The sequence below is a fragment of the Enterobacter cloacae complex sp. I3 genome (genome assembly GCF_014896175.1).
Taxonomy (GTDB): domain Bacteria; phylum Pseudomonadota; class Gammaproteobacteria; order Enterobacterales; family Enterobacteriaceae; genus Enterobacter; species Enterobacter bugandensis.
In genome coordinates this window covers 56623-114293 of sequence record NZ_JADBQZ010000008.1, presented here as the reverse complement: position 1 = coordinate 114293, position 57671 = coordinate 56623, and the positions used below count along the sequence as shown (strand labels likewise).

Sequence of the window (57671 nt, the reverse complement as noted above, 5' to 3'; positions counted from 1 at the left end):
TTCCTGGGAAGGATCAACATGCTGCAGCTGCAGCTTTTCCGTTGCGATCCGTTCAACCCGGCTGTGATCGCCGAGCGCGTTTTCTTCAAGGATCAGATTTCGCCATTCAATATCCAGCGCATCGCGTTCCAGCACCAGCTGCTCGCGTTGCGCAGTCAATAAACGTGTATGGTGAGCTGTGGTCACCACCGTAACTGCCGTAACAATGATGCAAATGAACAGGCAGAGTGGCAGTTTCCCGAATCGCAAAAGATCGTCGCCGATCACGCCAGGCAAGGCATGGCGCTCGTTGCTTCCTAACGATCCCTTAACTTTGCTTAGGGTTTCTGTCACTCTGCCGATCATGCGTTCGTCCTCTCTGCAACTCGCAGCACTGAACTACGGGCACGTGGATTCTCTGCCACCTCTTCTTCGCCCGGCATCAACTTGCCTAATGCTCGCAACTGACGGCCCCCCAGCTTCCTGAGTTGTTCTTCCGTCATCGGCAACCCCGCGGGAACCTGAGGACCGCGGCTCTGTTCACGCATGAAGCGTTTTACAATGCGGTCTTCCAGCGAATGGAAGCTGATGATGGATAACCGCCCACCCGGGGCCAGCACGTCGAGCGAGCTTTTTAGCGCCAGCTCTATTTCCTCCAGTTCACTGTTTACCCAGATGCGAACCGCCTGGAAGGTACGGGTCGCGGGATGTTTGTGCTTATCCTTCACCGGCGTTGCCGCCGCGATCACCTCGGCCAACTCTTTGGTGCGGGTCATCGGCTCAATGCGGTTGCGCTCAACGATGGCGCGCGCAATGCGCTTGCCAAAACGTTCTTCGCCGAAGGTTTTGATCACCCAGGCAATATCGGCTTCGTCAGCGGTCTGCAGCCATTCGGCGGCAGACTGGCCGCGCGTCGGGTCCATACGCATGTCCAGCGGACCGTCGCGCATAAAGGAGAAGCCGCGTTCTGCATCATCAAGCTGGGGTGAAGATACGCCAAGATCGAGAAGAATCCCGTCGATCTTGCCCGTGAGATCGCGCTCGGCCACGTAATCAGCGAGCGCAGAAAAAGGTCCATGCACGATGGAAAAGCGTGGGTCATTGATGGTCTGTGCAACGGCAATCGCCTGCGGATCGCGATCGATTGCCAGCAGGCGTCCTTCCTCTCCAAGCTGGGAGAGGATCAAACGCGAGTGACCACCGCGACCAAACGTGCCATCAATGTAGATGCCATCCGGACGAATATTCAGGCCGTTCACGGCCTCGTCCAGTAACACCGTTTTATGTTTATAATTTTCCATCATATTTATAGAGACAAGTCCTGCAGCCGTTCCGATAAAGTTGCGGAATCAGACTGCTCAGCGTCGATATCTTCCTTGACCTGTTGATACCAGGTCGTTTCGTCCCACAGTTCAAACTTGTTGAACTGCCCGACCAGCATCACTTCTTTGGTCAGACCGGCATGTTGCCGCAACACAGGAGCAATCAGTAATCGCCCGGCGTTATCCATCTGACATTCACTGGCATGTCCCAATAAGAGCCGCTGCACGCGGCGTTCCTGCGGGTTCATGCTCGACAGTCGCGACAGCTTTTGCTCAATGATTTCCCATTCAGGCAAGGGGTAAAGCAGCAGGCAGGGGGAGTTGATGTCAATGGTGCAAACCATTTGACCCGAAGCATTCTCAATCAGCTGGTCGCGGTATCGGGTTGGTACCGATAAACGCCCCTTGCTGTCGAGATTGACTAACGTTGCTCCACGGAACATGCCAGTCTCACCCCTCCTCACCACTTTAACCCACAAATTCCCACCTGAAGGAGTTTACGGAGCGAGGGAAAAGCTTGTCAAGCCAGGACTCTCCCTATACGAGGCTGTACGCCCACTATTTACAGAGATAAACAGTCCCGGTTAATAACTGCACAACTGGCGAGGCAAAATTAACGTTATGAATATTTGTAAGAAAAAAACCGAATATGCACACTAGCGTTAAGGCTCACTCAATATCATCGCAGATAAATATAAAGTGTCAGTTTGCGACGCGGGCAGCATTTTATGACAGATTGTCAGGGGATGACAGCGCCAGATTCGCTCAATCGGTCGGTAGAAGCGGCGGTTGCGTTGCTGGCCGGTCGGGGGGAAGAAAAAACGTCTGAATATTCATCGACCGAAGAGGGTTTGTAACAAAGTAATACAAAGAGAGGCGTCTAAAAATCGCTTCATGATTCTTTAAGGGCCATTTTAAACGGCAAAATGAATTAAGAAAAATAGTAGATTAGGATCTCTCAAGAATTATCCTAATTTCACTGCGGGAATTAACTCGACGAATAATTCCAGTAAAAAGGGCGGTTTTTCGCCGCCCCGTCATTTCATTTATGGCGGCTCAAAATTCCGCGATGATAGAGATTACGTTTGATACGCGTCAGACCCGGCTTCGGTTTGCGCGGCTCATCCAGGCTCGCCAGAACAATCTCCAGGACGCGTTCAGCTACATCTCGGTGACGCTGGGCCACCGCCAGCACCGGGCACTGAAGGAAATCGAGAAGCTCGTTATCCCCAAACGTGGCGATCGCCAGGTCAGAGGGGAGCTTGCCTTCACGACGCAAGGTGACATCCATTACCCCCTGCAGAAGGGCAAATGACGTGGTGAACAGCGCCTGGGGCATCGGGTGCGTCTCCAGCCATTTTTCGAACAGCTGCGCAGCGGCTTCGCGTTCATAGCTGTTGGCATAGAGATAGTGGACTTCACGCGGATCGTCTTTCCAGGCGGTTCTGAACCCTTGCTCACGCAGGAAGCTTACGGAAAGCTCGGGCAGCGCGCCAAGATACAGCACCGTTTCAGCGGGGAAGGTTCTCAGCTCAGCGGCCAGCATTTCCGCGTCATCCTGATCGGCACCCACTACGCTTGTGAAATGCTCACGATCGAGCGCGCGGTCCAGCGCCACGATGGGGAACGGATCGTTCGCCCAGCGCTGGTAAAACGGATGCTCCGGCGGTAAGGAGGTCGAGACGATGATGGCATCGACCTGACGCTGGAGCAGATGTTCAATGCAGCGCATCTCGTTATCAGGCTGGTCTTCAGAACAGGCTATCAGCAGCTGGTAACCGCGCTGGCGGGCCTGACGTTCGAGATAGTTGGCGATACGGGTATAGCTGGTGTTTTCCAGATCCGGGATCACCAGACCAATAGAGCGGGTGCGCCCGGCACGCAGGCCGGCAGCGACAGCATTCGGATGGTAGTTATGCTCACGAACCACCGCCATAACTTTTTCAACGGTCTTATCGCTGACGCGGTACTGCTTTGCTTTGCCGTTAATCACATAGCTGGCCGTTGTTCGTGACACGCCGGCTAGCCGGGCGATTTCATCCAGTTTCACAATTGCCCCTTAAAAAAAGAAAAGAGTCCATGGCCCTGTCAAGGTTATGGTTAAATCTTTTAACATCTAAACGCAGAAAAGCCTTCGCGGCAACCGCTTTTATCTGCGTTGTCGGCTGATTACGCAAAAAAAAGCCCGGCTTTGGTGACCGGGCTGAAAGAGGCGAACCTTTTTAACAACTACCGCATGATTTTCTCGCCGCGTGACAGACCAACGATCCCCGATCTCGCCACCTCAACAATTTTTGCTACATCCCGCACGGATGCCAGGAAAGCGTCCAGCTTGTCACTGGTTCCGACCAGTTGAACCGTATAAAGAGAAGGCGTGACGTCGATGATCTGCCCGCGGAAGATATCCGCATTGCGTTTGACCTCTTCGCGCCCGTAACCGCTGGCCTGTATTTTTACCAGCATGACCTCACGCTCAACGTAAGCGCCCTGCCCCAGCTCGCTTACGCGCAGCACATCGACCAGCTTATGCAGCTGTTTCTCGATCTGCTCAATTACCTTGGCATCGCCAACGGTCTGAATCGTCATACGCGACAGCGTCGGATCGTCCGTTGGCGCCACGGTCAGGCTTTCAATGTTATAGCCACGCTGCGCAAAAAGCCCAATGACGCGCGACAGTGCGCCAGACTCGTTTTCCAGTAATACCGATAATATCCGGCGCATATCAGGTTCTCTCCGTTTTGCTTAACCACATCTCGTCCATACCGCCGCCGCGAATATGCATCGGATAAACGTGCTCGGTTCCATCAACGATGACATCCATAAAGACGAGGCGATTGTTTTTAACGTGCTCAAGCGCTTCGGCGAGCTTCGTTTCCAGTTCAGCCGGATCGGTCACCCGCATCCCTATATGACCGTAAGCTTCAGCAAGACGAACAAAATCCGGCAGCGATTTCATATATGACTGAGAGTGGCGGCCCGAGTAGATCATATCCTGCCACTGCTTCACCATACCGAGATAGCCGTTATTAAGGTTGAGCACCAGTACCGGCAGCTCATATTGCAGCGCGGTGGAAAGTTCCTGAATGTTCATCTGAATACTGCCGTCTCCGGTCACGCAGACGACGGTTTCATTTGGCAGCGCCAGCTTCACGCCCAGCGCGGCAGGCAGGCCAAAGCCCATCGTGCCTAAACCTCCCGAGTTGATCCAGTGACGCGGTTTATCAAACGGATAATAGAGGGCGGCAAACATTTGATGCTGGCCCACGTCAGAGGTCACATACGCGTCGCCTTTCGTCAGTCGCCATACCGTTTCGATGACCGCCTGCGGCTTAGTATGCTCGCTTTGGGTGTCATATTTCAGACACTGTCGTGCGCGCCATTGCTCAATTTGCTGCCACCAGTCACGGATTTCATCCAGTGGTTGCGCTGTGTTTTCCAACGCCAGCAGATCCAGCATTTGTTCAAGGACCTGTCGCGCGTCGCCGACGATAGGTACATCAGCCGACACCGTTTTTGAAATTGACGTCGGATCGATATCAATGTGCAGCACGGTGGCGTTCGGGCAATACTTCGCCAGGTTGTTGGTCGTACGATCGTCAAAACGCACGCCGACGGCAAAGATGACGTCAGAATGATGCATCGTCATGTTGGCTTCATAGGTACCGTGCATACCCAACATGCCGAGCGCCTGACGGTGGGTGGCGGGAAACGCTCCGAGTCCCATCAGCGATGACGCAACAGGAAGATTGAGCTTTTCAACCAGTTCACGAAGCTGTGCCTCACACGCTGAATTGACGGCCCCGCCACCGACATAGACCACCGGTTTTTTAGCGGCCAGCAACGTTTGCAGCGCGCGTTTGATCTGACCTTTGTGACCCTGCGTTGTTGGGTTGTAAGAGCGCATGCTCACCGATTCCGGCCAGACATAGGGCAGCTTGTTTGCCGGGTTCAGGATATCTTTAGGGAGATCGACCACCACCGGCCCCGGGCGCCCGCTTGCCGCCAGCCAGAACGCCTTCTTCAGAATGCCAGGAATGTCTTCGGTTTGCTTGACCAGGAAGCTGTGCTTCACGACGGGACGCGAAATCCCGACCATGTCGCACTCCTGAAACGCATCATAGCCAATCAGTGATGTCGCGACCTGTCCGGAAAGGATCACCAGCGGAATAGAGTCCATGTACGCGGTCGCAATGCCGGTAATGGCGTTTGTCGCACCGGGCCCCGACGTGACCAGGACCACGCCCACCTCACCCGTCGCACGCGCCAGGCCATCGGCCATATGTACCGCCGCCTGCTCATGGCGTACCAGCACATGGTCAATACCCCCTACCGTATGCAGTGCGTCATAAATATCAAGGACCGCGCCGCCAGGATAGCCGAACACTTGCTTTACGCCCTGATCGATCAGCGACCGGACGACCATTTCCGCGCCAGACAACATCTCCATGCTTTGCCTCCAGGCATTTTGTTATAGACGGACCGCCGAATTCATTTCCGCACCGTCTTTCGATCGGGATGAACCCGTCTTCTATTTTGCAGAGTGATACTTACCTTAACCGCTCGTTATGAGGCAGGCAATTCGCAAACCAGGAGAGAGAAGAGGCCGAGAAAGCAGAAAAAACAGACATTGTCAGAGGATATGGTTAATTCATCTGAAATTAGGGGATGAGATGATAAATCATCGCTGAAAAGCGCGTCGATGTAGAAAATCATCTATTTTTACGGGCCTGGCAGGCGCCAGATAAAATACGTAACAGAACAAAATATTAATAAAAGAAACAAAACCAGGATAAATCACATGCAAAGATGCAATTTATCCTGACTCGATTACCGACGGCAGATGCTAATAAGTAGCTCTTCCATCCACTGATGTCCTTTATCCCGTCCAGCAGCTTCATGCCAGGAGAGATAGCAGGTGCGGCTATTTAGCTTGAGCGGCAGAGGCAAAATTTGCAGATTTAACGCGCCAGAGAACTCTTCTGCCAGCCAGCGTGGGGCAATTGCCACCAGTTGCGTCTGGGAAACGACGTTTAACACGCTGACCATGGCCATCCCCTGATAAGCCACGCTCGCCTGTTTCTCCGCAGTGTCGTACCAGGGCAGGCTAAAGGAGGCATATCTGTCGAGCGCAACAACGGCATGCTGTTCGCTATAAACGTCACTTTCTCGTAACGGCGCATTCAGTCGTGGATGTTTTTTGCTGGCAACCAGCACCATTTCATCTTTAAACAGCGGTACACAGGAAAATTCAGGACGGCGGAATTCTTCATAACCCAGGACGAATTCGATTTCCTGGTAACGTAACTGGTGTTCGGTGTTTTGATTTAAGGACGATTTAAAGACGAGATTAATATTAGGTGCGATCTCTTCAACTTTATTATAAATAATTGACGTCAGATAATTATCTAATGGACTGCAGACGCAGAGATGGAATACTCGCTCACTGCTTAAGGGTTCAAAGCCAGAGCCCGGCAGCTCATTTTGCACCAGCTGCAGCGCCTGGCGGATGGAGCCGAAAAGCTGGAAAGCCCGCGCTGTAGGCTGGATGCCTCTTCCATAACGAACAAACAATTCGTCGTTGAACATAACCTTAAGCCTGGCAACGGCATTACTTACGGCAGGCTGTGACATCCCCAGGGCTTGTGCCGCACGCGTGATATTCTGCTCCTGCATGACAGCATCAAACACCGTCAGTAGATTAAGATCCACCGTGCGTAACTGTGGTTTAATTCCATCAGTAATCTGTGGTTGTTTAATATTATTTTCTGGCACTTCTGACTCCACTGTCACGCTACACTCCCTTCGCCAACGCACTGTAATAATTTCGAAAAATATGATTTACCATGCAGATACGACCAGCGAAACAAAAAAGTTAAAAAATCGCAAAAAAAAAAGATTATCTAATAATGCTATAATACAAAACGGCACAAAGGATATGCTTAACTTTAGTGTTTGAATGAAACCATAAACCAAATCAATATACAATAACCATCCAGTTAAGGATGACTTAAGTATAATTAAACTGTTATCGACATTGAGCAGAATTAAGTTAACAATCTGTTATCAATGATTCTATTTGAAGGGAGAAAAAGTTCTCTCAAAAAAGATAACTCGATGATAGTAAAACGGTTTAAAGAGAAAGCATTTGTGAGGACTGCGTCACCTGAAAAATACCCGTTATGTTTATTCGTTTCTGCAAATGTTTTTTAAGTCCAAAAATAGACAATTAGTTAAGTTAAAAATCAAAAACCCAGCACAATAAGCTAAACAACACACCCTCTCTGTTTAGCCTTCTGGGGCCGTTTTTACCATCAGGGGTTGACATGCACAGCTGTATCCAGTACCACTAAAAGCATATTGAATTTAACGGAGCACGATTCATGACACGCACCATTCGTTTCATCGGTCTACTACTACTAAACGCATCCACTGTGCGCGGTAGACTGGCGGGCGAAATTCAGCGTTGAATCGTCACCAGTAAGACTAAAAACCCGCGCCACTGCGCGGGTTTTTTTATGCTCGTAGCAAGGCGCCCTAAGACTGACAAGGACCTAACCCATGAGCCAGCAAGTCATTATTTTCGATACTACTTTACGTGACGGTGAACAGGCATTACAGGCAAGCCTGAGTGTAAAAGAGAAACTGCAGATTGCGCTGGCTCTCGAGCGTATGGGCGTCGACGTGATGGAGGTCGGTTTCCCCGTCTCCTCTCCGGGTGATTTTGAATCCGTACAGACTATCGCCCGCACCATTAAAAACAGCCGCGTGTGCGGTCTGGCGCGCTGCGTAGAGAAAGACATCGACGTTGCGGCTGAGTCGCTGAAGGTGGCCGAAGCCTTCCGTATTCATACCTTTATTGCAACCTCACCAATGCACATCGCAACCAAGTTGCGCAGCACGCTGGATGAAGTCATTGAACGCGCGGTATACATGGTTAAGCGCGCACGCAACTACACCGATGACGTTGAATTCTCCTGTGAAGATGCGGGCCGTACGCCGATTGAAGACCTGGCGCGCGTAGTCGAAGCCGCCATCAACGCGGGCGCTAAAACCATCAACATCCCGGACACCGTCGGCTATACCATGCCGTTTGAGTTCTCCAACATCATTACCGGCCTGTATGAGCGCGTACCTAACATTGATAAAGCAATCATCTCAGTACATACCCATGATGATTTGGGCCTGGCCGTAGGCAATGCCATCGCTGCGGTGCACGCCGGTGCACGTCAGGTAGAAGGTGCAATGAACGGTATCGGTGAACGCGCGGGCAACTGTTCACTGGAAGAAGTAATCATGGCGATCAAGGTGCGCAAAGATATCATGAACGTGCACACCCGCATCAATCACAACGAAATCTGGCGCACCAGTCAGACCGTCAGCCAGATTTGCAACATGCCGATCCCGGCTAACAAGGCGATTGTTGGAACCGGCGCGTTCGCCCACTCCTCCGGTATTCACCAGGACGGCGTGCTGAAAAACCGTGAAAACTACGAAATCATGACTCCGGAATCCATCGGCCTGAACCAGGTTCAGCTGAACCTGACCTCCCGTTCCGGTCGTGCGGCAGTGAAACACCGGATGGAAGAGATGGGCTATCAGGACAGCGATTACAACATGGATCAGCTGTACGACGCGTTCCTGAAGCTGGCCGACAAGAAAGGCCAGGTATTCGATTACGACCTGGAAGCGCTGGCCTTCATCAACAAGCAGCAGGAAGAGCCAGAGCACTTCCGTCTGGACTACTTCAACGTGCAGTCCGGCTCCAGCGACATCGCTACCGCCTCGGTCAAGCTGGCCTGCGGTGATGAAATTAAAGCGGAAGCCGCCAACGGTAACGGCCCTGTGGATGCCATCTATCAGGCGATCAACCGCGTTACCGAGTACGACGTAGAGCTGGTGAAATACGACCTGACGGCGAAAGGGCACGGTAAAGACGCGCTGGGTCAGGTGGATATCGTCGTCAACTATAATGGCCGCCGTTTCCACGGTGTGGGCCTGGCGACGGATATTGTCGAATCCTCCGCGAAAGCGATGGTGCACGTCCTGAACAACATCTGGCGCGCCGCTGAAGTCGAAAAAGAGTTGCAACGCAAAGCTCAGAATAAAGAGAACAACAAGGAAACCGTGTAATGTCGAAGAACTACCATATTGCTGTGTTGCCGGGTGACGGTATTGGTCCGGAAGTGATGGCACAGGCGCTGAAAGTACTGGAAGCCGTTCGCTCGCGTTTTACGATGAAAATTACCACCAGCCACTACGACGTGGGCGGTATTGCGATTGATAACCACGGAACGCCATTGCCGAAAGCCACCGTTGAAGGCTGCGAAAATGCCGATGCCGTGCTGTTTGGCTCCGTCGGTGGTCCAAAATGGGAACACCTGCCGCCAGCAGAGCAGCCAGAGCGCGGCGCGCTCCTGCCGCTGCGTAAACATTTTAAACTGTTCAGTAACCTGCGTCCGGCTAAGCTGTATCAGGGGCTGGAAGAGTTTTGTCCGCTGCGCGCGGATATCGCGGCCAACGGTTTCGACATCCTGTGCGTGCGTGAGCTGACGGGCGGGATCTACTTCGGTCAGCCAAAAGGTCGCGAAGGCAGCGGTCAGCACGAGAAAGCGTTTGATACCGAGGTGTACCACCGTTTCGAAATTGAACGTATCGCCCATATCGCCTTTGAATCTGCACGCAAGCGCCGCCATAAGGTGACCTCTATTGATAAAGCGAACGTGCTGCAGTCGTCCATTTTGTGGCGCGAGATCGTCAGTGAAGTCGCTAAGCAGTACCCGGACGTTGAGCTGTCGCATATGTACATCGACAACGCGACCATGCAGCTGATTAAGGATCCGTCCCAGTTTGACGTGCTGCTCTGCTCCAACCTGTTCGGCGATATTTTGTCTGACGAGTGCGCGATGATTACCGGCTCTATGGGCATGCTGCCATCGGCCAGCCTGAATGAAGAAGGCTTTGGCCTGTACGAACCGGCGGGCGGTTCCGCGCCGGATATCGCAGGCAAGAACATTGCGAACCCGATTGCGCAGATCCTCTCCCTGGCCCTGCTGCTGCGCTACAGCCTCGATGCAGGCGACGCAGCAACCGCAATTGAAAACGCCATTAACCGGGCGTTAGAAGAAGGCGTCCGTACCGGTGACTTAGCGCGCGGCACGGCAGCAGTCAGTACTGATGAAATGGGCGACATCATTGCCCGCTATGTCGCTGAAGGGGTGTAATCATGGCCAAGACGTTATATGAAAAATTGTTTGATGCGCACGTTGTCTACGAGGCGCCAAACGAAACCCCGCTGCTGTACATTGACCGCCACCTGGTGCACGAAGTGACCTCTCCGCAGGCCTTCGACGGCCTGCGCGCGCACAAGCGTCCGGTGCGCCAGCCGGGTAAAACCTTTGCCACGATGGATCATAACGTCTCCACCCAGACCAAAGACATCAATGCTTCCGGCGAGATGGCGCGCATCCAGATGCAGGAGCTGATCAAGAACTGCAACGAATTTGGCGTGGAGCTGTACGATCTGAACCACCCGTATCAGGGCATCGTCCACGTGATGGGACCTGAGCAGGGTATTACGCTGCCGGGCATGACCATCGTCTGCGGCGACTCCCATACCGCGACCCACGGCGCGTTTGGCGCGCTGGCGTTCGGCATCGGCACATCGGAAGTTGAGCACGTTCTGGCGACGCAGACTCTGAAACAGGGCCGCGCCAAAACCATGAAGATTGAGGTGAAGGGCAAAGCCGCGCCGGGTATCACCGCGAAAGATATCGTGCTGGCGATTATCGGCAAAACCGGCAGCGCAGGCGGTACCGGTCACGTGGTGGAATTCTGCGGTGAAGCCATTCAGGCGCTGAGCATGGAAGGTCGTATGACCCTGTGTAATATGGCTATTGAGATGGGAGCTAAAGCAGGCCTGGTCGCACCGGACGAAACCACCTTTAACTATGTGAAAGGCCGTCTGCACGCGCCGAAAGGTCAGGATTTTGACGACGCGGTCGCGTACTGGAAAACCCTGAAAACTGACGACGGTGCCACCTTTGATACCGTTGTCACGCTGCAGGCGGAAGAGATTGCGCCGCAAGTCACCTGGGGTACCAATCCTGGCCAGGTCATCTCCGTCAACGACAGCATTCCTGACCCGGCTTCCTTCGCCGATCCGGTCGAACGCGCCAGCGCGGAAAAAGCGCTGGCCTATATGGGGCTGAAACCCGGCGTACCGCTGACCGACGTGAACATTGATAAGGTGTTCATCGGCTCCTGCACCAACTCCCGTATCGAGGATTTACGCGCGGCGGCAGAGATTGCCAAAGGTCGCAAAGTGGCGCCGGGCGTGCAGGCGCTGGTGGTTCCAGGCTCCGGTCCGGTGAAAGCCCAGGCGGAAGCGGAAGGACTGGATAAGATCTTTATCGAAGCAGGCTTCGAATGGCGTCTGCCGGGCTGCTCCATGTGTCTGGCGATGAACAACGACCGCCTGAACCCGGGTGAGCGCTGTGCCTCCACCAGCAACCGTAACTTTGAAGGCCGTCAGGGCCGGGGTGGACGCACTCACCTGGTCAGCCCGGCAATGGCCGCCGCTGCGGCAGTTACCGGCCATTTCGCCGATATTCGCAGCCTGAAATAAGGAGACAATCATGGCAGAGAAATTTACCCAACATACGGGCCGTGTTGTCCCGCTGGACGCCGCTAACGTCGATACGGACGCGATCATTCCGAAGCAGTTTTTGCAGAAAGTGACCCGCACCGGTTTTGGCGCACACTTGTTCAACGACTGGCGTTTTCTGGACGACAAAGGCGAAGTGCCAAACCCGGAGTTCGTCCTGAACTTCCCGGAATACAAAGGTGCATCCATTCTTCTGGCGCGGGAAAACTTCGGCTGCGGCTCCTCGCGTGAGCATGCGCCCTGGGCGCTGACCGACTACGGCTTTAAGGTGGTTATCGCCCCGAGCTTCGCGGATATCTTCTACGGCAACAGCTTCAACAACCAGTTGCTGCCGGTGACGCTGAGCGACGAGCAGGTCGATGAACTGTTCGCGCTGGTTAAAGCAAATCCGGGGATGGCGTTTGAGGTGGATCTGGAAGCGGAAGTGGTGAAAGCCGGGGATAAGACCTACAGCTTCAGCATTGATGCCTTCCGTCGCCACTGCATGTTGAACGGTCTGGACAGCATTGGCCTGACGCTCCAGCACGAGGACGCCATCTCAGCGTACGAGAAAAAACAGCCTGCGTTTATGGGCTAAAGGCAATGGCCCGCAGGGCGCGGGCCATTGATAAGGGTGCGTTGAGGCTCAACCACTCTGGAGAGGCGGGGACACTTCCCCCGCCAATACCGCTAACGTTTTGCTTCGTAAGCCAACACTGCCGCCAGCTCTGTTTTCTCCTGTCTGAAGTGCAACTCACACAGCGAATCACGCACCATCCAGGTGAAGATCAATAGCGTCGTACAGATCAGAAACAAACCTAACAGCAGAGTACGTTTTGGCATTCCAGCCTCCTTATTGCTTTTCGGCAATGAAGAGACTAACCTCGCAATGTTGGTTGTGAAGTTGGTCTCCCCATCAGTTTTTTGATGTGGGACTCTCCACTGTTTGCCTCTTGCGAAAGCCTGAGGCAAACAGCCTCAAGCACCCGTCACGCACTCTATGCGCCTTCTCTGTATCTGTCAGAAAATCGTTTCATTTCGTGAAGCCGCCTTCCAGAATCAAACATCCTTGACCCGGCAGGTCAGCCCAAGCGTTACCACCGAAATGGCCGCAATCATCCAGTAAACCGAGGCATGACCATAACTTTGCGCCAGCGCGCCCTGAATCACTCCCGCCAGAATAACGCCCGTCGAAATACTGTTGGTAAAAAGCGTAGTCGCAGAGCCGGCGCGGCCGGGCATGAGATCCTGGAACCAGAGCATGCCGATCCCGGCAACGATGCCAATAAACACGGCATTAAACAGCTGCAGCGCCAGCAACGCTTCACGCGAATGGAAAAGGAGCAGCCCCGCGTAGAACAGCACCCCAGCCGCCACGGCAACGATCATCATTCGACGCTTTCCGAAGCGCTTAACGTAATACCCCGCCAGAATCATCGCCGGAATTTCCAGCCCGGCGGCGGTCCCCATTAAGATCCCCGCAAGCTTGTCCGTTAGGCCTAGATCGCTGCTGATCCACAGCGGCATATCAATAATGTACATGGTGTTGCAGGTCCACATCAGCGTGGAGGCGATAAACAGCATCCGCACGTTTTTATCCTGCCAGCCGCTCACCTGAGTGATGGGCTTATCCGTCGTCTGCTCAACCCGGGCGACAGACGGCAGCGCAAAGGCAATCAGAGCCAGACTGATAATAAAAATGCCTGCCGCGATAGAAAACATGACCGTAAAGCCATAGTTCAGCGCCAACATGAAGGCCAGCGGCGGGCCGATGACCCACGCCAGCGAGAGCTGTGCGCGCATCACCGAGCTGAACATCACTACCTCTCGCGCCGAGCTGTCGGCGTATTCACGGGCCAGCGCGAAGAGCTGCGGCATGGCGGTGTTCGCCAGAGAGGCCAGCAGCACGCCGCAGGTGATGAGCGTCAGGTAATGACGGTTAAAGGCAAAAAGCAGCGCGTTGCCCACGGCCATGGCGCAGCAAAAGAGGATCAGCCTGCGGCGATCGCCCTGGCTGTCGGATCGTTTCGCCAGCCCCAGGCTAACGAGGATCCCGGCAATCGCGTTAACGGTATAAAACAGCCCCACCCAAAACGGCTGCGCCCCCACCTCGCGGCTGAGAAACAGGCTCAGCGTCGGTGCCTGTAGCGCACCGGCCACGCCCATCATGAAGGCCACCAGCATAAAAGCAGCGTACACGCCATTCAGGCGGCGCCCCATCGTCATCAACCACAGCATGCGCAAGTCCTTGTGAAAGCGAATCGAAATTGGGTGAAAGAATAAACGAAAAAAGCCAGCAAAAACATTTTGCTGGCGGGTGATAAACACCAATACTCAGTCACACATGATCGAGGCGAGTTAGCGAGAAGAGGTCGGTTTCGTAACGTCCCACTGCATCAGATCTTCCAGGATTCTCAGCCGTTGCTCTGCACACTGGCGGGCCAGCCAGGACACTCCTTTTGTCGCTGAAAAGTACTGCTGATAAAACTGACGTGCGGTAGACCTCTTCATAATTTACCTCCTCACTTCATCAGGAAGCATTATTGGCTTAATATAGGGATTAATAAATTGCTGATTTTTTGTCAGGAGTTCCCCTTTTATGCCATCCGGTCGACTGCAACAACAATTCATTCGCCTGTGGCAGTGCTGCGAGGGTCAATCGCAGGAGACCACGCTTAACGAGCTGGCAGAACTCCTCAACTGCTCTCGCCGCCATATGCGCACGTTACTCAACACTATGCAGCAGCAGGGCTGGCTAAGCTGGGAGGCCGAGGCCGGACGCGGCAAGCGCTCACGCTTGACCTTCCTTTATACCGGCCTGGCGCTGCAGCAGCAGCGGGCGGAGGATCTGCTGGAGCAGGACCGTATCGATCAGCTGGTGCAGCTGGTGGGCGACAAGGCCGCCGTGCGCCAGATGCTGGTCTCACACCTGGGACGCAGCTTTCGTCAGGGACGCCACATTCTGCGGGTGCTTTACTATCGTCCGATGAAAAACCTGTTGCCCGGCACGGCATTGCGACGTTCTGAAACCCACATGGCCCGGCAGATATTCAGCGGTCTGACGAAAATAAATGAGGAAAACGGGGAACTGGAAGCGGATATCGCGCACCACTGGCAGCAGCTTTCCCCCCTGCACTGGCGTTTCTTTTTACGCCCGGGCATTCACTTCCACCATGGCCGCGAGCTGGAGATGCGTGACGTTATCGCCTCTTTAGAGCGCGCCCGCACGCTGCCGCTCTATTCGCATATCACGCGGATCCACTCCCCAACGGCCTGGACGCTGGATATTGAGCTGTCCCAGCCAGACAACTGGCTGCCGTGGCTTCTGGGCTACGTGCCCTCGATGATCCTGCCTGCCGAGTGGCGATCCCTGAACAATTTTTCCAGCCAGCCGATCGGTACAGGCCCCTACTCCGTTACGCGCAATAACAGCAATCAGCTGAAGATCCGCGCCTTTGATGACTATTTTGGCTATCGGGCGCTGATCGACGAAGTGAACGTCTGGGTGTTACCGGATCTCAACGAAGAGCTGAGCGCAGGCCTCACCCTGGAGGGGCCCACAACCAGCGAAAAGGCGTTCGAGAGTCGCCTGGAGGAGGGCTGCTACTATCTTCTTTTTGACAGCCGCAGCCATCGCGGGGCGAATCACGACGTCCGCAAGTGGATCAGCCATATTCTGGCCCCGGCTAACCTGATTTATCACGCTGAAGAACAATACCAGACCTGGTGGTTTCCGGCCTATGGCCTGCTTCCGCGCTGGCACCATGCACAGCCGGTGCGCAGCGAGAAACCCGCCGGGCTGGAGACCATCACCCTCAGCTACTATCGCGATCACATTGAGCACCGGTTTATCGCGAGGATCATGAGCAAGCTGCTCGCGGCCGAAGGCGTGACGCTGGCGATACAGGAAGTCGATTATGATGAATGGCACCGCGGGGATGTCGTCAGCGATATCTGGCTCAACAGCGCGAACTTCACGCTGCCGCTGGATTTCTCGCTCTTTTCACACCTGTATGAAGTGCCTCTCATTCAGCACTGCATCAGCCGGGACTGGCAGCAGGACGCCGCAAGGTGGCGGGCAGGAGAGATGGATCTGGCCGCGTGGTGCCAGGAGCTGCTGGCCGGGCAGACGATCGTACCGTTGATCCACCACTGGCTGCTGATCCAGGGACAGCGCAGCATGCGCGGCCTGCGGATGAATACCCTGGGCTGGTTTGATTTTAAATCCGCCTGGTTTGCGCCGCCGGAGCCATAACGCTTTCGTAATATTCACCAAATCATTACAATAGCGCCGTTCTCAACGGGGTGCTGCATCACAGATGTGCGCTGAGATAATACCCGTCGAACCTGATCCGGATAACGCCGGCGAAGGGATTTGAGGCTGTTTCTCAAAATCCTTTGCCACTCAACCCTGAGGTGCAAAGTGTTAAAAAACGTTCTTCCTCTGCTGGCGCTGGTTGCGCTGCCTGTTTTTGCTAAGCCTGTTCTGACGGTCTATACCTACGACTCCTTCTCCGCCGACTGGGGCCCCGGCCCGGTGGTTAAAAAAGCCTTTGAAGCCGACTGCAACTGCAAGCTGAAGTTCGTGGCGCTGGAAGATGGCGTGTCGCTGCTTAACCGCCTGCGCATGGAAGGGAAAAACAGCAAGGCCGACGTGGTGCTCGGGCTGGATAACAACCTGCTGGAAGCCGCCACGCAAACCAGACTGTTTGCCAAAAGCGGCGTAGCGGCAGATGCCGTCAACGTGCCGGGCGGCTGGAAAAACGACACCTTCGTTCCCTTCGATTACGGCTACTTTGCGTTCGTCTACGATAAAAACAAGCTGAAGAACCCGCCGAAGAGCCTGAAAGAGCTGGTCGAAAGCGATCAGAAGTGGCGCGTGATTTATGAAGATCCACGCACCAGCACGCCGGGTCTGGGCCTGCTGCTGTGGATGCAGAAAGTCTACGGCGACAAAACGCCGGAGGCGTGGCAGAAGCTGGCTGCGAAAACCGTTACGGTCACTAAAGGCTGGAGCGAAGCCTACGGCCTGTTCCTGAAAGGCGAAAGCGATCTGGTGCTGAGCTACACCACCTCTCCGGCCTATCATATTATTGCCGAGAAGAAAGACAACTACGCGGCTGCGAATTTCGCTGAAGGTCACTACCTGCAGGTTGAAGTGGCTGCCCGCACCGCCGCCAGCAAACAGCCGGAACTGGCCGAGAAGTTCCTGAAATTTATGGTCTCCCCGGCATTCCAGAACGCCATTCCGACGGGCAACTGGATGTACCCGGTTACCGACGCGGCGCTGCCGGCAGGCTTTGAGCAGCTGAACAAACCGCAGACCGCGCTGGAATTTACGCCGCAGCAGGTTGCCGCTCAGCGTGCCGCATGGATAAGCGAATGGCAACGCGCCGTCAGCCGCTGATCCCCGGCTGGTTAGTTCCCGGACTGATTGCCGCCATACTGATGGTGGTCGTCAGTCTGGGAGCGTTTCTCGCGCTGTGGTTTAACGCGCCAGAGAGCGATCTGCTCGCGCTCTGGCACGATAGCTATCTCTGGCACGTTATCCGTTTCTCCTTCTGGCAGGCGTTTCTCTCCGCGCTGCTGTCAGTCATCCCGGCCATTTTCCTTGCGCGCGCCCTCTATCGCAGACGTTTCCCCGGCAGGCTGGCACTGCTGCGCCTGTGCGCCATGACGCTGATCCTGCCCGTGCTGGTGGCCGTCTTTGGCATCCTGAGCGTATACGGTCGCCAGGGCTGGCTGGCCTCCCTCTTCGCGTCTTTAGGCCTGGAATGGACCTTCTCTCCCTACGGGCTGAAGGGCATCCTGCTGGCACACATTTTCTTCAATATGCCGATGGCGACGCGCCTCTTTTTGCAGGCGCTGGAGAACATACCCGGCGAACAGCGCCAGATTGCCGCCCAGCTTGGCATGCGCGGATGGTCATTCTTCCGCTTTGTCGAATGGCCGTGGCTGCGACGCCAGATTGCCCCGGTGGCCGCGCTGATCTTTATGCTCTGTTTCGCCAGCTTTGCGACCGTGCTTTCTCTCGGCGGCGGCCCGCAGGCCACCACCATTGAGCTGGCGATCTATCAGGCATTAAGTTACGACTACGATCCGGGGCGCGCCGCGTTGCTGGCGATCGTACAGATGGTGTGCTGCCTGGCGCTGGTGTTACTCAGCCAGCGGCTGAGCAAAGCGATCCCCGCAGGAAGCAATAATCTTTCTGGCTGGCGCGATCCGCAGGACAGCCTGCACAGCCGCATCTCGGACGTGATGCTGATCGCGCTGGCGCTCCTGCTTCTGCTGCCGCCGCTGCTGGCCGTGATCGCCGATGGCCTCAACAGGAATGTGGTATCGGTACTTCAACAGCCGGTCCTGTGGCAAGCCACATGGACCTCATTGCGTATCGCGCTGGCAGCCGGGCTAATCTGCGTGACGCTGACCATGATGCTGCTCTGGAGCAGCCGCGAGCTGTACGCGCGACATGCCCGTAAAGCCGGACACGCGCTGGAACTGACGGGCATGCTGATCCTGGCGATGCCGGGCATTGTGCTGGCGACCGGCTTCTTTTTACTGTTTAACAGCACCATCGGCCTGCCGGAAAGCGCCGACGGTATCGTCATTTTTACCAACGCTTTAATGGCCATACCGTACGCGCTGAAGGTGCTGGAAAACCCGATGCGGGATGTTAACAGCCGGTACAGCGCCCTGTGCCAGTCCCTTGGCATTATGGGCTGGCGGCGGCTGAAAGTGGTCGAACTACGCGCCCTGAAGCGGCCGCTCGCCCAGGCGATGGCCTTCGCCTGCGTGCTGTCGATTGGGGATTTTGGCGTGGTGGCCCTCTTTGGCAACGAGGATTTCCGCACGCTGCCGTTCTGGCTTTATCAGCAAATTGGCTCCTATCGCAGCCAGGACGGCGCGGTCACGGCACTTTTACTGCTGGTGCTGTGCTTTGCGTTATTTACCGTTATCGAAAAACTCCCGGGGCGTGATGTTAAAACTGACTGATGTAACCTGGCTTTACCAGCATCTGCCGATGCGTTTTACCCTCTCTGTTCGTCAGGGAGAGCGAATTGCGGTGCTTGGCCCAAGCGGGGCCGGTAAAAGTACCCTGCTCAATTTGATTGCCGGTTTTTTGCAGCCTGTCAGCGGGTCGATAGTCATTGATAATGGCGAGTATACCTACGCTCCGCCGGCTAAGCGCCCGGTGTCGATGCTGTTTCAGGAAAACAATCTGTTTAATCACCTTACGGTGTGGCAGAACATCGCGCTGGGAATCGATCCGGGGTTAAAACTCAATGCTGCGCAGCGTCAGAAGCTGGAGGCGATTGCCGAACAAATGGGCCTGTCCGCGTTGATTTCCAGACTGCCCGGTGAGCTTTCCGGCGGCCAGCGTCAGCGCGTGGCGCTGGCACGTTGTCTGGTGCGCGAGCAGCCGCTGCTGCTGCTCGACGAACCCTTCTCGGCACTCGACCCGGCCCTGCGCCAGGAGATGCTCTCGCTGGTGGAAGAGGTTTGCCAGCGCCAGCAGATCACGATGCTGATGGTTTCGCACAGCATTGAAGATGCCGCACGCATTGCGCCGCGATCGGTAGTGATCGCGGAGGGACGGATTTTGTGGGATGGAGAAACAGAAGAACTTCTGAGTGGTAACGCGGGGGCGTCTTCATTGTTGGGCATTCGTGCGGTCTGACGCCCTCATCCTGGCCCTCTCCCACGGGGAGAGGGAAAACACCTTAACGGCTCACCACCTTCAGCAGGATCTCGCCGTACACCGGCATCAGCGGGTGACGAATCAGCGCGACCAGCGCCACCACCGCCACACCCAGCGTCAGCGGGGCCAGCCAGAGCAGGCGCGCGCGCGGGAGATAGCGCGTCAGGCGATCGACGCTGGCTTTCGCGCTGCGCCATAGCCGCCAGCAGAGCCAGGCCGCCAGCCACAGCAGCACCGCCGTTCCCAGCAGCAGCCACTTGAACTCACCGCTTTGCATACCGTCAGGGATATCAATGGCCGCACCCGCGAGGATCCCCGGCAGGAAGTAAAACGGCGGCCAGAATACGCAGCCGATAATGTTCGGCACCACGAATTTTGCGACGGGCAGATCCAGCATCCCCGCCACCATCGGCACTAGCGGACGCGTTGGCCCGACAAAGCGGCCTACCAGAATGGTGAACATGCTGTGCTGGTGCAGCGCATGTTCGGTTTTATCCAGCAGCGCTTTGTTCTTTTTCATGAACGACCAGCGGTGCAGCGGCTTCTTAAAGCGCCAGCCCAGCCAGAAGGAGATCCAGTCCCCCAGCAGGCAGCCGATAATCCCGGCCAGCCACGCCTGCCAGAAATTGACCTCACCGCTGCCAATAAGCGCCCCAAGCCCCGCCATCATCACGGTGCCGGGCAGGATCAGCCCAACCAGCGCCAGCGATTCCAGAAACGCCACCAGCGCCACAGCGATGAGCGAGTACATAACGGACTGGGTAATAAAGTGTTCCAGCAATGCCTGCATAACTATTCCGGTCAGAAAACGAATCAGCGATTCTGCTTAGCGCCCCGCACCGCGTCAAGGCATCAATTGTCTGAATAGTTTACAGGATGCTCCTGAAGTTCACCTGAATGTTTACCGTTTATTCACATCCCGCGCGGAATTCACTGGGACTGGCGCCTGTGCACTTCTTAAACACGCGAGAGAAATAGAGCTGATCTTCAAAGCCCACGTTGCGTCCGACGGTCGCGATAGGCATCCGGGTGGTGCTCAGCAACAGCTTTGCCTGGCTGATGCGCTGATCCTCACGCCAGCTCAGCACGCTCACGCCAAGCTGCTGGCGGAACAGGTGTGACAGGCGGGACGGCGAAAGACAGACGTGCTGGGCAACGCTGGCGATATCAAACTGGCTGTCGGCCAGATGGTCGCTGATGTACTGGCAGGCGTCGCGGACGCGGTTATCCAGCGGCGGGTTAAGCGACTCGTTGATCGCCTCCATGCGGCGCAGCAGCACCTGCTCAAGCAGGTTGATCGCCAGCAGTTCGGCATAGCGCCCGCCCGCCTGCCCCGCCTCAATAATTTGTGCGAACAGTTCACGAAACTGCGCCAGATGCGCCTCATCCGGACGATAAAAACCGGTTTGCGCGAAAATAGCCGGCCATGAGAGCCACTCCTGCCAGTAGGCACGCGGGCGGAAATAGACCCACTGGTGATACCACTCTTTGGCATCCGGGTGACGCCCGTAGTGGTGGATCTCCCCCGGCGGGAACAGCAGCATATCGCCCGGGCGGCAAACAAACTGCCGATCGCCGTTTTTGATCACCCCTTCCCCGCGTACGGTCAGGTTCAGAATATATCCTTTCATGCCGAGCGGCCGGTCGACGTAAAAATCGAGATACCCCTCGGCCTCAATTGGCGTCAGCCCCGCCACCAGATGGGCGTTAAATGAGTATCCCGGCAGCAGGGGATCGTTTTGCGGTTCGGCCATAGATTCAGTTCTCCCAAGGGTCCTGAAGGAAACCATTTGTCCATATCGTTAAAAGCAGTATAAAAATGGCCTGCGAAAAGATCCAAAAAGCATCACGCCTCTTTTACGTCCGCCATGTTTCAGCCTTTTCCCCTGATTTTTCTGCCGACACGGGCAGAGAAGCAGTAACAAAAGTGTCTATAAGTGCGGCAGAAATGTCCACATTGAATATTTGCACGGCGTCACACTTTCCGTCGTAACAGCAATTTAGTCCATAAGATTAGCGGATCCTGCCTGACGATTTTTGTCCCCAGTCTCTAATGTTCTTCCATACCTGTTTCGGATGGAGCAACACCATGGCAATCGCAATTGGCCTCGATTTTGGCAGCGACTCGGTTCGCGCGCTGGCAGTGGACTGTACGACTGGCCAGGAGATAGCAACCAGCGTTGAGTGGTATCCGCGCTGGCAAGAGGGGCGCTACTGCGACGCGCCAAACAACCAGTTCCGTCACCACCCGCGCGATTACATTGAATCGATGGAAGCGGCGCTCAAAACCGTGCTGGCTGAACTGACGGACGCCCAGCGGGCCGACGTCGTGGGGATTGGCGTCGACAGCACCGGTTCAACGCCAGCCCCGGTGGACGCTGAAGGCCGCGTGCTGGCGCTGCGCCCGGAGTTTGCCGACAACCCGAACGCCATGTTCGTGCTTTGGAAAGACCATACCGCCGTGGAAGAGGCGGAAGCCATCACCCGCTTATGCCATCAGCCGGGCAAAACCGACTACTCGCGCTACATCGGCGGCATCTACTCCAGCGAATGGTTCTGGGCCAAAATCCTGCACGTTACCCGCGCGGACGCTTCGGTCGCCCAGGCCGCGGCATCATGGATTGAGCTGTGCGACTGGGTTCCCGCCCTGCTCTCCGGCACCACTCGCCCGCAGGATATCCGCCGCGGCCGCTGCAGCGCCGGGCATAAATCCCTGTGGCATGAAGGCTGGGGCGGTCTTCCTCCGGCAGCGTTCTTCGATGAACTTGACCCGATCATCAACAAAAATCTGAAATACCCGCTCTTTACCGACACCTTCACCGCCGATATTCCGGTCGGCACGCTCTGCGAAGAGTGGGCGACGCGTCTCGGCCTGCCGCAAAGCGTGACCATTTCCGGCGGCGCGTTCGACTGCCACATGGGTGCCGTGGGCGCGGGTGCGCAGCCTAACACGCTGGTGAAAGTGATCGGCACCTCCACCTGCGACATCCTGACGGCAGATAAAACCAGCGTCGGAGACCGCGCGGTGAAAGGGATCTGCGGCCAGGTTGACGGCAGCGTGGTGCCAGATTTTATCGGCCTCGAAGCCGGTCAGTCCGCGTTTGGCGATATCTACGCCTGGTTTGGCCGGGTGCTCGGCTGGCCGCTGGATCAGCTGGCTGCCGCGCATCCTGAGCTGAAAACACAGATTACCGCGAGCAAAAAACAGCTCCTGCCGCAGCTCACCGAAGCCTGGGCAAAAAATCCGACCCTCGACCACCTGCCGGTGGTGCTGGACTGGTTTAACGGTCGCCGCACGCCGTTTGCCAACCAGCGCCTGAAGGGGGTGATTACCGATCTCAACCTGGCGACCGATGCCCCGGCGCTGTTCGGCGGTCTGATTGCCGCCACCGCGTTCGGCGCGCGCGCCATTATGGAGTGCTTCACCGAACAGGGCATCGACGTGAACAACGTGATGGCGCTGGGCGGTATCGCCCGTAAAAACCCGGTGATTATGCAGGCCTGCTGCGACGTGCTGAACCGTCCGTTGCAGATTGTGGCCTCCGATCAGTGCTGCGCGCTGGGCGCCGCGATTTTCGCTGCCGTGGCCGCAGGTGTTCATGCGGATATCCCGACCGCGCAGCAGCACATGGCAAGCGCCGTCGAAAACACGCTCCAGCCGCGTGTCCAGCAGGCACAATGCTTTGAACAGCTTTATCAGCGCTACCAGCAATGGGCAAAAAGCGCCGAGCTTCACTATCTCCCTGTCGCCGCCCCGGCCAAAAGCACCGCGGACACTACGGCAACCCTGACCCATTAAGGACACGATGATGACCATTTTTAATAATTATGAAGTGTGGTTTGTGATTGGCAGCCAGCATCTGTACGGACCGGAAGCGCTGCAGCAGGTAACGAAACACGCGGAGCACGTGGTTAACGCGCTGAACGCGGAAGCCAAACTGCCGTGCAAACTCGTGCTGAAGCCGCTGGGTACGACGCCGGACGAAATCACCAATATCTGCCGTGACGCCAACTACGACGACAAATGCGCCGGCCTGGTCGTGTGGCTGCACACCTTCTCACCGGCCAAAATGTGGATCAACGGCCTGGCAATCCTCAACAAACCGCTGCTGCAGTTCCACACTCAGTTCAATGCCTCCCTGCCGTGGGACAGCATCGACATGGACTTCATGAACCTGAACCAGACCGCGCACGGCGGCCGCGAGTTCGGCTTCATCGGCGCGCGCATGCGCCAGCAGCACGCTGTGGTCACCGGCCACTGGCAGGACGGCAAGGCGCAACAGCGTATCGGCTCCTGGATGCGTCAGGCGGTCTCTAAGCAGGATACCCGCCACCTGAAAGTGGTGCGTTTCGGCGACAACATGCGTGAAGTGGCGGTGACCGACGGCGATAAAGTCGCGGCGCAGATCAAGTTCGGCTTTTCCGTGAATACCTGGGCGGTGGGCGACCTGGTGCAGGTGGTGAATGACATCAGCGACGGCGACGTGAGCGCGCTGGTGGACGAGTACGAAAGCAGCTACCGCCTGACGCCTGCGGCGCAAGTTAACGGCGACAAGCGCCAGAACGTGCTGGATGCAGCGCGCATTGAGCTGGGCATGAAGCGTTTTCTGGAACAGGGCGGCTTCCATGCCTTTACCACTACATTTGAAGATCTGCACGGCCTGAAACAGCTGCCGGGTCTGGCAGTACAACGTCTGATGCAGCAGGGCTACGGCTTTGCGGGTGAAGGCGACTGGAAAACTGCCGCTCTGCTTCGCATCATGAAGGTGATGTCGACCGGTCTGCAGGGCGGCACCTCCTTTATGGAGGACTACACCTACCACTTCGAGAACGGCAACGATCTGGTGCTCGGTTCGCACATGCTGGAAGTGTGTCCCTCCATCGCGGTTGAAGAGAAACCGATCCTTGACGTGCAGTACCTCGGCATCGGCGGCAAAGCGGATCCGGCCCGTCTGATCTTCAACACCCGTACCGGTCCGGCCATCAACGCCAGCCTGATCGACCTCGGCGACCGCTTCCGCCTGCTGGTGAACTGCGTCGATGCGGTTGAAACCCCGCACTCTCTGCCGAAGCTGCCGGTCGCCAATGCCTTGTGGAAAGCGCAGCCGGACCTGCCAACCGCGTCAGAGGCGTGGATCCTGGCGGGTGGCGCGCACCACACCGTCTTCAGCCACGCGCTGGACCTGAACGATATGCGCCAGTTTGCCGAGCTGCACGATATCGAGCTGACCGTGATTGATAACGACACCCGTCTGCCAGCCTTTAAAGACGCGCTGCGCTGGAACGAAGTCTATTACGGTTCAAAACGCTAAGTACGTAATGCCCGGTGGCGCTGCGCTCGCCGGGCAGGGAGACAACGATGTTAGAAGATCTCAAACGTCAGGTACTTGAAGCCAACCTGGCGCTGCCAAAACATAACCTGGTGACCCTGACCTGGGGCAACGTCAGCGCCGTTGACCGGGAAAAAGGGGTATTCGTGATCAAGCCTTCGGGCGTGGATTACACGGTGATGACCGCAGAGGATATGGTCGTGGTCAGCATCGAAACGGGTGAAGTGGTGGAAGGTAACAAAAAACCGTCGTCCGATACGCCCACCCACCGTCTGCTGTATCAGTCCTTCCCGACTATCGGCGGCATCGTGCATACCCATTCGCGTCACGCGACCATCTGGGCGCAGGCGGGCCAGTCTATTCCGGCCACCGGCACCACCCACGCGGACTACTTTTACGGCACCATTCCCTGCACGCGTCTGATGACCGATGCGGAGATTAACGGTGAGTACGAATGGGAAACCGGGAACGTGATCGTCGAAACCTTTGAAAAAAAGGGGATCGACGCGGCGCAAATGCCCGGCGTACTGGTGCATTCCCACGGCCCGTTTGCCTGGGGTAAAAACGCGCAAGACGCGGTGCATAACGCAATAGTGCTGGAGGAAATCGCCTACATGGGGATCTTCTGCCGCCAGCTGGCACCGCAGTTGCCGGATATGCAGCAAACCCTGCTGGATAAACACTACCTACGCAAGCACGGCGCGAAGGCCTATTACGGACAATAAACTGTATATATCCCCAGCATAAAACATTCAACCAGGCTATAATCAGGCCTGGTTTTGTTTTTGGGATAACGGCGTGGCACAGGCGCAAGAAGGCTTTTTACTGACCCGACACTGGCGGGATACCCCTCAGGGCACCGAGGTTGCGTTCTGGCTGGCGACAGATAACGGCCCGCTGCACGTTACGCTTCCTCCTCAGGAATCCGTGGCGTTTATCCCTGAACATTACGTCGAGAAGGTAAAACAACTGCTGCGCGATGAGAACGGCTGGCGCCTCACGCCTCTTGAGCTAAAAGATTTCCATCGTCAGCCGGTGTATGGCCTTTACTGCCGCGCCCATCGCCAGCTGATGCGCTACGAAAAACTGCTGCGCGAAGCGGGCGTGACGCTCTACGAAGCGGACATTCGTCCGCCGGAACGCTTTCTGATGGAGCGGTTTATTACCGCCCCCGTCTGGGTTGACGGCGCTGAGCAAAACGGCACCCTTATCAACGCTCGCCTGAAGCCTAATCCGCATTATCGCCCCCCGCTAAAGTGGGTTTCCCTGGATATCGAAACCACCCGCCACGGCGAACTGTACTGCATCGGCCTGGAAGGCTGCGGGCAGCGGGTTGTCTATATGCTCGGGCCGCCGAACGGCGATGCGTCCGCGCTCGATTTTCAGCTTGAGTACGTCAACAGCCGACCGCAGCTGCTGGAGAAGCTTAACCAGTGGTTTGCCGAGCACGACCCGGACGTGCTGATCGGCTGGAACGTGGTGCAGTTTGACCTGCGCGTGCTGCAAAAACACGCAGAGCGGTATCGCATCCCACTGATGCTCGGGCGCGGCAATACGGAGCTGGAGTGGCGCGAGCACGGCTTTAAGAACGGTGTGTTCTTTGCGCAGGCCAACGGCCGCCTGATTATCGACGGCATCGAGGCGCTGAAATCCGCGTTCTGGAATTTCTCCTCCTTCTCTCTGGAAGCGGTAGCGCAGGAATTGCTCGGTGAAGGCAAATCCATCGACAATCCGTGGGACCGCATGGACGAGATTGACCGGCGCTTCAACGAAGACAAACCGGCGCTCGCTACCTATAACCTGAAAGACTGCGAGCTGGTGACGCAGATATTCCACAAAACCGAGATCATGCCGTTCCTGCTGGAGCGTGCGACGGTAAATGGCCTCGCGGCTGACAGGCACGGCGGCTCGGTAGCCGCCTTTAGCCACCTCTATTTCCCACGAATGCACCGTGCGGGCTATGTTGCGCCCAACCTCGGGGACGTACCGCCGCAGGCCAGCCCCGGCGGCTACGTGATGGACTCCCGCCCAGGACTGTATGATTCGGTTCTGGTGCTGGACTACAAAAGCCTCTACCCGTCAATTATCCGCACTTTCCTTATTGACCCGGTGGGGCTGGTGGAGGGGATGGCGCAGCCAGACGACGCGCACAGCACCGAAGGTTTTCTCGGGGCACGCTTCTCGCGCGAAAAACATTGTCTGCCGGAGATTGTGGGGAACATCTGGCACGGCCGCGACGAGGCGAAACGTCATGGCAACAAGCCGCTCTCGCAGGCCCTGAAAATTATTATGAACGCTTTCTACGGCGTGCTGGGTACCAGCGCCTGCCGCTTCTTCGATCCGCGTCTGGCGTCGTCCATCACCATGCGCGGACACGACATCATGCGTCAGACCAAAGCGCTGATTGAATCCCGGGGCTATGACGTTATCTACGGCGACACGGATTCAACCTTTGTGTGGCTTAAGGGCGCACATTCAGAAGACGACGCCTCACAGATCGGCAAAGAACTGGTGGCCTTCGTAAACGACTGGTGGCAGGAACATTTGCAAAAAGAGCGGTTAACCAGCGCATTAGAACTGGAATTTGAAACCCATTATGCCCGCTTTTTAATGCCCACCATCCGCGGTACTGACCAGGGCAGCAAGAAGCGCTACGCCGGGCTGATCCAGGAGGGTGAAAAGCAGAGAATGGTCTTTAAAGGCCTGGAGACGGTGCGCACTGACTGGACGCCGCTGGCCCAGCAGTTCCAGCAGACGCTCTATCTGCGTATCTTCCGCAACGAGCCCTATCAGGACTACATCCGCGAAACCATCGCCAGCCTGATGGCCGGCGAGCTGGATGACCAGCTGGTGTATCGCAAGCGCCTGCGCCGCCCGCTGGCGGAGTACCAGCGCAACGTCCCGCCCCACGTGCGCGCCGCGCGCCTGGCGGACGAAGAGAATGTACGCCGGGGCCGCGCGCCACAGTATCAGAACCGGGGGACGATAAAATACGTCTGGACAACGAACGGGCCGGAGCCCGTTGATTACCAGCAGTCGCCTCTCGATTACGATCACTACCTGACACGCCAGCTTCAGCCGGTTGCGGAGGGAATTTTACCGTTCATCGACGACGATTTTGCTACACTTGTGACAGGGCAACTTGGCCTATTTTGACGCGTGACGAAATGGCTGCCATCCAGTACCATAGCGCCCTTTCCATTCCCGGACCCATTTTTCGATGACCGTCTTTTTTGACGGGGGTCGAACTATTGCCTGCAATTAAAGATTAGAGCCGAACAACTATGCCTTTTACACTTGGTCAACGCTGGATCAGCGATACAGAAAGCGAACTTGGATTAGGAACCGTCGTTGCCGTTGATGCACGCATGGTTACCCTCCTCTTCCCTGCTACCGGTGAAAACCGCCTGTACGCCCGCAATGACTCCCCTGTGACCCGCGTAATGTTCAATCCGGGCGACACCGTGACCAGCCACGAAGGCTGGCAGCTAAAGGTTGAAGACGTAAAAGAAGAGAATGGACTGCTCGCCTACATCGGAACGCGTCTTGATACCGAAGAGACGAACGTCATCCTGCGTGAAGTACTGCTCGACAGCAAACTGGTGTTCAGCAAGCCGCAGGACCGCCTGTTTGCCGGGCAAATCGACCGTATGGATCGCTTCTCCCTGCGCTACCGCGCGCGTAAGTTCCAGAGCGAACAGTACCGCATGCCGTGGAGCGGCCTGCGCGGCCAGCGCACCAGCCTGATCCCCCACCAGCTGAATATCGCCCATGATGTGGGCCGTCGCCATGCGCCCCGCGTGCTGCTTGCTGACGAAGTGGGCCTGGGTAAAACCATCGAAGCGGGCATGATCCTGCACCAGCAATTGCTCTCTGGCGCTGCCGAGCGCGTGCTGATTGTCGTGCCTGAAACCCTCCAGCACCAGTGGCTGGTGGAGATGCTGCGCCGCTTTAACCTGCGCTTCTCCCTGTTCGACGACGAGCGCTATGCCGAAGCGCAGCACGACGCGGACAACCCGTTTGAAACCGAACAGCTGGTGATCTGCTCGCTGGATTTCGTGCGCCGCAGCAAGCAGCGCCTTGAGCATCTGTGCGATGCCGAATGGGACCTGATGGTCGTCGACGAAGCGCACCACCTGGTGTGGAGCGAAGATGCCCCAAGCCGCGAATATATGGCGATTGAACAGCTTGCCGAGCGCGTGCCCGGCGTCCTGCTGCTGACCGCAACGCCGGAGCAGCTCGGTCTGGAAAGTCACTTCGCCCGTCTGCGCCTGCTCGATCCAAACCGTTTCCACGACTTCGCTCAGTTCGTGGAAGAGCAGAACAACTACCGTCCAGTTGCGGATGCCGTCGCGCTGCTGCTGGCGGGTAAACGTCTCTCAAACGATGAACTCAACACCCTGAGCGATCTGATTGGCGAGCAGGATATCGAGCCGCTTCTGCAGGCTGCGAACAGCGACAGCGAGAATGCGGGATCCGCGCGTAAAGAGCTGATCGACATGCTGATGGACCGTCACGGCACCAGCCGCGTGCTGTTCCGCAACACCCGTAACGGCGTGAAAGGGTTCCCAAAACGCGAACTGCACACCATCAAGCTCCCGCTGCCGACGCAGTATCAGACGGCGATTAAAGTCTCCGGCATTATGGGCGCGCGCAAAACTCAGGAAGAGCGCGCGCGTGACATGCTCTACCCGGAACAGATTTATCAGGAATTTGAAGGCGATACCGGCACCTGGTGGAACTTCGACCCGCGCGTGGAGTGGCTGATGGGCTACCTGACCGCGCACCGCTCCCAGAAAGTGCTGGTGATCTGCGCCAAAGCTGCCACCGCGCTGCAGCTGGAACAGGTTCTGCGCGAGCGCGAAGGCATTCGTGCCGCCGTGTTCCACGAAGGCATGTCCATCGTCGAGCGCGACCGCGCGGCGGCGTGGTTCAGTGAAGAGGACAGCGGCGCGCAGGTGATGCTGTGCTCCGAAATCGGTTCTGAAGGGCGTAACTTCCAGTTCGCCAGCAATCTGGTGATGTTCGATCTGCCGTTCAACCCGGATCTGCTGGAGCAGCGTATCGGCCGTCTGGATCGTATCGGCCAGGCGCATGATATTCAGATCCACGTGCCGTACCTGGAAAAAACCGCTCAGTCCGTGCTGGTGCGCTGGTTCCACGAAGGTCTGGATGCGTTTGAGCATACCTGCCCGACGGGCCGCACCATTTATGACCAGGTGCATGGCGATCTGATCGGTTACCTGGCCGCTCCGGAAAATACCGACGGTTTTGACGATCTGATTAAATCCTGCCGCGAGAAACATGAAGCGCTGAAGGCGCAGCTTGAACAGGGGCGCGACCGCCTGCTGGAGATCCACTCCAACGGTGGCGAAAAAGCGCAGGCGCTTGCCGAGAGCATTGAAGAACAAGATGACGACACCAGCCTGATCGGCTTCTCCATGAACCTGTTCGACATTGTCGGGATTAACCAGGACGATCGTGGCGAGAACCTGATCGTGTTAACCCCGTCAGACCACATGCTGGTGCCCGATTTCCCGGGTCTGCCGGAAGATGGCTGTACCATCACATTCGAGCGTGACGTGGCGCTGTCCCGCGAAGATGCTCAGTTCATCACCTGGGAACACCCGCTGATCCGCAACGGGCTGGATCTGATCCTCTCCGGTGATACCGGCAGCAGCACCATCTCCCTGTTGAAAAACAAGGCGCTGCCCGTAGGCACGCTGCTGCTGGAGCTGATCTATGTTGTGGAAGCACAGGCGCCGAAACAGCTTCAGCTCAACCGCTTCCTGCCGCCAACGCCGGTGCGTTTGCTGCTGGATAAAAACGGTACGAACCTGGCAGGACAGGTGGAGTTCGAAAGCTTCAACCGCCAGCTGAGCGCGGTGAACCGCCATACCGGCAGCAAGCTGGTGAACGCGGTGCAGCAGGACGTGCACGCCATTCTCCAGCAGGGCGAAATCCAGATCGAAAAAGCGGCCCGAGACCTGATTGACGCCGCGCGCAATGAAGCCGACGAGAAACTGTCTGCCGAGCTGTCCCGTCTGGAAGCGTTAAAAGCGGTCAACCCGAACATCCGCGACGACGAACTGGCGGCAATTGAAAGCAACCGTCAGCAGGTGCTGGAAAGCCTGAATCAGGCGGGATGGCGTCTCGACGCCCTGCGTCTTATCGTTGTGACGCATCAGTAAACGGAGCGCAAGATGGTGATGGAGCCGTATAATCCGCCGCAGGATCCCTGGCTGGTCATTCTGTATCAGGATGAACACATTATGGTGGTCAACAAGCCGAGCGGCCTGTTGTCCGTGCCGGGCCGTCTGGATGAGCACAAGGACAGCGTGATGACGCGCATTCAGCGCGATTATCCGCAGGCCGAGTCCGTCCATCGCCTGGACATGGCCACCAGCGGCGTGATTGTGGTGGCGCTGAATAAAGCGGCGGAGCGCGAGCTGAAGCGTCAGTTCCGCGAGCGCGAGCCGAAGAAGCAGTATGTTGCCCGCGTCTGGGGCCACCCGGCGCAGGCGGAAGGGCTGGTGGATTTACCGCTGATTTGCGACTGGCCGAACAGGCCAAAGCAGAAGGTGTGTTATGAAACCGGCAAGGCCGCGCAAACCGAATATGAAGTGCTGGAGTACGCGCCGGATAACACCGCGCGCGTCCTGCTTAAGCCGATTACCGGACGTTCACACCAGCTGCGCGTGCATATGCTTGCGCTGGGTCACCCGATTCTGGGTGACCGCTTCTACGCCCCGCCAGAGGCCCTGGCGTTAGCGCCACGCCTGCAGCTCCATGCGCAAACGCTCACCATCACCCACCCTACTTTCGGTAACGCGATGATGTTTAAAGCCCCGGTGGACTTCTGAAAAAAAAGCCCGACATTGTCGGGCTTTTTCTTATTTGAAACCTTTCTTCTCTTTAATGAGCTCGTACGCCTTCTGGATTTCCTGCGCTTTTTGCTTCGCCATCTCCATCATTTCCGGCGGTAAACCTTTCGCCACCAGCTTGTCAGGATGATGCTCGCTCATCAGCTTACGGTAGGCACGTTTAATCGTGGTTTGATCGTCCGTGGGCTTCACGCCAAGCACGTTGCAGGCATCTTCCAGCGTCGGGCCACGCTGCGCCTGCTGCCATGCACCGCCGGAAGACTGCTGGTGATAGCCGCCGCCAAACTGGGCGCCGCCCTGCATCATGCGCAGGAACTGGTCAAACTGCATACGGGAGATACCCAGTTCTTCCGCAATAACGTACAGGACATCGCGTTCATTGGGGTGAAGCGAGCCGTCGGCAAACGCCGCCTGGATTTGGATTTCCAGAAACATCCGAATTAAATCAAAACGTCCGAAGCAGATGCCGCGGAACTGGCGCATCTTTTCACGCAGCGGATAGTTATCCGATTTACCGATGCGAAACGCATTCTGCGCCGCCAGGCGGGACTCACCATGCAGGTTCATGCGATCCATAAAAACGCTGGCAATCTGAATATCCGCTTCGGTCACGCGGCCTTTGGATTTGGTTAAGTGCCCCATGACCTCAAAGGTGGTGGAGAAAAAGAGCGACTGGCGCTCGCGCTGATTGGCAAACCAGGCCATTTTACGGCTGCGTGCCTTATCAAACATATGGCCAATGATAAGCCCAAGCACAATTCCCCAGAACCCGGCACCCATGATGATGGCGAACGCAACGCCGATTATTTTACCCCAATACTGCATATACTCCCCGGATAGTCATATTCCCTGCCGACGCAACGTCATCATCACAGTGTTCAAGCCACGGTCAATTGAAGGACATCGCCTATAATTTGCTTTATCATACTCGTCATTCGATAGCGAGCCTAACACTCTGGCGCGCAAACGGGCAGGATTAACGCTGGTACTGCGCTGATGAGTAAGATAGTCTCTGAGCGTTTGTAAGCCGTAGCCACTGATGACGGAACAATAAAATATAACGTATGAAAAAACGTATCCCCACCCTCCTGGCCACAATGATTGGCTCCGCCCTGTACAGTCAACAGGGGCTGGCGGCCGATCTCGCCTCGCAGTGTATGCTTGGCGTCCCAAGTTATAATCGCCCACTGGTGGAGGGCGATACAAATAGCTTGCCGGTAACCATTACTGCCGATAGCTCCAAAGGTACTTATCCTGACAATGCCACGTTTACGGGCAATGTGGATATTAACCAGGGCAATAGCCGCCTGCAGGCTGATGAAGTGCAGTTGCACCAGAAGCAGCCGGAAGGCGCGGTCGAGCCGGTACGAACGGTGGATGCGCTGGGTAATGTGCACTATGACGACAATCAGGTCATCCTGAAAGGTCCGAAAGCCTGGTCAAACCTGAATACCAAAGATACTAACGTCTGGGAAGGTGATTACCAGATGGTGGGTCGCCAGGGACGCGGTAAAGCGGACCTGATGAAACAGCGCGGTGAAAACCGCTATACGATTCTGGAGAATGGCTCCTTTACATCATGTCTGCCGGGTTCAAATACCTGGAGCGTGGTCGGGAGCGAAGTTATCCATGACCGTGAAGAGCAGGTCGCAGAGATCTGGAACGCACGCTTTAAGCTGGGTCCGGTGCCGGTATTCTACAGCCCTTATCTCCAGCTTCCCGTGGGTGACAAGCGTCGCTCGGGCTTCCTGATCCCGAATGCCAAATACAGCACCTCGAACTACTTTGAGTTCTACCTGCCGTATTACTGGAACATCGCGCCCAACATGGACGCCACGATCACGCCGCATTATATCCACAAGCGCGGCAACATCATGTGGGAAAACGAGTTCCGCTATCTGACTCAGGCCGGTGCTGGCCTGATGGAGCTGGATTATCTGCCGTCGGATAAGGTCTTCCAGGATGAGCACCCTACAGAAGGCGATAAACACCGCTGGCTATTCTACTGGCAGCATGCCGGAGTGATGGATCAGGTGTGGCGCTTTAACGTTGACTATACCAAAGTTAGCGACTCATCTTATTTTAACGACTTCTCGTCTAAATACGGTTCGAGCACGGATGGCTATGCCACGCAGAAGTTCAGCGTAGGCTATGCGGTGCAGAACTTTGATGCAACCGTCTCAACCAAGCAGTTCCAGGTATTCTCTGACCAGTCCACGCCTACCTATGGTGCAGAGCCGCAGCTGGACGTTAACTGGTATCAGAATAATGTAGGTCCATTCGACACCCGGGTTTACGCTCAGGCGGTACATTTCGTGAACACGGATTCGGACATGCCAGAAGCTACGCGTGTTCACCTGGAGCCGACGATCAATCTGCCGTGGTCTAACGACTGGGCAAGCCTGAATACCGAAGCCAAGCTGATGGCGACGCACTATCAGCAAAAAAATATTGATAATTACAACACCACGAAGAATGCGCATCTGGAAGAGTCGGTTAACCGAACGCTCCCGCAGTTCAAAATGGACGGGAAGCTGATCTTCGAGCGTGATATGGGCCTGCTGGCGGATGGTTATACCCAGACGCTTGAGCCACGTATGCAGTATTTGTACGTACCGTACCGCGATCAGAGCAAGATTCAGAACTACGACTCGTCTTTACTGCAGTCTGACTACAGCGGCCTGTTCCGCGATCGTACTTACGGCGGTCTGGACCGTATCGCATCCGCTAACCAGTTAACGACCGGCGTCACAACACGCGTTTATGATGATGCCGCCGTTGAACGTTTTAACGTTTCTGTTGGTCAAATCTACTATTTCACCGAGTCACGTACCGGTGATGACAACATTAACTGGGAGAAGGACAACAAAACGGGCTCGCTGGTTTGGGCGGGAGACACGTACTGGCGCATGACTGACCGTTGGGGCCTGCGTGGTGGTGTGCAATATGACACTCGCCTCGATAATATCGCCACAAGCAGTGCCGCTATTGAGTACCGTCGCGATGAAGACCGCATGGTACAGTTGACGTATCGTTATGCCAGCCCGGAATATATTCAGGCAACATTGCCTTCTTATGCAGGCGCAGAACAGTATAAAGACGGCATCTCGCAGGTTGGTGGTGCAGCAAGCTGGCCTATCGCCGACCGCTGGTCAATCGTAGGCGCTTACTACTTTGACACCAACGCGAATAAGCCAGCGGACCAGATGGTTGGTCTGCAATATAACTCCTGCTGTTACGCGCTGCGCGTCGGTTACGAGCGTAAGCTTAACGGCTGGGACACTGTAAACAATCAGAGCAAATACGATAACGTGATTGGCTTTAATGTCGAACTGCGCGGCCTGAGCTCCAACTACGGCCTGGGCACACATCAGATGCTGCGTTCGAACATTCTGCCGTACAGTAGTTCTTTGTAATGTGCTTGATTTACAACGTAATCCGCTTTGCGGTTAATTGAAATGGAAAAAGTATGAAGAACTGGAAAACGCTGCTGCTTGGTGTCGCTATGGTTGCGAATACCAGCTTCGCGGCCCCCCAGGTTGTTGATAAGGTCGCCGCTGTCGTTAACAACGGCGTCGTGCTCGAAAGTGACGTTGATGGTCTGATGAAATCCGTGAAGCTCAATTCGGGCGAAGCGGGTCAGCAACTTCCGGATGACGCCACGCTGCGCCACCAGATCCTGGAGCGTCTGATCATGGATCAGATTATCCTGCAGATGGGTCAGAAAATGGGCGTGAAGGTGACTGACGAGCAGCTCGATCAGGCTATCGCTAACATTGCAAAGCAGAACAACATGTCGCCGGACCAGATGCGCAGCCGTCTGGCCTATGACGGCATCAGCTACGCTACCTACCGTAACCAGATCCGTAAAGAGATGCTGATCTCGGAAGTGCGTAATAATGAAGTCCGTCGCCGCGTTACCATCCTGCCTCAGGAAGTGGATGCGCTGGCAAAACAGGTGGGCAACCAGAACGATGCGAGCACAGAGCTGAACCTGAGCCACATTCTGATCCCACTGCCAGAGAACCCAACGTCAGATCAGGCTGCTGAAGCAGAAAGTCAGGCACGTTCAATTGTCGATCAGGCGCGTAACGGCGGCGACTTTGGCAAGCTGGCTATCACCTACTCTGCTGACCAACAGGCCCTGAAAGGCGGCCAGATGGGCTGGGGACGTATCCAGGAGCTGCCATCTATCTTTGCTCAGGCGCTGAGCACGGCGAAGAAAGGCGATATCGTCGGTCCAATCCGTTCAGGGGTGGGCTTCCACATTCTGAAAGTGAACGATCTGCGCGGTCAGAGCCAGAATATCTCCGTGACTGAAGTTCACGCTCGCCACATTCTGCTGAAGCCGTCACCGATCATGACTGACGATCAGGCGCGTGCGAAGCTGGAGCAAATTGCCGCAGATATTAAGAGCGGTAAAACGTCGTTTGCCAATGCAGCGAAAGAGTTCTCTCAGGATCCTGGCTCTGCGAACCAGGGCGGCGATCTGGGCTGGGCGGCTGCGGACATTTACGATCCTGCCTTCCGCGATGCGCTGATGAAGCTGAATAAAGGCCAGATCAGTGCCCCGGTTCACTCTTCATTTGGCTGGCATCTGATCGAGCTGATGGACACCCGCAACGTGGACAAAACGGATGCGGCGCAGAAAGACAGAGCCTACCGTATGCTGTTTAACCGTAAGTTCTCCGAAGAAGCGGCAACCTGGATGCAGGAACAGCGCGCCAGTGCTTACGTGAAAGTCCTGAGCAACTAATGAAACAGCATCGTGTTGTTATCACTCCCGGCGAACCTGCCGGGATTGGGCCTGACCTCGTTGTCCAGCTCGCCCAGCGCAGCTGGCCAGTAGAATTGGTTGTCTGCGCGGATGCAACACTGTTACAAGACCGGGCAAATCTGCTCGGTCTGCCCTTAACGCTCATCCCTTACGTTGAAGGCCAACAGCCCGCACCACAGCAGGCCGGTACGCTCACTCTTCTTTCTGTTCCCCTTCGTACACCCGTTGTTCCAGGCAAGCTCAGCACGGAAAATGGCCACTACGTCGTGGAAACCCTTGCCCGCGCCTGCGACGGTTGCCTGAAGGGCGAATTTGCCGCTCTGATCACCGGCCCCGTGCATAAGGGCGTCATCAACGAAGCGGGCATCCCTTTTACCGGGCATACCGAGTTTTTCGAAGAGCGCTCGCACAGCCCGAAAGTGGTGATGATGCTGGCGACGGAAGCGATGCGCGTTGCTCTCGTGACCACCCATCTACCGATCAAGGCCATTCCTGATGCCATCACCCCGGAACTGCTGCGGGAGATCATCGAGATCCTGCATCACGACCTGCAAACGAAGTTCGGCATCAAGCGGCCGCACGTTCTGGTCTGCGGCCTGAATCCGCACGCGGGTGAAGGGGGTCACATGGGCACCGAAGAGATCGACACCATTATTCCGGTGCTTGAAGAAATGCGCGCCAAAGGGATGAATCTCAGCGGGCCGCTGCCTGCGGACACCCTTTTCCAGCCAAAATACCTGGATAATGCCGACGCCGTCCTCGCGATGTACCACGATCAGGGTCTGCCCGTGCTAAAATACCAGGGCTTTGGCCGCGGGGTGAATATCACCCTCGGTTTACCCTTTATTCGAACGTCCGTTGACCACGGCACTGCGCTGGATCTGGCAGGCCAGGGGAAAGCGGATGTCGGCAGTTTTATTACGGCGCTTAATCTCGCCATCAAAATGATTGTTAATACTCAATGACTAATCGAGTCCATCAGGGCCACTTAGCCCGTAAACGCTTCGGGCAAAACTTTCTCAACGATCAGTTCGTGATCGACAGCATCGTCTCTGCTATTAATCCGCAGAAGGGTCAGGCTATGGTCGAAATCGGCCCGGGCCTTGCCGCACTGACCGAGCCGGTAGGCGAACGCCTCGACGAGCTGACCGTTATCGAACTGGACCGCGACCTGGCCGCACGCCTGCAAACGCACCCGTTCCTCGGACCAAAGCTGACCATCTATCAGCAGGATGCCATGACCATGAACTTTGGCGAACTGTCGGAAAAAATGGGCCAGCCGCTGCGCGTGTTCGGCAACCTGCCGTATAACATCTCCACGCCGCTAATGTTCCACCTCTTTAGCTATACTGATGCCATTGCCGACATGCACTTCATGTTGCAAAAAGAGGTTGTTAACCGTCTGGTTGCAGGGCCGAACAGTAAAGCGTATGGTCGTTTAAGCGTGATGGCACAATATTACTGCAACGTGATCCCGGTACTCGAAGTACCGCCATCAGCGTTCACGCCGCCACCGAAAGTAGATTCTGCGGTTGTGCGCCTTGTGCCGCACAAAACGAAACCGTATCCGGTTAAAGATCTGCGCGTACTGAGCCGCATCACCACGGAAGCCTTTAACCAGCGCCGTAAAACGATCCGTAACAGTCTGAGCAATTCGTTTACCGTTGAGGTGTTAGCAGAGCTGGGGATCGACCCGGCAATGCGTGCGGAAAACATTTCCGTAGAGCAGTACTGCAAGCTGGCTAATTACATCAGCGAAAATGCGCCGCCGAAGGAGAGTTAAGCCATGATTGATTCGCCCCGCGTATGTGTCCATGTACAAAGCGTCTATGTTGAATCGCAATCCTCGCCGGATGAAGAGCGTTTTGTCTTTGCTTACACCGTGACCATTCGCAATCTGGGGCGGATGCCCGTGCAGCTGCGCGGGCGCTACTGGCTTATCACCAACGGCAATGGCCGCGAAATTGAAGTTCAGGGTGAAGGAGTGGTCGGTGAACAGCCCCACATCGCCCCTGGCGAAGAGTATCAGTACACCAGCGGCGCGGTAATTGAAACGCCGCTGGGTACCATGCAAGGCCATTATGAAATGGTCGACGTCGATGGCAATGTGTTCCGCGTTGCTATTCCTGTGTTCCGTCTCGCCGTAACCACACTCATTCATTAATCTAATGTCTACATATCTGATTGGCGACGTTCACGGTTGCTACGATGAACTGATCGCATTGTTAAAACAGGTCGACTTTACGCCAGGACAGGACACGCTCTGGCTGACGGGCGATTTAGTCGCGCGTGGCCCGGGCTCGCTTGAGGTTTTACGTTTCGTCAAATCTCTGGGCGACAGCGTGCGCATGGTGCTGGGCAATCACGATCTTCACCTGTTGGCCGTATTTGCCGGGATCAGCCGCAACAAACCTAAAGATCGCCTCTCTCCCCTGCTGGATGCGCCAGACGCGGATGAACTGATTAACTGGCTGCGCCGCCAGCCTTTACTGCAGGTCGATGAGGAGAAAAAGCTGGTCATGGCTCATGCCGGGATCACCCCGCAATGGGATCTTGAGACGGCTAAAACCTGCGCGCGTGACGTTGAGGCGGTGCTGGCGAGCGACTCGTACCCCTTCTTCCTTGATGCCATGTACGGCGATATGCCGAATCACTGGAGCGAGGATCTCAGCGGTCTGGCCCGCCTGCGTTTTATTACCAACGCTTTTACGCGCATGCGTTTCTGCTTCCCGAACGGGCAGCTGGACATGTATTCCAAAGAGACGCCGGAAAGCGCGCCTGCCCCGCTCAAACCGTGGTTTGCCATTCCTGGACCTGTGACAAGCGAGTACAACGTCGTCTTTGGCCACTGGGCTGCGCTGGAAGGAAAAGGCACGCCGGACGGGATCTACGGTCTGGATACCGGATGCTGCTGGGGGGGAGAATTGACCTGCTTACGCTGGGAAGATAAAACTTACTTTGTTCAGCCGTCCAACCGACAGCTGGACTTAGGGGAAAGTGAGGCCGTTGCCTCCTGAATCATTCCCTCTCCCGGGCGGGAGAGGGACATCACTTAACGACGTTCCAGAATCTCGAAGCAGTAGCTGTGGGAGTTCTGTGCATCCGCGTCGTGGAACTCGCTGAATACCGATTCCCACTCGTCCGGATCGTAATCCGGGAAATGGGTGTCCCCTTCCACTTCCGCATCAATGTGGGTCAGATACAGCTTCTGCGCTTTTGGCAGGAACTGCTCATACACGCGGCCGCCGCCGATCACCATGATCTCTTCGGCGTCACCGCAGGCGGCAATCGCTTCATCAACGGACTTAACCCATTCGACGCGATCGTCAGTGCCCGGCTGGCTACTGATAACGATATTCTTACGGCCCGGCAATGGACGACCAATCGACTCCCAGGTCAGGCGGCCCATCACTACCGGCTTGTTTAACGTAGTACGTTTAAACCATGCGAGATCGGCAGGCAGGTTCCACGGCATGGCATTTTCCATACCGATAACGCGGTCCACCGCCAGCGCTGCAATCAGACTGATCATTGAAAATTTCCCGGATGCAAAAAATTGCCGCCACTATACGGAAAGCTTAATCTTTCGTCGACTGGCGGCAGAGTAAAGATAGAGAAATTTTTTATTATTGCTGGCAACTCCACTTCACGCGGAAGGTTTACTCTCGGGCTCGTCAGCCGGATCGCCGGTATGCTTGCCCTCTTCCGTGCCCTGCCAGCCATGACGTTGGATCAGCGACAGGTGATTGCGGTCCTCGTTAATGATTTCTGTCAGCATGGCGCTGGTGCGTTTAAACACCGCCGCACGCTCCGTGGCCGTACTGCCGGCCATCGCCGCCATCTCTTCCACCATCCCGGTGTTAAAGCGGCGGAACAGGTCCGCACGTTCGCGCGCTTCATACGCGCCGAGCCCCAGATTCTCCAGCGCCAGGCGGCCAGACTTCAGCGCGCCTTCGAACGTTTCACGCTCCGGCGCCTCTACGCCCGCCTGACGCAGCCGGATGTAATGATCCACATCGCGCGCGCGGGAGATAATGGTCAGCCCCGGAAAATGCTCTTTTACCAGCTCCACCATCTGCATGCTGGTCTCAGGATCGTCAATGGCGTTAATCAATACCTCGGCTTTTGCCGCACCGGCGGATTCCAGCAGATCGACGCGAGTCGCATCGCCGTAAAACACCTTCATATCAAATTTACGCAGGGTATCGACATGGTCAGGATCGTGATCGAGAATCACCATTTTCACCCCGCTTGACAGCAGTAAACGCCCGACGATCTGCCCGTAGCGACCAAATCCGGCGATGATGACGCGCGGCTGCTCCTCATCGATCTCGTCGGCTTCGCGCTCCTGCTCGCTGCCTGATTTTTCCAGACGCGTCAGCACCACCAGTAGAACAGGCGTTGCCGCCATCGACAGCGCGACCGCCAGCGTCAGCGCTTTCGCCCACTCGGGATCGAGCACGTTTGCCATCTGCGCGGCACCAAAGACCACGAATGCAAATTCGCTCCCCTGACCCAGCAGTACGGCAAACCAGCGGCGCTGCTTGTTCGGCACCTTCAATGGACGCGCAATCAGCCACAGCATCACCATTTTAATCACCAGGAAACCGACGAGCAGGATGACGATCCGCAGCGGGTGCGTGACCAGCGTGCCGAAGTCGACGGACATCCCCACGCCGATGAAAAACAGCCCCAGCAGCAGCCCTTTGAACGGCTCGATATCGCTTTCCAGGGCGTGACGATATTCAGAGCTCGCCAGCAGAACGCCTGCAAGGAACGCCCCCATCGCCATCGACAGTCCGGCTTCCTCCAGCAGCAAACCAAAGCCAAACACCAGGAACAGCGCCACGGCGCTGAACACTTCTCGCAGGCCTGAACGGGCAACAAACCGCAGTAACGGGCGGGTCACGTAGCGGCCAAGCAGGACCACCAGCGCCAGCGCCCCCACGACTTTTAATGCCGACAGCGCAAACGCCCCCAGCGTCGTGGATGAGCCGCTTGCCGCCAGCAACGGGATCATCGCCACCAGCGGAATAGCGGCGATATCCTGGAACAGCAGCACCGAGAACGCGCTGCGTCCCATCTGCGAGACCGTCAGATTTCGCTCGTTCATCGCCTGCATGGCGATGGCCGTCGAGGAGAGCGCCAGCGTCATGCCGATAAGCTCCGCTACTTTCCAGTCCATGCCCAACAGGATGCAGAACCCACCGAGCAGCAGGCCGCAGGCCACCATCTGCAGCGCGCCTCCGCCAAATACCGAGGCGCGAAGTTTCCATAACCTCTGCGGATCCAGCTCCAGACCAATCACAAACAGCATCAGCACGACGCCAATTTCAGCGAAATGGAGGATCGCCTCCGCATCCGTTACCAGTCGAAAGCCCCAGGGCCCAATGACGCAGCCCGCAATCAGGTAGCCGAGAACCGACCCCAGCCCCAGACGTACCGCCACCGGCACAATCAGCGCCGCCGCGCCGAGATAAATCAGCGCCTGTATCAGCGTATGGCTATCCATGATGCGTCTCCTGCCACTCAAGCAAGCGTTGTTTATAATGTCGAGCCTGCGCCTGCAGCGTTTCATCGTCGCAAACAAAGGTGCAATGCATCGCAAAAGGCGGGAGCCAGTTCAGCCCGCAGTAAAGCGCCGTAGCCTGCAGCGGCTGCGCCAGGACGTCAAACCCCGGGAAGGTACCAATATCAAAGTGGCTTTCCCCACCGCCGGTGGTAACCGCCCACATCAGGCTTTTGCCTTTTAGCGCATGGCCGTTGTGGCCGTAAGCCCAGCCGTGGGAGAAGACTTTATCGATCCACAGTTTCAGGAGCGGCGGCGTACTGTACCACTGCATAGGATGTTGCCAGATAATCAGATCGGCACGGGTGAGCGCCTCCTGTTCGGCGGCGATATCGATATTAAAATCGGGATAGAGTTGATAGAGGGAACGTATCTCTACGTTATCCAGCGTCCTTGCCTGCTCAAGCATCCGCTTATTCGCATGCGAGTGCTGCGGATAGGGATGGGCATAAATTATAAGAATCATTGATTAGCCTGTTGTTACTGCCTTCTTTTAACAAAAGAGTGTAGTCAGTAATTCAACAGGCTAATAGTGAATATTATTGACGGGCTTACGCCAGAATTCTGAATTAGTTATCCAGCTCGCCCATGGATTTCACCTGGTCGCGATTAATCTGTTCAGTTTGACCGGTTTCGGCGTTTTTGTACGACACCAGGCCGGTATCGTCATCCACCTGCGGTTTCCCGTCGGTGACAATCGTTTTGCCATCGGTGGTTTTTACGGCCTGATTGGACGAACAGCCCGCGACGGTAAACATTGCGGTGGCAGCCAGAACGGAAGCGATCAGTAATTTATTTTGCATGGTGTTTTCCCCTGCTCTCAGTTGAATTTTCGTTATCGACCTAACTATTTTAGGCTAACTGACTGAAAGCGGATGAAAAACCAGAAGGTTCTTAAGATGGGGAAATTGCCCGGTAACCGAACGGTACCGGGCAATGGGGGTTACTTGCTAATCTGCGCGTGCATTTCCTGAACCGAAATCACCTTCTCGGTAGCATCCGCATTCAGCGCCATCGCTGTTGCGAAACCGCCGTTCAGGGTGGTGTCGTAGTGCACTTTGTACTGCAGCGCGCTGCGGCGAATCAGCTTGGAGTCTTCAATCGCCTGGCGTCCTGCGGTGGTGTTGATGATGTAGGTATATTCGCCATTCTTGATACGATCCTGAATGTGCGGACGGCCTTCATGCACCTTGTTCACCAGACGCGGGTTGATCCCGGCTTCACCCAACACAATCGCCGTACCGTGGGTCGCGTCCAGCTCGAAGCCCTGTTTCAGCAGCTTGGCGGCCAGGTCAACCACGCGCTCTTTATCGCCTTCGCGAACGGAGAGCAGCGCACGGCCCGATTTTCTCATGGTGGAGCTACTGCCCAGCTGCGCCTTGGCAAACGCTTCTGCGAAGGTGCGGCCCACGCCCATCACTTCCCCGGTTGAGCGCATTTCAGGCCCTAACAGCGGGTCAACGCCCGGGAATTTGTTGAATGGCAGCACCACTTCTTTCACCGAGTAATACGGCGGGATGATCTCTTTTGTCACGCCCTGCTGAGCCAGCGTCTGGCCGGCCATCACGCGCGCCGCCACTTTCGCCAGCGGAATACCGGTGGCTTTAGAGACGAACGGTACGGTACGCGCCGCACGCGGGTTGACTTCAATCAGATAAACTTCGTTGTCTTTCACCGCAAACTGGACGTTCATCAGGCCGCGAACCTGCAGCTCGAAGGCCAGCTTCTGCACCTGCTGGCGCATCACGTCCTGAATTTCCTGGCTCAGGGTGTACGCTGGCAGAGAACAGGCGGAGTCGCCGGAGTGCACGCCCGCCTGCTCGATGTGCTCCATGATGCCGCCAATCAGCACCATTTCGCCGTCGCAGATGGCATCCACGTCCACTTCAACCGCGTCGTCGAGGAAGCGGTCGAGCAGCACTGGCGCATCGTTGGAGACGCTCACCGCCGTCTGGAAGTAGCGACGCAGGTCGGCTTCGTCGTAGACGATTTCCATCGCGCGGCCGCCCAGGACGTAGGACGGACGCACCACCAGCGGGTAGCCAATCTCTTTCGCCTTCTCAACGGCCTGTTCGATGGCCGTCACTGTGGCGTTCGCCGGCTGCTTCAGCTTCAGACGGTCAACCGCCTGCTGGAAACGCTCGCGGTCTTCGGCACGGTCAATCGCGTCCGGGCTGGTACCGATAACCGGTACGCCCGCCGCTTCCAGCGCGCGCGCCAGCTTCAGCGGGGTCTGACCGCCGTACTGCACGATAACGCCTTTTGGCTTCTCGATGCGCACGATTTCCAGCACGTCTTCCAGGGTAACCGGCTCGAAGTAGAGGCGATCGGAGGTGTCGTAGTCGGTAGAAACGGTTTCCGGGTTACAGTTGACCATGATGGTCTCGTACCCGTCTTCGCGCAGCGCCAGCGAGGCGTGCACGCAGCAGTAGTCGAACTCAATGCCCTGGCCGATACGGTTTGGACCGCCGCCCAGCACCATAATCTTGTCGCGGTCGACGGACGGATTCGCTTCGCACTCGTCTTCATAGGTGGAGTACATGTACGCGGTATCGGTCGAGAACTCGGCCGCGCAGGTGTCCACGCGCTTGTAAACCGGGTGCAGGTCATACTGGTCGCGCAGCTTGCGGATTTCCGCTTCACGCACGCCCGCCAGTTTAGCCAGACGCGCATCGGCGAAGCCTTTACGCTTCAGCATGCGCAGGAAGTCTGCGTCCAGGCCGTTGATGCCCAGCTCCGCCACTTTCTCTTCCAGACGCACCAGCTCTTCAATCTGCACCAGGAACCAGCGGTCGATGTTGGTCAGGTTAAATACGCCGTCGACGGACAGGCCCGCGCGGAAGGCATCGGCGATGTACCAGATACGCTCTGCGCCCGCGTCTTTCAGCTCGCGGCGGATTTTGGTCAGCGCTTCAGGGTCGTCCAGGCTCACTTTCGGGTCAAAGCCGGTGGCGCCCACTTCCAGACCGCGCAGCGCTTTTTGCAGGGATTCCTGCTGCGTGCGGCCAATCGCCATCACTTCACCCACAGATTTCATCTGGGTCGTCAGACGGTCGTTCGCGCCCGCGAATTTCTCGAAGTTAAAGCGAGGAATTTTAGTCACAACGTAGTCGATGGACGGCTCGAAGGACGCAGGCGTGCGGCCACCGGTGATGTCGTTCATCAGCTCGTCGAGGGTGTAACCCACTGCCAGCTTCGCCGCCACTTTCGCAATCGGGAAGCCGGTGGCTTTGGAGGCCAGCGCGGAGGAGCGGGACACGCGCGGGTTCATTTCGATAACAATCAGGCGGCCGGTTTTCGGGTTAACGGAGAACTGCACGTTAGAGCCGCCGGTTTCCACGCCGATTTCACGCAGTACCGCCATCGAGGCGTTACGCATGATTTGATACTCTTTGTCGGTCAGCGTCTGGGCTGGCGCAACGGTGATGGAGTCGCCGGTGTGGATACCCATCGCATCGAAGTTTTCGATGGAGCAGACGATGATGCAGTTGTCGTTTTTATCACGCACCACTTCCATCTCGTACTCTTTCCAGCCAATCAGCGATTCATCAATCAGCAGCTCTTTGGTTGGGGAGAGATCCAGACCGCGCTCGCAAATCTCTTCGAACTCTTCGCGGTTGTAGGCGATACCGCCACCGGTGCCGCCCATGGTGAACGATGGACGGATGATGCACGGATAGCCCACTTCTGCCGCAACGGCCAGCGCCTCTTCCATGTTATGCGCAATACCGGAGCGCGCGGTGTCGAGGCCGATTTTCTTCATCGCCACGTCGAAGCGGCGACGGTCTTCTGCTTTATCAATCGCGTCGGCGGTCGCACCAATCATGGTGACGCCAAATTCAGCCAGCACGCCCTGACGCTCCAGCTCCAGCGCGCAGTTTAGCGCCGTCTGGCCGCCCATGGTTGGCAGCACCGCGTCCGGGCGCTCTTTTTCAATGATTTTACGCACCACTTCCCAGTGAATCGGCTCGATGTAGGTTGCATCCGCCATTTCCGGGTCGGTCATGATGGTCGCCGGGTTAGAGTTCACCAGGATAACGCGGTAACCCTCTTCGCGCAGCGCTTTACACGCCTGCGCGCCGGAGTAGTCGAATTCGCAGGCCTGGCCGATGACGATCGGGCCAGCGCCAAGGATCAGGATGCTTTTTATGTCTGTACGTTTTGGCATGGTCTTCTCGGCTCCTGATTATTTAGCGGTCTTACGGTATTGCTCGATAAGTTCGATGAAGTGATCGAACAGCGGCGCGGCGTCGTGCGGGCCCGGGCTGGCTTCCGGGTGGCCCTGGAAGCTGAACGCTGGCTTATCGGTACGGTGGATACCCTGCAGGGTGCCATCGAACAGTGATTTGTGCGTCACGCGCAGGTTAGCCGGCATAGAGGCTTCATCGACGGCGAAACCGTGGTTCTGCGCGGTAATCATCACCGTATTGTTATCAATGTCTTTCACCGGGTGGTTACCACCGTGGTGGCCGAACTTCATCTTGACGGTGTTCGCACCGCTCGCCAGCGCCAGCAGCTGATGGCCGAGGCAGATGCCGAATACCGGGATGTCGGTTTCCAGGAAGGACTTGATGGCGTCGATAGCGTAATCGCACGGTGCCGGGTCGCCTGGGCCGTTAGAGAGGAAGATGCCGTCTGGGTTCATCTTAAGCACCTCTTCAGCGGAGGTTTTCGCCGGTACCACCGTCAGGCGGCAGCCGCGGTCAACCAGCATGCGCAGAATGTTGCGCTTGGCACCAAAATCATAGGCCACCACGTGGAACGGCAGTTCGCTCTCTTTTTTCGCTTCCGGCAGGTCGCCTTCCAGCGTCCAGCTCCCCTGCGTCCAGCTGTAGGCTTCGGCGGTAGTCACTTCTTTCGCCAGGTCCATGCCGTTCAGGCCTGGGAAGGCTTTCGCTTTTTCCAGCGCCAGGGCCGCATCGAGGTTATCACCCGCGATGATGCAGCCGTTCTGTGCACCCTTCTCGCGCAGCAGACGCGTTAACTTACGGGTATCGATATCGGCAATCGCCACGATGTTATGGCGCTTCAGGTAAGAAGAGAGGTCTTCAGTGTTGCGGAAGTTGCTGGCAATCAGCGGCAGGTCGCGAATGACCAGGCCTTGCGCATGTACCTGAGAGGATTCTTCGTCAGCCGCATTGGTGCCGACATTGCCGATATGAGGATAAGTAAGAGTAACGATTTGGCGAGAATAGGAAGGATCAGTGAGGATTTCTTGATAACCGGTCATTGAAGTATTGAAAACGACTTCCCCAACCGCCGAACCCGTTGCCCCTATGGCCCGACCGATAAACTGGGTTCCGTCTTCCAGAACCAATAGCGCTGACTTAATCAAAACACCCTCCAGAGAATATTCACTCACTTTATTTGCATATTAATTCATGACTATGTCATAGATCAATGCAAATGTGTTGCCAGCGGATTTTTGGCAAACGGCGGCATTCTGGAGATTTGGTGGGTAAAAGTCAACTTAAAACGGATATTTTGTTTATTCTTTTGCAGGACTGGAAGCTTGAATAGGATTTAACGGGCAAAAAGATCAGGTAAATCATCCTGGAAAACGCTTGCGCGGTAGGTTTTATGGAAATTAAGAGACGAGAGCGACAAAAAGTGGACCAAATGGTCAAAATTTACATTCAATTCACATAATAATGGCATAAAACTCAGATTTATGACCATTAACAATCAAAATCCATCTAAAACAAATAAAATAAGAGGGCAATAAATTATTGCCCTATGCAATCAATACATTACGACTGCAATAACCACATCACGATGGGTAATAAAGCTTACAAATTGTTGAGATCCAGCACATCTCGCATATCAAAAAGACCCTTTTCTTTCGTTTTCAGCCACAATGCGGAGCGTACTGCGCCATTGGCGAACGTCATGCGGCTTGACGCTTTGTGCGTAATCTCAACACGTTCGCCAATATCGGCGAACATCGCCGTGTGTTCGCCGACGATATCGCCCGCCCGGACGGTTGCGAAACCAATGGTGCCCGGCACGCGTTCTCCGGTATGCCCTTCACGGGAATAGACCGCGATGTCTTTTAAATCTTTATCCATTGCATAAGCAATCGCTTCGCCCATCGCCAGCGCCGTGCCTGATGGAGCATCAACTTTATGGCGGTGGTGCGCTTCGATAATCTCAATGTCGGTGTAGTCGCCCATCACCTTCGCCGCTTTTTCCAGCAGCTTCAGCATGACATTAACGCCTACGCTAAAGTTCGCTGCAAAGACAATCGCAATGTCGGTGGCTGCATCCTGAATGGCCTGTTTACCCGCATCATCGAAGCCGGTAGTGCCAATCACCATCCCTTTACCGTGCTGGCGGCAAAACGCCAGGTGAGTCAGGGTGCCTTCGGGACGGGTAAAGTCGATGAACACGTCAAAGTCATCTTTCACCGCATCAAGGCTGCTCTGAACGGTAACACCTGTCTTGCCCGCGCCGGCCAGTTCACCCGCATCAGATCCCAGCAGGGATGAACCTTCACGCTCCAGCGCCGCGCCGAGTGCCACGCCATCCATTTGTATTGCCGCCTGAATCAGCTGGCGACCCATACGTCCACCCGCGCCCGCAATGGCGACACGGATCTGTGCATCATGCATAGTTATTCTCTTACGTTAAAATGATGTAAACCGTTTTCAGATTAACCAGCCTTCGTAAAGGCTGCCAACTGAAAACACCAATAATTAGAATTTAACGTGAAACCGACTCAGATATCAGTAAAAGACATGATTTTGTCGTCACGATAAAGTCCGGAGCAAAAAAAAGGCCAGCACAGGAGGTGCTGGCCTTTCATCAGAAAAGAAATTATTCCACTTCGCGAGCGTCGATACGCAGCTCTTTCGGCACTTCGAAGACGATATTCTCTTCGCGTCCTTCCAGCGGAACCGCTTCGCCCCCGCCCAGCTCCTGCAGACGAGCAATCACGTTCTGCACCAGGATATCCGGCGCGGAAGCGCCTGCGGTAACGCCAACGCAGGCCGCATTTTTCACCCACGCTTCCTGGATGTCCGTCGCGTCGTCGATTAAAAACGCCGCTTTCCCCATACGCTGCGCCAGTTCGGCCAGACGGTTGGAGTTAGAGGAGTTTTTAGAGCCGACAACCAGCACCACGTCCGCCTGTTCAGCCAGCGCGCGCACCGCTTCCTGACGGTTAGTGGTGGCGTAGCAGATATCATCCTTACGCGGCCCGACGATTTTCGGGAAGCGCTGGCGCAGGGCGTCAATCACGTCTGAGGTGTCGTCTACGGAGAGCGTGGTCTGGGTCATAAACGACAGACGCGCTTCGTTTTTCACGTTCAGCGTCAGAACATCTTCCGGCGACTCCACCAGGTACATTCCCCCTTCCGGGTTGCTGTACTGGCCCATGGTGCCTTCAACTTCCGGGTGACCGGCGTGACCAATCAGAATCGACTCTTCACCGCGACGGCTGGCGCGCGCCACTTCCATATGCACTTTTGTCACTAATGGACAGGTGGCATCGAATACGGTCAGATCGCGGCTTTTCGCTTCGTTACGCACCGCCTGAGAGACGCCGTGCGCGGAGAAGATCAGGATCGCACCGTCCGGCACTTCGCTGATCTGCTCGATGAAAATAGCACCGCGCTCGCGCAGGCTGTCGACCACGTAGCGGTTATGCACCACTTCATGACGCACGTAAATCGGCGCGCCGTAAATCTCCAGCGCGTTTTCAACAATGCTGATAGCGCGGTCTACACCGGCGCAGAAGCCGCGCGGGTTAGCCAACAGGATCTGCATTTCAGGCCTCCAGTGCCGGATCGATCTCCAGCACTTCAACATCAAAATGAACGGTACGCCCGGCAAGCGGATGGTTGAAGTCAACGGTGATAGAGTCGCCGTTAATCTCGCGGATCACGCCAGGCATTTCGCTGCCGTCCATAGCGGTAAAGAGCATAATCGCCCCGATTTCCGGTTCGCCCGCGTCCATAAACTCGCGGCGCGAGAAATACTGAATCAGGTCCGGGCTTGGCACGCCAAACGCGGCATCCGGCTCCAGCGAGAACGCTTTTTTCTCACCCTCTTTCAGGCCCAGGAGCTGCTGCTCAAGACCTTCAGACAGGGAGGTATCGCCGAGACGAAACAGGGCAGGTTTGCCGTTATTGCGGGTGGATTCAGCCGTGGAGCCGTCATCCAGCTTCAGCGTGAAGTGAACGAGAACCGCGCTGTTGCTCTGTACGGATTTAGACATACACATTGCTCTTTAATGTTGTGCCGGGTGGCGCAGCGCATCACCCGGCATTGACAATTACGCCTGCTCTTTCGCTGCGGGTTTAGGCAAGAAGCCTTCCAGCACGATTAACGCCGCACCGATGCAAATGGCGGTGTCGGCCAGATTAAAGGTCGCGAAGTGCCAGTCGCCGACGTAGAAGTCGATCATATCGACCACAAAGCCGTGCCACAGGCGGTCAAACAGGTTGCCCAGCGCGCCGCCAATGATCAGCGCGTAGGCGATGTTATTCAGCTTTTGCGTGGCCTTCGAGCGGTACATCAGCACAGCCAGCACCACGCAGATACCGAGAGCGATACCCGCGAAGAACCAGCGCTGCCAGCCACCGCTGTCGGCAAGGAAGCTAAACGCCGCGCCGTAGTTGCGCGCATAGTGCAGGTTAAGCGACGGGAACAGCGAAACCGTCTCCCCCAGAGCGAAATTCTGGAGGATCAGGAACTTGCTGCCCAGATCGATAATCAGCACCACCACAACCAGCCACAGCCAGCGCAGTCCTGTTGAACAGAGAGTTTTACTCATCAGGCAAACTTACGTTTTTCGCCGTCACCGGCGACGTTGCTTACACAGCGTCCGCAGATGTCTGCGTGTTCCGCCACCTGGCCGATATCGGTAGTGTAATGCCAGCAGCGCGGGCACTTCTCACCTTCGGCTTTGCTCAGTGCGACTTTCAGGCCTTTGAGCAACTCGCTCTGCTGAGCATCAGCAGAAGCCTCGGCATAATCCGCAACTTTTGCACCGGAGGTCAACAGGACAAATCGTAATTCATCGCCCAGCGCGGTCAGCTTCGCCGCCAGCTCCGGTTCGGCGTACAGGGTCACTGCCGCTTCCAGAGAGCCACCGACTTTCTTATCCGCACGCGCCTGCTCGATAACCTTGTTCACTTCGCCACGCACTTTCAGCAGCTCGTCCCAGAAGGCATCGTTCATTGCTTCGGTGCTGGAGAGATCGAACAGACCTTCATACCACTCGCCGGTGAAGACATACTTCTCACGGTCGCCCGGCAGATAACCCCAGATTTCATCCGCGGTGAAGGACATGATCGGCGCCATCCAGCGTACCAGCGCTTCTGCGATGTGGAACAGCGCGGACTGGCAGCTACGGCGCGCCACGCTGTCCGCCTTCGCGGTGTACTGGCGATCTTTGATGATGTCGAGGTAGAACGAGCCCATCTCAATGGAGCAGAAGCGCATCAGGCGCTGCACCACTTCGTGGAAGTCGTAAGACTCATAGGCTTTCAGGATATCTTCCTGCGCCGCTTTCGCGCAGCCTACCGCCCAGCGGTCCAGCACGACCATCTCTTCCGGTTTCACCATGTCTTTCACTGGATCGAACCCGTTCAGGTTCGCCAGCAGGAAGCGCGCGGTGTTACGGATACGACGATAGCTGTCGGCAGCACGCTTCAGGATCTCGTCAGACACCGCCATTTCGCCAGTGTAGTCGGTTGAGGCTACCCACAGACGCAGGATGTCCGCGCCCAGCTTGTTCATCACGTCCTGCGGCGAAACGGTGTTGCCGATAGATTTAGACATCTTACGGCCCTGACCATCCACGGTGAAGCCGTGGGTCAGTACCTGACGGTAAGGCGCTTTACCTTTCATCGCGGTGGAGATCATCAGGGATGACATGAACCAGCCGCGGTGTTGGTCGGAACCTTCCAGATACATGTCGGCAGCGTGACCGGCAAACTCCGGACGCACGTCAACTACGGAGGCGTGAGTCGACCCGGAGTCGAACCACACGTCCAGGGTGTCTGGCACTTTCTCATAGTTGTCCGCGTCCGCGCCCAGGATGTCGCGGGCGTCGAGATCCCACCACGCCTGAATGCCGTCAACTTCGACGCGCTTCGCCACTTCTTCCATCAGTTCCAGGGTGTTCGGGTGCAGCTCATGCGTCTCTTTATGCACGAACAGCGACATCGGCACGCCCCAGGTACGCTGACGGGAGATACACCAGTCAGGACGGTTAGCCACCATGGATTCGATACGCGCCTGGCCCCAGTCCGGGATCCACTGCACGCCTTTGATCTCTTTCAGAGACTGCTCGCGCAGGCCTTTCTGATCCATGCTGACGAACCACTGCGGGGTCGCACGGAAGATGATCGGCGTCTTGTGGCGCCAGCAGCACGGATAGCTGTGCTGCATTTTCTCAACGTGCAGCAGCGCGCCGCTGGTGCGCAGCATGTCAACGATGATGTCGTTGGCTTTGAAGACGTTGATACCATCCAGCGCCGGGTAGGTGCCAGGCAGGTAAGAACCGTCCGGGCCAACCGGGTTAGCGATTTCCAGGCCGTATTTCAGGCTGATGTTGTAGTCGTCAGGACCGTGGCCACCGGCGGTATGCACCGCACCGGTACCCGCGTCCAGCGTGACGTGGTCGCCCAGGATCGCCGGAACGTCGAAGTCCAGGAACGGGTGTTTGAAGCGCATCAGCTCCAGCGCGTCGCCTTTTACGGTGCCCAGCACGGTGTAGTCGGTGATATTCGCGCGTTTCAGCACGCTTTCAACCAGATCTTTCGCCAGGATAACCGCCTGGCCGTCAATCTGCACCAGCGCGTATTCGAACTCGCCGGACAGGGAGATCGCACGGTTGGCTGGCAGGGTCCACGGGGTGGTGGTCCAGATCACCAGAGAGATCGGGCCGTTTACCGAGGAGACGCCAAATTTGGCTTTCACCGCATCCTGATCCACCGCGTGGAAGGCCACGTCGATAGAAGGTGAAGTTTTGTCGTAATACTCCACTTCCGCTTCTGCCAGCGCAGAACGGCAGTCCACGCACCAGTGCACAGGCTTTGCGCCTTTATGCAGGTGGCCGTTACCGATGATTTTGCCCAGCGCACGGATGATGTTGGCTTCAGTTTTGAAGTCCATGGTCAGGTACGGGTGCGACCAGTCGCCCAGCACGCCCAGACGGATAAAGTCAGCGCGCTGGCCTTCAACCTGGGTGGCCGCGTATTCGCGGCACTTCGCGCGGAACTCTGCAGCGGTGAACTTCTCACCTGGCTTGCCAAACTCTTGCTCCACTTTCAGCTCGATCGGCAGACCGTGGCAGTCCCAGCCCGGCACGTAAGGCGAGTCAAATCCCGCGAGTCCTTTGGACTTCACGATAATATCTTTCAGAATCTTGTTTACAGAGTGACCAATATGAATGCTGCCATTCGCATATGGAGGGCCATCATGCAGAATGAAGGTTTTTTTGCCTTTTTTGGCTGCACGAATGATGCCGTACAGGTCATCATCGGTCCAACGCGCCAGCATTCCCGGTTCACGCTTGGCGAGATCGCCGCGCATCGGGAACCCTGTTTCCGGCAAATTCAGGGTTGATTTATAGTCACTCATCAGATTCTCGGTTCCGTATTTATCACGTAGGCAGTTAAGCCGGTTCTAAAGCCCAAAAAACTCGCGGGCCGTTAATTCATCTCGCGCGATTTGCGCCTTAAGTTCATCCAGCGAAGCAAATCGCTGCTCGTTGCGTATTTTTTTACGCAGTATTACATCTATATGGCGACCATAAAGGTCCATTACAACGTCCAGCAGGTGCACTTCTAGCTGTTGACGCACACCGGCAACGGTAGGACGCGTGCCAATGTTGGCAACCCCGTAAAACGACTTATCGCCCAGTCCTGCCACTTCCACCGCATAGACCCCTTTAACCGGGGAAACCTGACGACGCAGCGGTATATTCGCCGTCGGGAAACCAATCGTGCGGCCCAGCGCATCGCCATGAACCACGCGGCCAGAAATGGTGAACGGATGGCCCAGCAAATTTTCTGCCGTCTCCAGTTCATCATTAGCCAATGCCTGACGCACCGCCGTGCTGCTGACGCGCACGCCGCCTTCACAGAAGGTCATCGCGCTGGTGACGTCAAAACCGTACTCCAGACCAGCCTTCTGTAATAGCAAGAAATCGCCCTGACGACCAGCGCCAAAGCGGAAATCATCCCCCACCGCGAGAAACTGAACGCCAAGACGCTTAACCAGCAGGTCGCTGACGAAATTTTGTGCTGTCAGTGCGGCAAAGCGGCGATCGAAACGCACGCACAATACGTAGTCCACGCCGGACTCCGCCAGGTAGCGCAACTTTTCGCGCAGGCGAGTGAGGCGAGCGGGAGATTTATCGCCCGCGAACAGCTCCAGCGGCTGTGGCTCGAAAATCATCACCACAACGGGCAGGCCACGGGCCTCCCCTTCTTTACGCAATCCCTGCAACAGCGCCTGATGACCACGATGCACGCCGTCGAAATTACCAATGGTCAGCACGCACCCGTGTGGCGCTCTGCTGAGATTATGTATGCCGCGTATCAGCTTCATGTCTGGCTCAAAACAGTGAAAATCGCCAAAGTATACCTTGTACAGCGGTTAAGGTTAACCGGCGATTGTTCGCGCAAAACAGAAAGCCGTAATGATTTCATCAGGCTGACCTTTCACAGCGAAAAAATCTGCCCGTGAACTGCGATTTTTACGCCGAAAGGCTGTATTCACGAAAGACAAGCTGGTAGAATCCTGCGCCATCACTACGTAACGTAGCGTCGCTAATTAACGGCGCTTATTTGCACAAATCCATTGACAAAAGAAGGCAAAGAGGGCATATTCCTCGGCCTTTGAATTGTCCACATAGAACATATTTGGGAGTTGGACTTGGCTAATATCAAATCAGCTAAGAAACGTGCCGTTCAGTCTGAAAAGGCTCGTAAGCACAACGCAAGCCGTCGCTCTATGATGCGTACTTTCATCAAGAAAGTATACGCAGCAATCGAAGCTGGCGACAAAGCTGCAGCGCAGAACGCATTTAACGAAATGCAACCAATCGTGGATCGTCAGGCTGCTAAAGGTCTGATCCACAAAAACAAAGCAGCGCGTCATAAAGCAAACCTGACCGCGCAGATCAACAAACTGGCTTAATCGCTACTTGTTGTTGCTTGTTTAAAGAACCCGCTTAACGCGGGTTTTTTTATGTCTTCAGAATGCCGGTGGCGTAAACAGCGCCGAGTAGTCACGGTTGCAGATTCGCTGCACCGCCGGGTGTTGAATCATCCTTTCGGCGAATATGGCATGGTACTCCTCCATCACGTTATCTACTCTGCCAATCTCCGTAATCTTATCGTCTGAATAGAGATCGTGCGCGTAGAGCGTTGGCGCCACGAAGATCGCATTATGCGCTTCGCCAAAGGCCTTCATCAGCGCCGCATCGTCGAACTCACCGAGGATCTCCACGTTCAGCCCCTGCGAATTAAACCAGTTCAGCAGCTTGCGTCCCAGCATGGAACGCCTGCCCGGCACCAGCAGGCGACGCTCTTCCAGACAGGCCGGGAAAGGTTTCTCCGGCGGTGGATTGATGCACCAGAAGCTGACGCCGCATTCGCCAATTTTCACCGAGAACAGCCCCTCCTGCTGCGTGGAGTCGATGGGGCAATCCGAGATAATCATGTCCAGCTTGTGCTGGCTCAGCTGCTCCAGCAGCATCTCGTGTGTGGATTCAAAGCAGCGCAGATGGATTTGTTCATCCTCTACCACAGCGGCATCCAGCACGCCGCTTACCAGCCGTTTGGACAGTGCATCCGCCACCCCCACGTCAAAGAGCAGGTTCGACTCTTTGCGGTAGTTGACGATATCCAGCATCTCCTGGCTCAGGGTAAACATTTTGTCCGCATAGCGGAAAACCAGTTCACCCAGTTCGCTGGGCTCAATCCCACGGCCCTTGCGCTTGAAGAGCTTACCCTGCAGCCGTTCTTCAAGGGCCTTGATTTGCCCGGTGATGGTTTGCGGCGTCAGGTAAAGCGCCTCTGCAGCCCCCACGACCGAGCCCTGTTTGTAAACGTGCCAGAAGTAGTAAAGATGGTTGTAATTCAAATGAGGCATCGCGTCTTCGCTCCCTGAGTGTGTATCGGGAGAAGAGTGACCTTCTCCCGGTGTTCCGTTATGCCTGGACGGCCTGTCCGGACAACTTCACCTTCAACAAAGTATACCCAATCACTGCCGCCAGTAATGACCCGATGAGAATGCCGAGCTTCGCCCAGACGATGAGCTCTGGCGCGTTTGCACCAAACGCCAGCGTCGAGATAAAGATCGACATGGTGAATCCAATACCGCACAGTATGCCGACGGCCATGATCTGACTAAAGGTTGTACCGTTCGGCAACGATGCCAGCTTCATCTTCAGCGCCAACCAGCAGAAGAGGCTGATCCCCAGCGGCTTACCGATAAACAGCCCGGCAATAATGCCCAGCGGCAGGACAGACGTCAGCCCGTCCAGCGTGACCCCCTGCAGGGAAACGCCCGCGTTGGCAAACGCAAACAGCGGCAGGATCATAAAGGCGACCCACGGGTGCAGCACGTGTTCCAGCTGTTTAGCGGGTGACTTACCGTCCTGCGGCTTAAGCGGCACGAAGAAGCCCACAATCACGCCGGCCAGCGTGGCGTGCACGCCGGATTTCAGCACTGCCGTCCACAGCACCATCCCCACCAGGATATAGATACCGATGCGGCGAACGTTGAAGATGTTCAGCACCGCCAACACCGCAATCGCCCCTGCGGCTACGCTCAGGGACAGGATCGACAGATCGCTGGTGTAGAACAGCGCGATAATCACAATGGCGCCCAGGTCATCAATGATCGCCAGCGCCATCAGGAAGATTTTCAGCGCAACCGGCACGCGGCTGCCGAGCAGAGCTAAGACACCGAGCGCAAAGGCGATATCCGTTGCGGCCGGGATCGCCCAGCCGTCACGCGCGACAGGATCCTGCCAGGTAAATGCGAGAAAGAGCAGCGCTGGAACGACCATCCCACCGAGCGCGGCAATAACCGGGAACGCCGCACGCTGGCGGCTGGCTAGCGAACCTAGCACCAGCTCGCGCTTAACCTCAAGACCAACGAGCAGGAAGAACACCGCCATTAGCGCATCGTTGATCCACAGCAGCATGTTCTTGTTAATTTCCAGCGCCCCGACCTTCAGCTCGACGGGCGTTTCCAGAAATGCGTGATAGAGATCGCGGGTCATGCCCAGGTTAGCCAGCACCATCGCGGCGGCCGCGGCAATAATCAGGATCACACCACCGGACGCCTCACTGCTAAAGAAACGGTGTAGTAATTTCATTTTTGTTCTCTCTTTTACAACGATACCTCGATAAAACCATAATACCAAGCCAAATAGCTCGGCAAAAACAGATTAATATTGGGTATAGACTCAGTTTTACCGATCTATAACTGCAAAAAAAAG

At 56.2% G+C, this 57671-nt stretch carries 49 protein-coding genes, 1 pseudogene and 1 riboswitch (1 of these 51 running past the window's edge); of the genes and pseudogenes, 22 read left to right on the top strand and 28 right to left on the bottom strand.

The features are described 5' to 3' along the window. From ftsL to leuO, 7 genes are all read right to left on the bottom strand, one after another. Positions 1–345, bottom strand: partial view of a cell division protein FtsL gene (ftsL, locus tag IM271_RS08065; protein ID WP_006173860.1) — the 5' portion only. The gene continues 21 nt to the left of window position 1, outside the view; only the first 345 of its 366 coding nucleotides appear in the window; the start codon lies at positions 343–345; its stop codon lies beyond the left edge, outside the window. Further along, on the bottom strand, positions 342–1283 hold the full coding sequence (gene rsmH, locus IM271_RS08060) for a 16S rRNA (cytosine(1402)-N(4))-methyltransferase RsmH (RefSeq protein WP_045259453.1): 942 nt from the start codon (positions 1281–1283) through the stop codon (positions 342–344). The genes ftsL and rsmH overlap by 4 nt, the downstream gene beginning before the upstream one ends. 2 nt (positions 1284–1285) lie before the next feature. Further along, complete coding sequence (gene mraZ, locus IM271_RS08055) at positions 1286–1744, bottom strand: division/cell wall cluster transcriptional repressor MraZ (protein ID WP_010426995.1); 459 nt, start codon at positions 1742–1744, stop codon at positions 1286–1288. Between the two features lie 599 nt (positions 1745–2343). Continuing rightward, complete coding sequence (gene cra, locus IM271_RS08050; RefSeq protein WP_014168621.1) at positions 2344–3351, bottom strand: catabolite repressor/activator; 1008 nt, start codon at positions 3349–3351, stop codon at positions 2344–2346. 179 nt (positions 3352–3530) lie between these two features. Then, positions 3531–4022: an acetolactate synthase small subunit gene (ilvN, locus tag IM271_RS08045; protein ID WP_045259452.1), complete on the bottom strand. Its 492-nt coding sequence runs from the start codon at positions 4020–4022 to the stop codon at positions 3531–3533. Between the two features lies 1 nt (position 4023). Further along, positions 4024–5748: an acetolactate synthase 3 large subunit gene (gene ilvI / locus IM271_RS08040; protein ID WP_193052423.1), complete on the bottom strand. Its 1725-nt coding sequence runs from the start codon at positions 5746–5748 to the stop codon at positions 4024–4026. 380 nt (positions 5749–6128) lie between these two features. Continuing rightward, positions 6129–7073 (bottom strand): transcriptional regulator LeuO, encoded by a 945-nt coding sequence (gene leuO, locus IM271_RS08035; protein WP_041911249.1) that lies wholly within the window; start codon positions 7071–7073, stop codon positions 6129–6131. A gap of 608 nt (positions 7074–7681) precedes the next feature. Here leuO and leuL point away from each other — a divergent pair. The 5 genes from leuL to leuD all read left to right on the top strand — a co-directional run bounded on the left by leuL (position 7682) and on the right by leuD (position 12541). Further along, entirely contained in the window at positions 7682–7768 is an 87-nt protein-coding gene (gene leuL / locus IM271_RS20315; RefSeq protein ID WP_071993742.1) for a leu operon leader peptide, read from the top strand. Between the two features lie 91 nt (positions 7769–7859). Further along, the gene (gene leuA, locus IM271_RS08025) at positions 7860–9431 is read left to right on the top strand and encodes a 2-isopropylmalate synthase (protein WP_028015499.1); all 1572 of its coding nucleotides are present in this window, start codon (positions 7860–7862) and stop codon (positions 9429–9431) included. Continuing rightward, positions 9431–10522 carry a 3-isopropylmalate dehydrogenase gene (gene leuB / locus IM271_RS08020; RefSeq protein WP_088204371.1) on the top strand — a complete coding sequence of 364 codons (1092 nt, stop codon included), beginning with the start codon at positions 9431–9433 and terminating at the stop codon, positions 10520–10522. Before leuA ends, leuB begins: the two co-directional genes overlap by 1 nt. A 2-nt stretch (positions 10523–10524) precedes the next feature. Next, positions 10525–11925, top strand: a complete 1401-nt coding sequence (gene leuC, locus IM271_RS08015) for a 3-isopropylmalate dehydratase large subunit (RefSeq protein ID WP_028015498.1) — start codon at positions 10525–10527, stop codon at positions 11923–11925. Between the two features lie 10 nt (positions 11926–11935). Continuing rightward, the gene (gene leuD / locus IM271_RS08010; protein ID WP_028015497.1) at positions 11936–12541 is read left to right on the top strand and encodes a 3-isopropylmalate dehydratase small subunit; all 606 of its coding nucleotides are present in this window, start codon (positions 11936–11938) and stop codon (positions 12539–12541) included. A 92-nt stretch (positions 12542–12633) separates the two neighbouring features. Here the strand turns inward: leuD and IM271_RS08005 are convergent, their stop codons facing one another. From IM271_RS08005 to sgrT, 3 genes are all read right to left on the bottom strand, one after another. Further along, positions 12634–12786 carry a Hok/Gef family protein gene (locus IM271_RS08005; protein WP_010427008.1) on the bottom strand — a complete coding sequence of 51 codons (153 nt, stop codon included), beginning with the start codon at positions 12784–12786 and terminating at the stop codon, positions 12634–12636. Positions 12787–13002: 216 nt separating this feature from the next. Next, entirely contained in the window at positions 13003–14181 is a 1179-nt protein-coding gene (locus tag IM271_RS08000) for a sugar efflux transporter (protein WP_192986823.1), read from the bottom strand. Between the two features lie 120 nt (positions 14182–14301). Next, positions 14302–14454: a glucose uptake inhibitor SgrT gene (sgrT, locus tag IM271_RS07995; protein WP_045631150.1), complete on the bottom strand. Its 153-nt coding sequence runs from the start codon at positions 14452–14454 to the stop codon at positions 14302–14304. An 88-nt stretch (positions 14455–14542) separates the two neighbouring features. On the opposite strand from sgrT, the gene sgrR reads away from it, so the two are divergent. From sgrR to thiQ, 4 genes are all read left to right on the top strand, one after another. Then, entirely contained in the window at positions 14543–16198 is a 1656-nt protein-coding gene (sgrR, locus tag IM271_RS07990; RefSeq protein WP_048999043.1) for an HTH-type transcriptional regulator SgrR, read from the top strand. Positions 16199–16234: 36 nt separating this feature from the next. Continuing rightward, a riboswitch (TPP riboswitch) is annotated at positions 16235–16335 on the top strand. Between the two features lie 31 nt (positions 16336–16366). Continuing rightward, on the top strand, positions 16367–17350 hold the full coding sequence (gene thiB / locus IM271_RS07985; RefSeq protein WP_048999042.1) for a thiamine ABC transporter substrate binding subunit: 984 nt from the start codon (positions 16367–16369) through the stop codon (positions 17348–17350). After that, positions 17326–18936 carry a thiamine/thiamine pyrophosphate ABC transporter permease ThiP gene (gene thiP / locus IM271_RS07980; RefSeq protein ID WP_047367318.1) on the top strand — a complete coding sequence of 537 codons (1611 nt, stop codon included), beginning with the start codon at positions 17326–17328 and terminating at the stop codon, positions 18934–18936. The genes thiB and thiP overlap by 25 nt, the downstream gene beginning before the upstream one ends. Further along, positions 18920–19621, top strand: a complete 702-nt coding sequence (gene thiQ / locus IM271_RS07975) for a thiamine ABC transporter ATP-binding protein ThiQ (protein WP_048957872.1) — start codon at positions 18920–18922, stop codon at positions 19619–19621. The genes thiP and thiQ overlap by 17 nt, the downstream gene beginning before the upstream one ends. A 43-nt stretch (positions 19622–19664) precedes the next feature. Here thiQ and IM271_RS07970 read toward each other — a convergent pair whose 3' ends face one another. Next, positions 19665–20432 carry a DedA family protein gene (locus tag IM271_RS07970; RefSeq protein WP_045259445.1) on the bottom strand — a complete coding sequence of 256 codons (768 nt, stop codon included), beginning with the start codon at positions 20430–20432 and terminating at the stop codon, positions 19665–19667. Between the two features lie 118 nt (positions 20433–20550). After that, the gene (araC, locus tag IM271_RS07965; protein ID WP_028015490.1) at positions 20551–21396 is read right to left on the bottom strand and encodes an arabinose operon transcriptional regulator AraC; all 846 of its coding nucleotides are present in this window, start codon (positions 21394–21396) and stop codon (positions 20551–20553) included. A gap of 335 nt (positions 21397–21731) precedes the next feature. Between araC and araB the strand changes: the two genes are divergently transcribed. The 6 genes from araB (at position 21732) to rluA (ending at position 31835) form a co-directional block, all read left to right on the top strand. Then, a complete protein-coding gene (gene araB / locus IM271_RS07960) occupies positions 21732–23441 on the top strand; it encodes a ribulokinase (protein ID WP_193052422.1) in 1710 nt (569 codons plus the stop codon). 10 nt (positions 23442–23451) lie between these two features. Next, positions 23452–24954: an L-arabinose isomerase gene (gene araA, locus IM271_RS07955; protein WP_028015488.1), complete on the top strand. Its 1503-nt coding sequence runs from the start codon at positions 23452–23454 to the stop codon at positions 24952–24954. 47 nt (positions 24955–25001) lie between these two features. Next, the gene (gene araD, locus IM271_RS07950; protein ID WP_192971601.1) at positions 25002–25697 is read left to right on the top strand and encodes an L-ribulose-5-phosphate 4-epimerase; all 696 of its coding nucleotides are present in this window, start codon (positions 25002–25004) and stop codon (positions 25695–25697) included. 73 nt (positions 25698–25770) lie between these two features. After that, positions 25771–28128, top strand: a complete 2358-nt coding sequence (gene polB, locus IM271_RS07945) for a DNA polymerase II (protein ID WP_193052421.1) — start codon at positions 25771–25773, stop codon at positions 28126–28128. A 128-nt stretch (positions 28129–28256) separates the two neighbouring features. After that, complete coding sequence (gene rapA, locus IM271_RS07940) at positions 28257–31163, top strand: RNA polymerase-associated protein RapA (RefSeq protein WP_028015485.1); 2907 nt, start codon at positions 28257–28259, stop codon at positions 31161–31163. A 12-nt stretch (positions 31164–31175) separates the two neighbouring features. After that, entirely contained in the window at positions 31176–31835 is a 660-nt protein-coding gene (rluA, locus tag IM271_RS07935) for a bifunctional tRNA pseudouridine(32) synthase/23S rRNA pseudouridine(746) synthase RluA (RefSeq protein WP_193052420.1), read from the top strand. 30 nt (positions 31836–31865) lie between these two features. Here the strand turns inward: rluA and djlA are convergent, their stop codons facing one another. Then, positions 31866–32681, bottom strand: coding sequence for a co-chaperone DjlA (gene djlA / locus IM271_RS07930; protein WP_192971599.1), 816 nt, complete (start codon positions 32679–32681; stop codon positions 31866–31868). A 239-nt stretch (positions 32682–32920) separates the two neighbouring features. Between djlA and lptD the strand changes: the two genes are divergently transcribed. From lptD to apaH, 6 genes are read left to right on the top strand one after another with little or no spacing between them, the layout of a single operon-like run. Further along, positions 32921–35272, top strand: coding sequence for an LPS assembly protein LptD (lptD, locus tag IM271_RS07925; RefSeq protein WP_047367310.1), 2352 nt, complete (start codon positions 32921–32923; stop codon positions 35270–35272). A 53-nt stretch (positions 35273–35325) separates the two neighbouring features. Continuing rightward, complete coding sequence (surA, locus tag IM271_RS07920) at positions 35326–36612, top strand: peptidylprolyl isomerase SurA (protein WP_028015481.1); 1287 nt, start codon at positions 35326–35328, stop codon at positions 36610–36612. Continuing rightward, on the top strand, positions 36612–37598 hold the full coding sequence (pdxA, locus tag IM271_RS07915; RefSeq protein ID WP_193052419.1) for a 4-hydroxythreonine-4-phosphate dehydrogenase PdxA: 987 nt from the start codon (positions 36612–36614) through the stop codon (positions 37596–37598). Before surA ends, pdxA begins: the two co-directional genes overlap by 1 nt. Beyond that, positions 37595–38416, top strand: coding sequence for a 16S rRNA (adenine(1518)-N(6)/adenine(1519)-N(6))-dimethyltransferase RsmA (rsmA, locus tag IM271_RS07910; RefSeq protein WP_028015479.1), 822 nt, complete (start codon positions 37595–37597; stop codon positions 38414–38416). The genes pdxA and rsmA overlap by 4 nt, the downstream gene beginning before the upstream one ends. A 3-nt stretch (positions 38417–38419) precedes the next feature. After that, positions 38420–38797, top strand: coding sequence for a Co2+/Mg2+ efflux protein ApaG (gene apaG / locus IM271_RS07905; RefSeq protein ID WP_014882505.1), 378 nt, complete (start codon positions 38420–38422; stop codon positions 38795–38797). A 4-nt stretch (positions 38798–38801) separates the two neighbouring features. Next, positions 38802–39650 (top strand): bis(5'-nucleosyl)-tetraphosphatase (symmetrical) ApaH, encoded by an 849-nt coding sequence (apaH, locus tag IM271_RS07900; protein WP_028015478.1) that lies wholly within the window; start codon positions 38802–38804, stop codon positions 39648–39650. 35 nt (positions 39651–39685) lie between these two features. Here apaH and folA read toward each other — a convergent pair whose 3' ends face one another. From folA to IM271_RS20185, 13 genes and pseudogenes are all read right to left on the bottom strand, one after another. Further along, positions 39686–40165, bottom strand: a complete 480-nt coding sequence (gene folA / locus IM271_RS07895; protein ID WP_006173915.1) for a type 3 dihydrofolate reductase — start codon at positions 40163–40165, stop codon at positions 39686–39688. 114 nt (positions 40166–40279) lie between these two features. Next, positions 40280–42145, bottom strand: a complete 1866-nt coding sequence (kefC, locus tag IM271_RS07890; RefSeq protein WP_048999031.1) for a glutathione-regulated potassium-efflux system protein KefC — start codon at positions 42143–42145, stop codon at positions 40280–40282. Beyond that, positions 42138–42668 (bottom strand): glutathione-regulated potassium-efflux system oxidoreductase KefF, encoded by a 531-nt coding sequence (gene kefF / locus IM271_RS07885; protein ID WP_193052418.1) that lies wholly within the window; start codon positions 42666–42668, stop codon positions 42138–42140. Before kefF ends, kefC begins: the two co-directional genes overlap by 8 nt. Before the next feature lie 103 nt (positions 42669–42771). Further along, positions 42772–43005: a YgdI/YgdR family lipoprotein gene (locus IM271_RS07880; protein WP_003856439.1), complete on the bottom strand. Its 234-nt coding sequence runs from the start codon at positions 43003–43005 to the stop codon at positions 42772–42774. 140 nt (positions 43006–43145) lie between these two features. Continuing rightward, positions 43146–46370, bottom strand: coding sequence for a carbamoyl-phosphate synthase large subunit (gene carB / locus IM271_RS07875; protein ID WP_008502028.1), 3225 nt, complete (start codon positions 46368–46370; stop codon positions 43146–43148). An 18-nt stretch (positions 46371–46388) separates the two neighbouring features. Continuing rightward, a complete protein-coding gene (gene carA, locus IM271_RS07870) occupies positions 46389–47537 on the bottom strand; it encodes a glutamine-hydrolyzing carbamoyl-phosphate synthase small subunit (RefSeq protein ID WP_047363427.1) in 1149 nt (382 codons plus the stop codon). A gap of 454 nt (positions 47538–47991) precedes the next feature. Continuing rightward, positions 47992–48813 carry a 4-hydroxy-tetrahydrodipicolinate reductase gene (dapB, locus tag IM271_RS07865; protein ID WP_048999028.1) on the bottom strand — a complete coding sequence of 274 codons (822 nt, stop codon included), beginning with the start codon at positions 48811–48813 and terminating at the stop codon, positions 47992–47994. A gap of 205 nt (positions 48814–49018) precedes the next feature. Continuing rightward, positions 49019–49969 (bottom strand): 4-hydroxy-3-methylbut-2-enyl diphosphate reductase, encoded by a 951-nt coding sequence (gene ispH, locus IM271_RS07860; protein ID WP_028015471.1) that lies wholly within the window; start codon positions 49967–49969, stop codon positions 49019–49021. 1 nt (position 49970) lies between these two features. Next, positions 49971–50420, bottom strand: coding sequence for an FKBP-type peptidyl-prolyl cis-trans isomerase (gene fkpB / locus IM271_RS07855; protein WP_003856450.1), 450 nt, complete (start codon positions 50418–50420; stop codon positions 49971–49973). 57 nt (positions 50421–50477) lie between these two features. Further along, complete coding sequence (lspA, locus tag IM271_RS07850; protein WP_028015470.1) at positions 50478–50978, bottom strand: signal peptidase II; 501 nt, start codon at positions 50976–50978, stop codon at positions 50478–50480. After that, positions 50978–53794 (bottom strand): isoleucine--tRNA ligase, encoded by a 2817-nt coding sequence (gene ileS, locus IM271_RS07845; RefSeq protein ID WP_193052417.1) that lies wholly within the window; start codon positions 53792–53794, stop codon positions 50978–50980. Before ileS ends, lspA begins: the two co-directional genes overlap by 1 nt. Before the next feature lie 45 nt (positions 53795–53839). Continuing rightward, positions 53840–54766, bottom strand: coding sequence for a bifunctional riboflavin kinase/FAD synthetase (gene ribF / locus IM271_RS07840; RefSeq protein ID WP_028015468.1), 927 nt, complete (start codon positions 54764–54766; stop codon positions 53840–53842). Between the two features lie 7 nt (positions 54767–54773). Further along, positions 54774–54992, bottom strand: a pseudogene (locus IM271_RS20185) (DUF2575 domain-containing protein). Positions 54993–55093: 101 nt separating this feature from the next. On the opposite strand from IM271_RS20185, the gene rpsT reads away from it, so the two are divergent. Beyond that, positions 55094–55357 carry a 30S ribosomal protein S20 gene (gene rpsT / locus IM271_RS07835; RefSeq protein ID WP_003856458.1) on the top strand — a complete coding sequence of 88 codons (264 nt, stop codon included), beginning with the start codon at positions 55094–55096 and terminating at the stop codon, positions 55355–55357. A gap of 57 nt (positions 55358–55414) precedes the next feature. Here the strand turns inward: rpsT and nhaR are convergent, their stop codons facing one another. Continuing rightward, complete coding sequence (gene nhaR / locus IM271_RS07830) at positions 55415–56314, bottom strand: transcriptional activator NhaR (RefSeq protein WP_028015467.1); 900 nt, start codon at positions 56312–56314, stop codon at positions 55415–55417. A gap of 58 nt (positions 56315–56372) precedes the next feature. After that, on the bottom strand, positions 56373–57548 hold the full coding sequence (gene nhaA, locus IM271_RS07825; RefSeq protein WP_041911268.1) for a Na+/H+ antiporter NhaA: 1176 nt from the start codon (positions 57546–57548) through the stop codon (positions 56373–56375). Between the last annotated feature and the right edge of the window lie 123 nt (positions 57549–57671).

Excerpts from the sequence above, each read along its gene's own strand:
- apaH (WP_028015478.1), top strand. The coding sequence starts at position 38,802 with ATGTCTACATATCTGATTGGCGACGTTCACGGTTGCTACGATGAACTG.
- ribF (WP_028015468.1), bottom strand. The coding sequence starts at position 54,766 with ATGAAGCTGATACGCGGCATACATAATCTCAGCAGAGCGCCACACGGG.
- thiP (WP_047367318.1), top strand. The coding sequence starts at position 17,326 with ATGGCAACGCGCCGTCAGCCGCTGATCCCCGGCTGGTTAGTTCCCGGA.
- IM271_RS07970 (WP_045259445.1), bottom strand. The coding sequence starts at position 20,432 with ATGCAGGCATTGCTGGAACACTTTATTACCCAGTCCGTTATGTACTCG.
- kefF (WP_193052418.1), bottom strand. The coding sequence starts at position 42,668 with ATGATTCTTATAATTTATGCCCATCCCTATCCGCAGCACTCGCATGCG.
- djlA (WP_192971599.1), bottom strand. The coding sequence starts at position 32,681 with ATGCAGTATTGGGGTAAAATAATCGGCGTTGCGTTCGCCATCATCATG.
- araA (WP_028015488.1), top strand. The coding sequence starts at position 23,452 with ATGACCATTTTTAATAATTATGAAGTGTGGTTTGTGATTGGCAGCCAG.
- folA (WP_006173915.1), bottom strand. The coding sequence starts at position 40,165 with ATGATCAGTCTGATTGCAGCGCTGGCGGTGGACCGCGTTATCGGTATG.
- araC (WP_028015490.1), bottom strand. The coding sequence starts at position 21,396 with ATGGCCGAACCGCAAAACGATCCCCTGCTGCCGGGATACTCATTTAAC.
- apaG (WP_014882505.1), top strand. The coding sequence starts at position 38,420 with ATGATTGATTCGCCCCGCGTATGTGTCCATGTACAAAGCGTCTATGTT.
- rluA (WP_193052420.1), top strand. The coding sequence starts at position 31,176 with ATGGTGATGGAGCCGTATAATCCGCCGCAGGATCCCTGGCTGGTCATT.
- kefC (WP_048999031.1), bottom strand. The coding sequence starts at position 42,145 with ATGGATAGCCATACGCTGATACAGGCGCTGATTTATCTCGGCGCGGCG.
- nhaR (WP_028015467.1), bottom strand. The coding sequence starts at position 56,314 with ATGCCTCATTTGAATTACAACCATCTTTACTACTTCTGGCACGTTTAC.
- leuA (WP_028015499.1), top strand. The coding sequence starts at position 7,860 with ATGAGCCAGCAAGTCATTATTTTCGATACTACTTTACGTGACGGTGAA.
- ilvN (WP_045259452.1), bottom strand. The coding sequence starts at position 4,022 with ATGCGCCGGATATTATCGGTATTACTGGAAAACGAGTCTGGCGCACTG.
- IM271_RS08005 (WP_010427008.1), bottom strand. The coding sequence starts at position 12,786 with ATGCCAAAACGTACTCTGCTGTTAGGTTTGTTTCTGATCTGTACGACG.
- nhaA (WP_041911268.1), bottom strand. The coding sequence starts at position 57,548 with ATGAAATTACTACACCGTTTCTTTAGCAGTGAGGCGTCCGGTGGTGTG.
- araB (WP_193052422.1), top strand. The coding sequence starts at position 21,732 with ATGGCAATCGCAATTGGCCTCGATTTTGGCAGCGACTCGGTTCGCGCG.
- lspA (WP_028015470.1), bottom strand. The coding sequence starts at position 50,978 with ATGAGTAAAACTCTCTGTTCAACAGGACTGCGCTGGCTGTGGCTGGTT.
- surA (WP_028015481.1), top strand. The coding sequence starts at position 35,326 with ATGAAGAACTGGAAAACGCTGCTGCTTGGTGTCGCTATGGTTGCGAAT.
- carB (WP_008502028.1), bottom strand. The coding sequence starts at position 46,370 with ATGCCAAAACGTACAGACATAAAAAGCATCCTGATCCTTGGCGCTGGC.
- ispH (WP_028015471.1), bottom strand. The coding sequence starts at position 49,969 with ATGCAGATCCTGTTGGCTAACCCGCGCGGCTTCTGCGCCGGTGTAGAC.
- sgrT (WP_045631150.1), bottom strand. The coding sequence starts at position 14,454 with ATGAAGAGGTCTACCGCACGTCAGTTTTATCAGCAGTACTTTTCAGCG.
- pdxA (WP_193052419.1), top strand. The coding sequence starts at position 36,612 with ATGAAACAGCATCGTGTTGTTATCACTCCCGGCGAACCTGCCGGGATT.
- ilvI (WP_193052423.1), bottom strand. The coding sequence starts at position 5,748 with ATGGAGATGTTGTCTGGCGCGGAAATGGTCGTCCGGTCGCTGATCGAT.
- leuB (WP_088204371.1), top strand. The coding sequence starts at position 9,431 with ATGTCGAAGAACTACCATATTGCTGTGTTGCCGGGTGACGGTATTGGT.
- rsmH (WP_045259453.1), bottom strand. The coding sequence starts at position 1,283 with ATGATGGAAAATTATAAACATAAAACGGTGTTACTGGACGAGGCCGTG.
- IM271_RS08000 (WP_192986823.1), bottom strand. The coding sequence starts at position 14,181 with ATGCTGTGGTTGATGACGATGGGGCGCCGCCTGAATGGCGTGTACGCT.
- leuD (WP_028015497.1), top strand. The coding sequence starts at position 11,936 with ATGGCAGAGAAATTTACCCAACATACGGGCCGTGTTGTCCCGCTGGAC.
- leuL (WP_071993742.1), top strand. The coding sequence starts at position 7,682 with ATGACACGCACCATTCGTTTCATCGGTCTACTACTACTAAACGCATCC.
- fkpB (WP_003856450.1), bottom strand. The coding sequence starts at position 50,420 with ATGTCTAAATCCGTACAGAGCAACAGCGCGGTTCTCGTTCACTTCACG.
- leuC (WP_028015498.1), top strand. The coding sequence starts at position 10,525 with ATGGCCAAGACGTTATATGAAAAATTGTTTGATGCGCACGTTGTCTAC.
- rapA (WP_028015485.1), top strand. The coding sequence starts at position 28,257 with ATGCCTTTTACACTTGGTCAACGCTGGATCAGCGATACAGAAAGCGAA.
- dapB (WP_048999028.1), bottom strand. The coding sequence starts at position 48,813 with ATGCATGATGCACAGATCCGTGTCGCCATTGCGGGCGCGGGTGGACGT.
- araD (WP_192971601.1), top strand. The coding sequence starts at position 25,002 with ATGTTAGAAGATCTCAAACGTCAGGTACTTGAAGCCAACCTGGCGCTG.
- lptD (WP_047367310.1), top strand. The coding sequence starts at position 32,921 with ATGAAAAAACGTATCCCCACCCTCCTGGCCACAATGATTGGCTCCGCC.
- mraZ (WP_010426995.1), bottom strand. The coding sequence starts at position 1,744 with ATGTTCCGTGGAGCAACGTTAGTCAATCTCGACAGCAAGGGGCGTTTA.
- rsmA (WP_028015479.1), top strand. The coding sequence starts at position 37,595 with ATGACTAATCGAGTCCATCAGGGCCACTTAGCCCGTAAACGCTTCGGG.
- IM271_RS07880 (WP_003856439.1), bottom strand. The coding sequence starts at position 43,005 with ATGCAAAATAAATTACTGATCGCTTCCGTTCTGGCTGCCACCGCAATG.
- ileS (WP_193052417.1), bottom strand. The coding sequence starts at position 53,794 with ATGAGTGACTATAAATCAACCCTGAATTTGCCGGAAACAGGGTTCCCG.
- sgrR (WP_048999043.1), top strand. The coding sequence starts at position 14,543 with ATGCCATCCGGTCGACTGCAACAACAATTCATTCGCCTGTGGCAGTGC.
- thiQ (WP_048957872.1), top strand. The coding sequence starts at position 18,920 with ATGTTAAAACTGACTGATGTAACCTGGCTTTACCAGCATCTGCCGATG.